At 55.2% G+C, this 47,945-nt stretch carries 45 protein-coding genes, 4 tRNA genes and 1 pseudogene; 39 read left to right on the forward strand and 11 right to left on the reverse strand.

The window, feature by feature from the left end:
- Nucleotides 1-112 precede the first annotated feature (112 nt).
- Nucleotides 113-188: transfer RNA gene (locus tag V6940_RS20960), tRNA-Trp, on the forward strand.
- A 100-nt stretch (nucleotides 189-288) separates the two neighbouring features.
- Here the strand turns inward: V6940_RS20960 and hdfR are convergent.
- Nucleotides 289-1,107: an HTH-type transcriptional regulator HdfR gene (gene hdfR, locus V6940_RS20965; RefSeq protein WP_035896410.1), complete on the reverse strand. Its 819-nt coding sequence runs from the start codon at nucleotides 1,105-1,107 to the stop codon at nucleotides 289-291.
- Nucleotides 1,108-1,225: 118 nt separating this feature from the next.
- Between hdfR and V6940_RS20970 the strand changes: the two genes are divergently transcribed.
- The gene (locus V6940_RS20970) at nucleotides 1,226-1,564 is read left to right on the forward strand and encodes a DUF413 domain-containing protein (protein ID WP_035896409.1); all 339 of its coding nucleotides are present in this window, start codon (nucleotides 1,226-1,228) and stop codon (nucleotides 1,562-1,564) included.
- 24 nt (nucleotides 1,565-1,588) lie between these two features.
- On the opposite strand, the gene V6940_RS20975 is transcribed toward V6940_RS20970, so the two are convergent.
- Complete coding sequence (locus tag V6940_RS20975) at nucleotides 1,589-3,109, reverse strand: YifB family Mg chelatase-like AAA ATPase (RefSeq protein ID WP_333497180.1); 1,521 nt, start codon at nucleotides 3,107-3,109, stop codon at nucleotides 1,589-1,591.
- Between the two features lie 353 nt (nucleotides 3,110-3,462).
- Here V6940_RS20975 and ilvL point away from each other — a divergent pair, with 353 nt between their 5' ends.
- The 14 genes from ilvL to V6940_RS21045 all read left to right on the forward strand — a co-directional run bounded on the left by ilvL (nucleotide 3,463) and on the right by V6940_RS21045 (nucleotide 17,402).
- A complete protein-coding gene (gene ilvL / locus V6940_RS20980; RefSeq protein WP_001311244.1) occupies nucleotides 3,463-3,561 on the forward strand; it encodes an ilv operon leader peptide in 99 nt (32 codons plus the stop codon).
- A 139-nt stretch (nucleotides 3,562-3,700) separates the two neighbouring features.
- Nucleotides 3,701-5,347: an acetolactate synthase 2 catalytic subunit gene (gene ilvG / locus V6940_RS20985; RefSeq protein ID WP_333497181.1), complete on the forward strand. Its 1,647-nt coding sequence runs from the start codon at nucleotides 3,701-3,703 to the stop codon at nucleotides 5,345-5,347.
- Nucleotides 5,344-5,610 carry an acetolactate synthase 2 small subunit gene (gene ilvM, locus V6940_RS20990; RefSeq protein WP_040118523.1) on the forward strand — a complete coding sequence of 89 codons (267 nt, stop codon included), beginning with the start codon at nucleotides 5,344-5,346 and terminating at the stop codon, nucleotides 5,608-5,610. The genes ilvG and ilvM overlap by 4 nt, the downstream gene beginning before the upstream one ends.
- 17 nt (nucleotides 5,611-5,627) lie before the next feature.
- Nucleotides 5,628-6,557: a branched-chain-amino-acid transaminase gene (gene ilvE / locus V6940_RS20995; protein WP_333497182.1), complete on the forward strand. Its 930-nt coding sequence runs from the start codon at nucleotides 5,628-5,630 to the stop codon at nucleotides 6,555-6,557.
- Between the two features lie 66 nt (nucleotides 6,558-6,623).
- On the forward strand, nucleotides 6,624-8,474 hold the full coding sequence (gene ilvD / locus V6940_RS21000; RefSeq protein WP_185669634.1) for a dihydroxy-acid dehydratase: 1,851 nt from the start codon (nucleotides 6,624-6,626) through the stop codon (nucleotides 8,472-8,474).
- Between the two features lie 2 nt (nucleotides 8,475-8,476).
- Complete coding sequence (ilvA, locus tag V6940_RS21005) at nucleotides 8,477-10,021, forward strand: threonine ammonia-lyase, biosynthetic (RefSeq protein ID WP_333497183.1); 1,545 nt, start codon at nucleotides 8,477-8,479, stop codon at nucleotides 10,019-10,021.
- A gap of 248 nt (nucleotides 10,022-10,269) precedes the next feature.
- Complete coding sequence (locus tag V6940_RS21010; protein ID WP_333497184.1) at nucleotides 10,270-10,785, forward strand: PTS sugar transporter subunit IIA; 516 nt, start codon at nucleotides 10,270-10,272, stop codon at nucleotides 10,783-10,785.
- Between the two features lies 1 nt (nucleotide 10,786).
- The gene (locus V6940_RS21015) at nucleotides 10,787-11,065 is read left to right on the forward strand and encodes a PTS sugar transporter subunit IIB (RefSeq protein ID WP_035896401.1); all 279 of its coding nucleotides are present in this window, start codon (nucleotides 10,787-10,789) and stop codon (nucleotides 11,063-11,065) included.
- 45 nt (nucleotides 11,066-11,110) lie between these two features.
- The gene (locus tag V6940_RS21020; RefSeq protein WP_333497185.1) at nucleotides 11,111-12,514 is read left to right on the forward strand and encodes a PTS galactitol transporter subunit IIC; all 1,404 of its coding nucleotides are present in this window, start codon (nucleotides 11,111-11,113) and stop codon (nucleotides 12,512-12,514) included.
- Between the two features lie 68 nt (nucleotides 12,515-12,582).
- Complete coding sequence (locus V6940_RS21025; RefSeq protein ID WP_333497186.1) at nucleotides 12,583-14,646, forward strand: BglG family transcription antiterminator; 2,064 nt, start codon at nucleotides 12,583-12,585, stop codon at nucleotides 14,644-14,646.
- Nucleotides 14,647-14,749: 103 nt separating this feature from the next.
- Nucleotides 14,750-15,412 (forward strand): class II aldolase/adducin family protein, encoded by a 663-nt coding sequence (locus V6940_RS21030; protein ID WP_185669629.1) that lies wholly within the window; start codon nucleotides 14,750-14,752, stop codon nucleotides 15,410-15,412.
- Between the two features lie 45 nt (nucleotides 15,413-15,457).
- Nucleotides 15,458-16,468: a dihydroxyacetone kinase subunit DhaK gene (locus V6940_RS21035; protein ID WP_333497187.1), complete on the forward strand. Its 1,011-nt coding sequence runs from the start codon at nucleotides 15,458-15,460 to the stop codon at nucleotides 16,466-16,468.
- A 9-nt stretch (nucleotides 16,469-16,477) separates the two neighbouring features.
- Nucleotides 16,478-17,119: a DAK2 domain-containing protein gene (locus V6940_RS21040; RefSeq protein WP_333497188.1), complete on the forward strand. Its 642-nt coding sequence runs from the start codon at nucleotides 16,478-16,480 to the stop codon at nucleotides 17,117-17,119.
- 16 nt (nucleotides 17,120-17,135) lie between these two features.
- A complete protein-coding gene (locus V6940_RS21045) occupies nucleotides 17,136-17,402 on the forward strand; it encodes an HPr family phosphocarrier protein (protein ID WP_035896560.1) in 267 nt (88 codons plus the stop codon).
- A gap of 74 nt (nucleotides 17,403-17,476) precedes the next feature.
- Here V6940_RS21045 and fabV read toward each other — a convergent pair whose 3' ends face one another.
- The 4 genes from fabV to ilvY form a co-directional block, all read right to left on the reverse strand.
- Nucleotides 17,477-18,670, reverse strand: coding sequence for an enoyl-ACP reductase FabV (fabV, locus tag V6940_RS21050; RefSeq protein ID WP_333497189.1), 1,194 nt, complete (start codon nucleotides 18,668-18,670; stop codon nucleotides 17,477-17,479).
- A 236-nt stretch (nucleotides 18,671-18,906) separates the two neighbouring features.
- Nucleotides 18,907-19,536, reverse strand: coding sequence for a dihydroxyacetone kinase subunit DhaL (gene dhaL, locus V6940_RS21055; protein ID WP_333497190.1), 630 nt, complete (start codon nucleotides 19,534-19,536; stop codon nucleotides 18,907-18,909).
- Between the two features lies 1 nt (nucleotide 19,537).
- Entirely contained in the window at nucleotides 19,538-20,542 is a 1,005-nt protein-coding gene (locus V6940_RS21060) for a dihydroxyacetone kinase subunit DhaK (protein ID WP_333497191.1), read from the reverse strand.
- A 131-nt stretch (nucleotides 20,543-20,673) separates the two neighbouring features.
- A complete protein-coding gene (ilvY, locus tag V6940_RS21065; protein ID WP_333497192.1) occupies nucleotides 20,674-21,645 on the reverse strand; it encodes an HTH-type transcriptional activator IlvY in 972 nt (323 codons plus the stop codon).
- A 208-nt stretch (nucleotides 21,646-21,853) separates the two neighbouring features.
- Between ilvY and ilvC the strand changes: the two genes are divergently transcribed.
- On the forward strand, nucleotides 21,854-23,329 hold the full coding sequence (gene ilvC, locus V6940_RS21070) for a ketol-acid reductoisomerase (protein WP_035896549.1): 1,476 nt from the start codon (nucleotides 21,854-21,856) through the stop codon (nucleotides 23,327-23,329).
- Nucleotides 23,330-23,382: 53 nt separating this feature from the next.
- Here the strand turns inward: ilvC and V6940_RS21075 are convergent, their stop codons facing one another.
- On the reverse strand, nucleotides 23,383-23,997 hold the full coding sequence (locus V6940_RS21075) for a class I SAM-dependent methyltransferase (RefSeq protein ID WP_333497193.1): 615 nt from the start codon (nucleotides 23,995-23,997) through the stop codon (nucleotides 23,383-23,385).
- A gap of 183 nt (nucleotides 23,998-24,180) precedes the next feature.
- On the opposite strand from V6940_RS21075, the gene V6940_RS21080 reads away from it, so the two are divergent.
- A complete protein-coding gene (locus V6940_RS21080) occupies nucleotides 24,181-24,624 on the forward strand; it encodes an Rrf2 family transcriptional regulator (RefSeq protein ID WP_333497194.1) in 444 nt (147 codons plus the stop codon).
- Nucleotides 24,617-24,982, forward strand: a complete 366-nt coding sequence (locus V6940_RS21085; protein WP_333497195.1) for a DUF1360 domain-containing protein — start codon at nucleotides 24,617-24,619, stop codon at nucleotides 24,980-24,982. Before V6940_RS21080 ends, V6940_RS21085 begins: the two co-directional genes overlap by 8 nt.
- A 113-nt stretch (nucleotides 24,983-25,095) precedes the next feature.
- On the opposite strand, the gene ppiC (V6940_RS21090) is transcribed toward V6940_RS21085, so the two are convergent.
- Both ppiC (V6940_RS21090) and ppiC (V6940_RS21095) read right to left on the reverse strand, forming a co-directional pair.
- Nucleotides 25,096-25,377: a peptidylprolyl isomerase PpiC gene (gene ppiC / locus V6940_RS21090; RefSeq protein WP_023309650.1), complete on the reverse strand. Its 282-nt coding sequence runs from the start codon at nucleotides 25,375-25,377 to the stop codon at nucleotides 25,096-25,098.
- A 51-nt stretch (nucleotides 25,378-25,428) separates the two neighbouring features.
- Complete coding sequence (gene ppiC / locus V6940_RS21095; protein ID WP_185669614.1) at nucleotides 25,429-25,710, reverse strand: peptidylprolyl isomerase PpiC; 282 nt, start codon at nucleotides 25,708-25,710, stop codon at nucleotides 25,429-25,431.
- A gap of 116 nt (nucleotides 25,711-25,826) precedes the next feature.
- On the opposite strand from ppiC (V6940_RS21095), the gene rep reads away from it, so the two are divergent.
- Complete coding sequence (rep, locus tag V6940_RS21100) at nucleotides 25,827-27,848, forward strand: DNA helicase Rep (protein WP_185669613.1); 2,022 nt, start codon at nucleotides 25,827-25,829, stop codon at nucleotides 27,846-27,848.
- A gap of 111 nt (nucleotides 27,849-27,959) precedes the next feature.
- Here rep and gppA read toward each other — a convergent pair whose 3' ends face one another.
- A complete protein-coding gene (gene gppA, locus V6940_RS21105) occupies nucleotides 27,960-29,468 on the reverse strand; it encodes a guanosine-5'-triphosphate,3'-diphosphate diphosphatase (RefSeq protein ID WP_333497196.1) in 1,509 nt (502 codons plus the stop codon).
- 7 nt (nucleotides 29,469-29,475) lie between these two features.
- Nucleotides 29,476-30,741: an ATP-dependent RNA helicase RhlB gene (gene rhlB / locus V6940_RS21110; protein ID WP_185669611.1), complete on the reverse strand. Its 1,266-nt coding sequence runs from the start codon at nucleotides 30,739-30,741 to the stop codon at nucleotides 29,476-29,478.
- A gap of 143 nt (nucleotides 30,742-30,884) precedes the next feature.
- Here rhlB and trxA point away from each other — a divergent pair, with 143 nt between their 5' ends.
- The 19 genes and pseudogenes from trxA (at nucleotide 30,885) to V6940_RS21205 (ending at nucleotide 47,873) form a co-directional block, all read left to right on the forward strand.
- The gene (gene trxA / locus V6940_RS21115; protein WP_002883224.1) at nucleotides 30,885-31,214 is read left to right on the forward strand and encodes a thioredoxin TrxA; all 330 of its coding nucleotides are present in this window, start codon (nucleotides 30,885-30,887) and stop codon (nucleotides 31,212-31,214) included.
- A 190-nt stretch (nucleotides 31,215-31,404) separates the two neighbouring features.
- Nucleotides 31,405-31,467 (forward strand): annotated as a pseudogene (locus V6940_RS21120) (rho operon leader peptide); the annotation flags it as partial.
- Between the two features lie 86 nt (nucleotides 31,468-31,553).
- Nucleotides 31,554-32,813: a transcription termination factor Rho gene (rho, locus tag V6940_RS21125; protein ID WP_035895778.1), complete on the forward strand. Its 1,260-nt coding sequence runs from the start codon at nucleotides 31,554-31,556 to the stop codon at nucleotides 32,811-32,813.
- Between the two features lie 240 nt (nucleotides 32,814-33,053).
- Complete coding sequence (gene wecA / locus V6940_RS21130; RefSeq protein WP_333497197.1) at nucleotides 33,054-34,157, forward strand: UDP-N-acetylglucosamine--undecaprenyl-phosphate N-acetylglucosaminephosphotransferase; 1,104 nt, start codon at nucleotides 33,054-33,056, stop codon at nucleotides 34,155-34,157.
- A 13-nt stretch (nucleotides 34,158-34,170) separates the two neighbouring features.
- Nucleotides 34,171-35,217, forward strand: a complete 1,047-nt coding sequence (gene wzzE, locus V6940_RS21135; RefSeq protein WP_333497198.1) for an ECA polysaccharide chain length modulation protein — start codon at nucleotides 34,171-34,173, stop codon at nucleotides 35,215-35,217.
- Between the two features lie 57 nt (nucleotides 35,218-35,274).
- A complete protein-coding gene (gene wecB, locus V6940_RS21140) occupies nucleotides 35,275-36,405 on the forward strand; it encodes a non-hydrolyzing UDP-N-acetylglucosamine 2-epimerase (protein ID WP_333497199.1) in 1,131 nt (376 codons plus the stop codon).
- Nucleotides 36,402-37,664: a UDP-N-acetyl-D-mannosamine dehydrogenase gene (gene wecC / locus V6940_RS21145; protein ID WP_333497200.1), complete on the forward strand. Its 1,263-nt coding sequence runs from the start codon at nucleotides 36,402-36,404 to the stop codon at nucleotides 37,662-37,664. The genes wecB and wecC overlap by 4 nt, the downstream gene beginning before the upstream one ends.
- Nucleotides 37,661-38,728, forward strand: coding sequence for a dTDP-glucose 4,6-dehydratase (rffG, locus tag V6940_RS21150; RefSeq protein ID WP_333497201.1), 1,068 nt, complete (start codon nucleotides 37,661-37,663; stop codon nucleotides 38,726-38,728). The genes wecC and rffG overlap by 4 nt, the downstream gene beginning before the upstream one ends.
- Before the next feature lie 21 nt (nucleotides 38,729-38,749).
- Nucleotides 38,750-39,631, forward strand: a complete 882-nt coding sequence (gene rfbA, locus V6940_RS21155; protein WP_333497202.1) for a glucose-1-phosphate thymidylyltransferase RfbA — start codon at nucleotides 38,750-38,752, stop codon at nucleotides 39,629-39,631.
- Nucleotides 39,609-40,283, forward strand: a complete 675-nt coding sequence (gene rffC / locus V6940_RS21160; protein ID WP_333497203.1) for a dTDP-4-amino-4,6-dideoxy-D-galactose acyltransferase — start codon at nucleotides 39,609-39,611, stop codon at nucleotides 40,281-40,283. The genes rfbA and rffC overlap by 23 nt, the downstream gene beginning before the upstream one ends.
- 4 nt (nucleotides 40,284-40,287) lie before the next feature.
- Nucleotides 40,288-41,418 (forward strand): dTDP-4-amino-4,6-dideoxygalactose transaminase, encoded by a 1,131-nt coding sequence (gene rffA / locus V6940_RS21165; RefSeq protein ID WP_333497204.1) that lies wholly within the window; start codon nucleotides 40,288-40,290, stop codon nucleotides 41,416-41,418.
- Nucleotide 41,419: 1 nt separating this feature from the next.
- A complete protein-coding gene (wzxE, locus tag V6940_RS21170; RefSeq protein ID WP_333497205.1) occupies nucleotides 41,420-42,670 on the forward strand; it encodes a lipid III flippase WzxE in 1,251 nt (416 codons plus the stop codon).
- Nucleotides 42,667-43,746, forward strand: a complete 1,080-nt coding sequence (locus tag V6940_RS21175) for a TDP-N-acetylfucosamine:lipid II N-acetylfucosaminyltransferase (RefSeq protein WP_333497206.1) — start codon at nucleotides 42,667-42,669, stop codon at nucleotides 43,744-43,746. The genes wzxE and V6940_RS21175 overlap by 4 nt, the downstream gene beginning before the upstream one ends.
- Nucleotides 43,743-45,101 (forward strand): ECA oligosaccharide polymerase, encoded by a 1,359-nt coding sequence (gene wzyE / locus V6940_RS21180; protein ID WP_333497207.1) that lies wholly within the window; start codon nucleotides 43,743-43,745, stop codon nucleotides 45,099-45,101. The genes V6940_RS21175 and wzyE overlap by 4 nt, the downstream gene beginning before the upstream one ends.
- On the forward strand, nucleotides 45,094-45,834 hold the full coding sequence (gene wecG / locus V6940_RS21185) for a lipopolysaccharide N-acetylmannosaminouronosyltransferase (protein ID WP_333497208.1): 741 nt from the start codon (nucleotides 45,094-45,096) through the stop codon (nucleotides 45,832-45,834). The genes wzyE and wecG overlap by 8 nt, the downstream gene beginning before the upstream one ends.
- A 232-nt stretch (nucleotides 45,835-46,066) precedes the next feature.
- The gene (gene thrP / locus V6940_RS21190; RefSeq protein ID WP_333497209.1) at nucleotides 46,067-47,452 is read left to right on the forward strand and encodes a bifunctional threonine/serine APC transporter ThrP; all 1,386 of its coding nucleotides are present in this window, start codon (nucleotides 46,067-46,069) and stop codon (nucleotides 47,450-47,452) included.
- Nucleotides 47,453-47,554: 102 nt separating this feature from the next.
- Nucleotides 47,555-47,631, forward strand: a tRNA-Arg gene (locus V6940_RS21195).
- Nucleotides 47,632-47,688: 57 nt separating this feature from the next.
- Nucleotides 47,689-47,764 (forward strand) — tRNA-His (locus V6940_RS21200).
- 23 nt (nucleotides 47,765-47,787) lie between these two features.
- Nucleotides 47,788-47,873: transfer RNA gene (locus V6940_RS21205), tRNA-Leu, on the forward strand.
- Nucleotides 47,874-47,945 lie beyond the last annotated feature (72 nt).

The following is a 47,945-nucleotide window of genomic DNA, read 5'->3' on the forward strand; positions in this document are numbered from 1 at the left end:
CTGCCTGTCACGCAGGGGGTCGCGGGTTCGAGTCCCGTCCGTTCCGCCACTTATTTAAAATTAAGCCTGCTATATTAGCAGGCTTAATGATAAGAAAAATTAAGAAGTCTTTAGGGGCGTAGCTCAGTTGGTAGAGCACCGGTCTCCAAAACCGGGTGTCGCGAGTTCGAGTCTCTCCGCCCCTGCCATATATAATCCTTTGCTTAGGCAAAGGATTTTTTTTGCCTAAAATTTGCCTTTCTAAAGGCCCGTCGCTGTTCACTCCGGGCCCCTCATTTTCCGTTGTTATTAAAAAACGTTGTTTTTTAAAATGTCGCGAATTTGTGCCTGTTTGTCGCTATTTTGTAGCCAGATCGCGTATAAAGGCCGTGAAATTGATGAGCCATCCGCAACTGGATAGAGGCCGTTTTGCTCCTGAGCCCATGATGTTGGCAACCAGGTACAGCCTTTTAACGGCAACAGCTGTCGATAGGCCAGGCTAGCCGAACTGGTGGTTAATAACGGAATGTCGTCGCTGGCGATAAGCCCGGTTTCATGCTGCTGAAAATCTGCCCCCCACTCAAGGCGAAGGTAATTCAGATCGGCTTTGATGGTGGCCGGTGACGCACAGAACAGCTCAAGGGTGAAATGTCCCAGCAGTTGGCTGCTAAACTCATCCATCTTCGGCGTTTCGGTGGTGATCAGCAGATCGAGCTGGCGCTCATGCAGCTGCTTCACCAGCGACTGCCGTTGTGCAATTCGCGCTTCAAACTGCAGGGCATCATCTGCCTGGTAGAGTCTTCCTAGCCACTCATTGAGCATGCACTCCCACAGCGAAGCGCTGGCGCCAATCGAAAACTCGTTATGTCGTGAGGTACTGGCGACCTCCTTACGCGCGGCCTGCCATGTGCTCATCAGCGTCTCTGCGTAAGGGAGCAGCTTTTCTCCCGCCGCCGTCAGCCGTATGTTATTGCGGTGACGAGTAAATAAATTTACGCCAAGCTGATTCTCTAACTGACGAATACGAAAGCTCACCGCAGATTGTGTCAGATAGAGCGCTTCTGCGGCTCGCCCGAAGTGGCGAGTTCTGCTCACTTCGAGGAAAGTTTTCAGCAATTCGGTATCCACAGCTTTCTCCGCAAAATTTTTTGTCGTAATGATTTAAATCTTTTGTTTTACACTCTGTCAAGCGTATCTAATACTCCGCGCCATAAATAGCTCGGCCAAAGAATTAGGAGCGTGTAGGATGGCGGAAAGCTTTACGACGACTAATCGTTTTTTCGATAATAAAAATTATCCGCGCGGGTTCTCTCGTCATGGTGACTTCACCATCAAAGAGGCGCAGCTGCTGGAGCGTTATGGCTTTGCCTTTAACGAACTCGATCTTGGCAAGCGTGAGCCTGCAACCGATGAGGAACACCAGTTCGTCGCGGTATGCCGCGGTGAGCGTGAACCGGCTTCAGAAGCTGAACGCGTATGGCACAAGTATGTGACTCGCATTAAGCGTCCTAAGCGTTTCCATACGCTGTCTGGTGGTAAACCACAGATGGAAGGCGCTGACGACTACACTGAAAGCGACGACTAAGAAAAAGGGGCTCCGGCCCCTTTTTTATTGCAGTAAGGTTTGCAGGTGGCTGAGCATGCGGTCAATTCCTCGGTAGCTTAATGCTTCCTGCAAATGTCGACGCTCAATGGCATCAACTCCCTCCATGTCGGCCAACGTACGCGCAACCTTAAGCAGCCTCTGCCACGCGCGAATGGAAAGCCCCAGCTGCGCGAGCGTCTGCTCCAGCCAGCGTGAATCCTCATCGCAGAGAACACAATGTACTCTTGCCTCACCGCTACCGAGATGGGCATTAAGCTTCCCCTGGCGGGTAAACTGCCGCTGATGGGCGGCAATCACGCGAAGCTGTACCTCCCGGCTACTCTCTTCATGGCGAACGGGCTGGCTCAGCAACCCAGGCGGAGGCATGGGGATCTCAAGCGATAAATCGAAACGGTCGAGGAAAGGCCCCGACAGCCGATTGAGGTAGCGCAGCGTCTGTTCTGGCGTGCAGCGATTGTGTTTTCCTTCATAGTGTCCGGTCGGGCTGGGATTCATCGCAGCAATAAGCTGGAAGCGAGCAGGGTAGGTAATTTTGGCGCGCGTGCGTGAAATATGGATCTTGCCCGACTCGATAGGCTCCCGTAATGCATCCAGCACCCTGCGTTCAAATTCCGGCAATTCATCCAGAAACAGAATCCCGTTATGGGCCAGCGAGACCTCGCCAGGGGCAGGTATTGATCCTCCGCCCACCATCGCGGTTAACGAAGCGCTATGGTGCGGCGCGCGAAAAGGTCGGCAGCGCCACTCTGCCTGAACACGGCGGCTATTTTCCAGACTGATGATAGCAGCGCTTTCCAGCGCCTCGCGATCGTTGAGCGGCGGCAGCAGCCCTCTGAGCCTGGAGGCAAGCATGGTTTTCCCAGTGCCCGGCGGGCCAATCAGCAATAAATTATGCCCGCCCGCAGCGGTCACCTCTAACGCGCGTTTCCCCTGCTGCTGGCCGATGACCTCGCTCAGGTCGTCAACGGCCTCGGCAATGACGGGCGTCTCCATGGGCGGAAGCCGCAGTTCCTGCTTCCCTTCCAGAAACGCACAAACCTCCAGAAGATGGCTGGCGATAAGGCAATCATTGCCGCCGAGCAGCCCAACCAGCGGAGCATCGTCTTCAGCGAGTACTATCTGACGCCCGGCACTGATGGCTTCCATTGCCGCAGAGATGGCCCCAGGAATGCCACGTAATGCGCCTGTAAGGGCCAATTCCCCCACGAACTCATATTGACCCAGTTTCTGGGTGCTAAGCTGCTCAGAAGCCGCCAGGAGCGCAATAGCGATAGGTAAATCATATCGACCGCCTTCTTTTGGCAGGTCGGCGGGCGCCAGGTTGATAGTGATTTTTTTCGCCGGAAAGGTATAACCGCTGTTGATGATTGCGCTGCGGACCCGATCCCGGGACTCTTTGACGGTGGTTTCCGGCAGACCCACCATTACCAGCCCCGGCAGCCCCTGACTGATATGGACTTCAATGGTAATCAGTGGCGCATTCACACCGAGAGCTGCGCGCGTATAGACGACGGATAGTGACATAACTCCTCCCTGATGAAAGACATTATGCATCGGTGTACTGTTGTATTAATCCGTTACTTCGCGTATTTACGCGTCTTATTCTGCTATTTTTACTGCTTTTCATGCATTTTCATTTTTCATGGAAGCGCACCCGCATTTTTTCACGCTATCGCTCTGCACCACCCGCTTTTGCCGATGGTGAACGTCAGATGGTGAAATATTTTCATTTCATATTTTTTCTATATAAAACAAATCTTTTTCTAATAATCCTTAGCATGGTAATCAATGGCGTCATAAAAAAAACTTGTGCTTTTTGTGATGTCTGTGGTAACTCTGTAGGTATTCCTTCGAACAAGATGCAAGAATAGACAAAAATGACAGCCCTTCTACGAGTGATTAGCCTGGTCGTGATTAGCGTGGTGGTGATTATTATCCCACCGTGCGGGGCTGCACTTGGACGAGGAAAGGCTTAGAAATCAAGCCTTAACGAACTAAGACCCCCGCACCGAAAGGTCCGGGGGTTTTTTTATGACTAAAAAACAATAACGAGGAGCAGAGAATGACGAGTAGCACAAAATTCTGTTTCTTACGATCTAAGGCGGGGAACTAACTATGAATGGCGCACAGTGGGTGGTACATGCGTTGCGAGCGCAGGGAGTCGAAACGGTATTTGGGTATCCCGGTGGTGCCATTATGCCCGTTTACGACGCTCTGTATGACGGCGGCGTAGAACATCTGCTGTGTCGACACGAGCAGGGAGCGGCGATGGCGGCCATCGGCTATGCCCGCTCTACCGGTAAAACCGGCGTCTGTATCGCCACTTCAGGCCCAGGAGCAACCAACCTGATCACCGGTCTGGCGGACGCGCTGCTCGATTCCGTTCCCGTTGTTGCCATCACCGGTCAGGTTGCCGCACCGTTTATCGGTACGGACGCCTTCCAGGAAGTGGACGTCCTCGGTTTGTCGCTGGCCTGCACCAAACACAGTTTCCTGGTGCAATCCCTGGAAGAGCTGCCGCGCGTAATGGCTGAAGCTTTCCTGGTGGCAAACTCAGGCCGTCCTGGCCCGGTTCTGGTTGATATCCCTAAAGATATTCAGATTGCGCAGGGCGATCTGGATCCATTCTTCTCCACCGTAGAAAGCGACGATAGTTTCCCACACAGCGAAATGGCGCAGGCGCAGCAGATGCTGGCTGAATCGCAGAAGCCAATGCTGTACGTCGGCGGCGGCGTAGGGATGGCGCAGGCGGTTCCCGCGCTGCGTGAGTTTATGGCGGTGACGCAAATACCAGCGACCTGCACGCTGAAAGGTCTGGGCGCCGTGCCTGCAGATTATCCGTACTATCTCGGTATGCTGGGTATGCACGGTACCAAAGCGGCCAACCTGGCAGTGCAGGAGTGTGACCTGCTGATCGCCGTTGGCGCACGCTTTGATGACCGCGTAACCGGCAAACTGAACACCTTCGCACCACACGCCAAAGTTATCCATATGGATATCGACCCGGCTGAAATGAACAAACTGCGCCAGGCGCACGTTGCCCTGCAGGGCGACCTGAATACGCTGTTGTCCGCGCTGCAGCAGCCGCTGGCGATCGACGCCTGGTGTGAACATAATGCGGCGATGCGCGCTGAGCATGACTGGCGTTACGACCATCCGGGCGAGGCTATCTATGCGCCGTTGCTGCTGAAGCAGCTCTCCGATCGTAAACCGGCGGAAAGCGTGGTGACCACCGATGTTGGCCAGCACCAGATGTGGTCCGCTCAACACATGACCTACACCCGCCCGGAGAACTTCATCACCTCAAGCGGCTTAGGCACGATGGGCTTCGGGCTGCCGGCGGCCGTTGGCGCACAGGTAGCGCGCCCGAACGACAAGGTAATCTGTATCTCCGGTGACGGCTCTTTCATGATGAACGTACAAGAGTTGGGCACCGTAAAACGCAAGCAGTTGCCGCTGAAGATCGTACTGCTCGACAACCAACGGTTAGGGATGGTTCGACAATGGCAGCAGCTGTTCTTCCAGGAACGTTATAGCGAAACCACCCTGACCGATAACCCCGATTTCCTCACGCTGGCCAGCGCCTTCGGCATCCCTGGCCAACACATCACCCGTAAAGACCAGGTAGAAGCGGCACTCGACACCATGCTCGCAAGCGAAGGCCCGTACCTGCTTCATGTCTCAATCGACGAACTTGAGAATGTCTGGCCACTGGTGCCGCCTGGCGCCAGTAACTCACAAATGCTGGAGAAATTATCATGATGCAACATCAGGTCAACGTGCAGGCCCGCTTCAACCCGGAAACCTTAGAACGCGTCTTACGTGTGGTTCGCCATCGCGGCTTTCAGATTTGCTCGATGAATATGGAAACGGCTAGCGATGCACAGAATATAAATATTGAACTGACCGTTGCCAGCCCACGGTCAGTCGACTTACTGTTTAGTCAATTAAATAAACTGGTGGACGTGGCCTCGGTTGCCGTTCAGCAGTGTACAAGCACATCACAACAACAGATTCGCGCCTGAGCGCAATAGGAAGAGAAATGACGACGAAAAAAGCGGATTACATTTGGTTCAACGGTGAGATGGTGCGTTGGGAAGATGCGAAAGTACACGTCATGTCCCACGCGCTGCACTACGGTACCTCCGTATTTGAAGGCATCCGCTGCTACGACTCCCATAAAGGCCCGGTTGTTTTCCGCCACCGCGAGCACATGCAGCGCCTGCGTGACTCCGCCAAAATCTACCGCTTCCCGGTTTCTCAGAGCGTTGACGAGCTGATGGAAGCCTGCCGCGAAGTGCTGCGCAAAAATAACCTGACCAGCGCCTATATTCGTCCGCTGGTCTTCGTCGGCGACGTGGGCATGGGCGTTAACCCGCCGGAAGGCTACACCACTGACGTGATCATCGCGGCGTTCCCGTGGGGAGCATACCTGGGCGCAGAAGCGCTGGATCAGGGGATCGATGCCATGGTCTCTTCCTGGAACCGCGCCGCGCCGAACACCATCCCCACGGCGGCAAAAGCGGGCGGTAACTACCTCTCCTCGCTGTTAGTGGGCAGCGAAGCACGCCGCCACGGCTATCAGGAAGGTATCGCGCTGGATGTGAACGGCTATCTGTCTGAAGGGGCGGGCGAAAACCTGTTTGAAGTGAAAGATGGTGTGATCTTTACCCCTCCGTTCACCTCGTCCGCGCTGCCGGGTATCACCCGTGACGCCATCATCAAGCTGGCGAAAGAGCTCGGCATTGAAGTGCGCGAGCAGGTGCTGTCTCGTGAATCCCTGTACCTTGCAGATGAAGTATTCATGTCCGGTACCGCTGCTGAAATCACGCCAGTACGTAGCGTTGACGGTATCCAGGTAGGTGAAGGTCGCTGTGGCCCGGTCACCAAACGCGTTCAGCAAGCATTCTTTGGCCTCTTTACCGGTGAAACCGAAGATAAATGGGGTTGGTTGGATCAGGTTAATCCATAAGCATAAAAAAGATGGGGTGTCACGCAGCACCCCATTTAACAAGATAAAGACTGGGAGTACTAAAGCATGCCTAAATACCGTTCCGCCACCACCACTCACGGCCGCAATATGGCGGGCGCTCGCGCACTGTGGCGCGCCACCGGGATGACCGATGATGACTTCGGTAAACCGATTATTGCCGTCGTAAACTCGTTTACCCAGTTCGTGCCGGGCCACGTGCACCTGCGCGACCTCGGTAAACTGGTTGCCGAGCAGATCGAAGCCTCCGGCGGTGTCGCTAAAGAGTTCAATACCATTGCGGTGGATGATGGTATCGCCATGGGCCATGGCGGCATGCTTTACTCCCTGCCGTCGCGCGAACTGATTGCCGACTCCGTCGAGTATATGGTGAACGCCCACTGTGCCGATGCGATGGTCTGTATTTCCAACTGCGACAAAATCACCCCGGGGATGTTGATGGCTTCTTTGCGCCTGAACATTCCGGTTATCTTCGTTTCCGGCGGCCCGATGGAAGCCGGGAAAACCAAGCTCTCTGACAAAATTATTAAACTCGACCTGGTCGATGCGATGATTCAGGGCGCGGACCCGAAAGTCTCTGACTCGCAGAGCGAGCAGGTTGAACGTTCCGCCTGCCCAACCTGCGGCTCCTGTTCCGGCATGTTCACCGCCAACTCGATGAACTGCCTGACCGAAGCGCTGGGTCTGTCTCAGCCGGGTAACGGCTCACTGCTGGCCACCCATGCTGACCGTAAAGCACTGTTCCTCACTGCGGGCCAGCGCATCGTTGAGCTGACCAAACGCTACTACGAGCAGGATGATGTATCCGCGCTGCCGCGCAACATCGCGTGCAAAGAAGCGTTTGAGAATGCCATGACGCTGGATATCGCCATGGGCGGCTCCACCAACACCGTTCTGCACCTGCTGGCGGCGGCACAGGAAGCCGAAATCGACTTCACCATGAGTGACATCGACAAGCTGTCCCGCAAGGTGCCGCAGCTGTGTAAAGTGGCGCCAAGCACCCAGAAATACCATATGGAAGATGTGCACCGCGCCGGTGGCGTGCTGGGGATCCTCGGCGAGCTGGACCGTGCAGGCCTGCTGAACCGCGACGTGAAAAACGTCCTCGGCCTCTCCCTGCCGCAGACGCTGGAGCAGTACGACATCACCCTCACCCAGGACGAGGCGGTCAAGAAAATGTTCCGCGCAGGCCCGGCCGGTATCCGTACCACGCAGGCGTTCTCGCAGGATTGCCGCTGGGATACGCTGGACGATGACCGCGCCGAAGGCTGTATCCGTTCTCTGGAACACGCCTACAGCAAAGACGGCGGACTGGCCGTGCTCTACGGTAACTTTGCGGAAAACGGCTGTATCGTAAAAACCGCTGGCGTGGATGACAGCATCCTTAAATTCACCGGTCCAGCAAAAGTGTACGAAAGCCAGGATGACGCGGTAGAAGCTATCCTCGGCGGCAAAGTTGTCGCAGGCGACGTGGTGGTCATTCGCTACGAAGGGCCGAAAGGCGGGCCGGGCATGCAGGAAATGCTCTACCCAACCACCTTCCTGAAATCGATGGGTCTCGGCAAAGCCTGCGCCTTGATCACCGATGGTCGTTTCTCCGGCGGTACCTCTGGCCTCTCTATTGGCCACGTTTCTCCGGAAGCGGCAAGCGGTGGCAATATCGCGATTATCGAAGATGGCGACATGATTGCTATCGATATCCCGAACCGTGGTATTCAGCTGCAGCTGAGCGACGCGGAAATTGCCGCACGTCGTGAAGCGCAGGAAGCCCGTGGCGACCAGGCGTGGACGCCGAAAAATCGTGAGCGTCAGGTCTCCTTCGCCCTTCGCGCTTACGCTAGCCTGGCAACCAGCGCCGACAAAGGCGCCGTACGTGATAAATCGAAACTGGGTGGCTAATCATGGCAGATTCACAACCCCTATCCGGCTCCCCTGAGGGGGCCGAGTATCTCAGAGCGGTGCTACGCGCACCGGTCTATGAAGCGGTGCAGGTGACGCCGCTACAGAAAATGGAAAAGATCTCTTCGCGCCTTGATAACGTGATTCTGGTGAAGCGCGAAGACCGCCAGCCGGTGCACAGCTTCAAGCTGCGCGGGGCCTACGCGATGATGGCGGGCCTGACGGCCGAGCAGAAATCGCATGGCGTGATCACCGCATCCGCGGGCAACCATGCGCAGGGCGTGGCGTTCTCATCCGCCCGGCTTGGCCTGAAATCGCTTATCGTCATGCCGGTTGCGACCGCCGACATCAAAGTCGATGCCGTACGCGGTTTTGGCGGCGAAGTGCTGCTGCACGGTGCGAACTTTGACGAAGCGAAAGCCAAAGCCATTGAGCTAGCGCAGCAGCAGGGTTTCACCTGGGTTCCGCCTTTCGATCACCCGATGGTGATTGCCGGGCAGGGCACGCTGGCGCTGGAATTGTTGCAACAAGATGCTCACCTCGACCGCGTGTTTGTGCCGGTTGGCGGCGGCGGTCTGGCGGCAGGTGTGGCGGTGTTGATTAAACAGCTGATGCCGCAAATCAAAGTCATTGCCGTAGAAGCCGAAGATTCTGCCTGCCTGAAAGCGGCGCTGGATGCCGGTCATCCGGTTGACCTGCCGCGTGTGGGTCTCTTCGCTGAAGGCGTAGCGGTGAAGCGCATCGGTGATGAAACCTTCCGCCTGTGCCAGGAGTATCTCGACGATATCGTCACCGTCGATAGCGATGCTATCTGCGCGGCGATGAAAGACCTGTTCGAAGATGTGCGTGCGGTGGCGGAGCCTTCCGGGGCGCTGGCGCTGGCGGGCATGAAAAAATACATCGCCCAGCACAACATTCGCGGCGAACGCCTGGCGCACGTGCTGTCCGGTGCGAACGTTAACTTCCACGGCCTGCGCTATGTCTCTGAGCGTTGCGAGCTGGGGGAACAGCGTGAAGCGCTGCTGGCGGTGACGATTCCAGAAGAGAAGGGCAGCTTCCTGAAGTTTTGTCAGCTGCTGGGTGGGCGTTCGGTTACTGAGTTCAACTACCGTTTCGCCGATGCGAAAAATGCCTGCATTTTTGTTGGCGTCCGTCTGAGCCGGGGTCTGGAAGAGCGTAAAGAGATCCTGCAGTTGCTCAACGAGGGCGGCTACAGCGTGGTGGATCTCTCTGACGACGAAATGGCGAAGCTGCACGTACGCTACATGGTCGGCGGTCGCCCGTCTAAGCCGTTACAGGAACGTCTGTACAGCTTCGAGTTTCCGGAATCCCCGGGGGCGCTGCTGAAGTTCCTGCACACCTTAGGCACGCACTGGAATATCTCTTTGTTCCACTACCGCAGTCACGGTACCGACTATGGTCGTGTGCTGGCGGCATTTGAGCTGGGCGAACATGAGCCTGATTTTGAAACGCGGCTCAATGAGCTGGGCTACGATTGTCACGACGAAACCAATAACCCCGCGTTCCGCTTTTTCCTCGCGGGCTAAGCGCCGCTTTATGGGGGATAACCTGCCTGGGTTATCTCCCGCTTTCCTTTTTATTTGTTCGTAACCCGCCAAATTATTTCTCTGCCAACGAATCTCAACGATAAAAATGTGACGTAATTCATAATAAAACGCTCACCGCGTTGCGCCAGTCTGCGCACATCTTTTGGGGGCAATATTTGTCGCCCGCTTGCTGCTCGTGAATTAACATTGTCTCTAGTTAATTCTTAGCGGTTAGAGAGGATATTCGGATGAGAACGGATATAGTTGATGCCCCGAATGAAAGTGCGCAAGGATGTGAATATTTTACGCCTCAGCTCACATTTCTGGATAAACATTATAATAATTCCACGGACTTTTTTTCTTCGATATTTTTGCTGCTGAAAGAGCAAGGCTATGTCCGGAACTCTTTTCTTGACGCCATCATCGCCCGTGAAAAGGCGTACCCTACCGCGCTGCCAACGCTGCCGGTGGCTATCGCGCTTCCTCATACCGACCCTCAGCACGTTATTCGCCCCTTTATCTCCGTAACGCGGCTGTCTACGCCCATTGCCTGGCAGGAAATGGGCAATGATGACAACACGCTTTATGTTCATTTCATTGTTTTACTTGGTTTTGTTGACCACAGCAGCCACCTGACAGCGCTGCAAAAGCTCATGGACTGCCTTGCGGATGAAGAGGTTGTCCAGATCCTACGCGAAATAGACGATGTAGAAACCTTTCTCTGTACCCTCACATCAAGACTGCAATTAGATAAGGATTTATAAGATGAAAAAAGTCATTGTTGCATGTGGAAGCGGCGTTGCTACCTCACAAACGGTTGCCAGTAAAGTGACCCGCTTATTGAATGAACGTCAGCAGTCGCATATCAAAGTCGAAGTCATCGACCTGAAATCGCTTGATAGTCATATAAAAGACAGTGCGGCTTATATCGCCATCACCAAAGTTGATAAGCAATATCCTATCCCGGTAATTAATGGGATTGCCTTCCTGACCGGCATGGGGATGGAGCAAGAATTACAAAAGGTCATTGATGCCTGTAAATAAGGTGTAGCTCTTTAATCCGTATAATTATTTTAGTGGAGAAGTGCTATGGACTTTCTTGGTGTAGTCATAAATTATATTCTGAATTTAGGCGCGCCGGTTTTTGTGCCTTTTATTATGTTATTAGCCGGGCTGGTGGTACGGATGAAATTCCGCGATGCGGCCTCGGCGGCCATCACGCTGGGCGTCGCCTTCGTCGGGATGAGCATGCTGATTGGCTTTATGGTTGATGCCATCGGTGTTGCCGCGCAGACCATGATGAACCGTACCGGCCTTGAGTTAAGTATCGTCGATGGCGGCTGGACGACGATGGCGAATATCTCCTGGGCCTGGCCTTATGCGTTCGCCATGTTCCCGCTTCAGGTTGGCGTAAACATTGTGATGTTGATGCTGAACAAGACCAATACCTTCAACGCCGACCTTTGGAACGTGTGGGGGAAAATCTTTACCGCGTTTATCGTGGTGAGCGTCACCACCCCATTGTTTGGCCCGGTCTGGAGCCTGGTACTGGCATTCCTTGTTGCCGCCTTCCAGATCATTATGGAACTGAACGCGGGGGATATTCACCAGCATCGTATTGAGAAGCTCACGGGGATCCCGGGGGTAACCTGTACGCACCGTATGGTCTTCTTTGGTGCCATCTATTACCCGTTCGATCTGCTGCTGCGCAAAATTCCGGTCTGTAATAAGCCGATGGATGCCAGCGCGCTGCGCGCCAAGGTCGGGGTCTTTGCCGAAAACCACATCATCGGTTTTATTCTGGGGATCCTGTTTGGGGTGATTGCGGGCTACAGCGTCGCGAAAACGCTGATGCTGGGGGTGCAGGCCTCAACGGCGCTGGTGCTGTTCCCGATGATTTCCAAGCTCTTTATGCAGGCGCTGTCGCCGATCTCAGAGGCCATCAGCGACTATATGAACAAGAAATTCTCCGGGCGTAAGCTGTTCGTGGGTATCGACTGGCCGTTTATGGGCGGCGCGAGCGAGATCTGGTTTGCCATTATCGTTGCCATCCCGTTCACCCTGCTGTGGGCACTGATTCTGCCGGGCAATAAGATCCTGCCATTTGCTGGCATCATCAATATTGCGCTGATTGTTCCGGCCTACCTGGTGACGCGCGGTAACACGCTGCGCATGGTTATCCTGAGCATTATTGGTGTGCCGTTCTTCCTGTTTGTGGGGACGCAGTTCGCGCCAATGATTACCGACCTCGGTCTGGCCACTAAAGCGATTACCATCCCGGCAGGGCAGTTGATTTCGAACAGTTCGATTGATGCACCGGTCTTCACCTATGCCTTCTCCTTCCTGTTCAAATTCCTGGAAGGCAACGTTATCCCGCTGGTCTTCGCGGTGTGGTGGGGCTGTGGCTACTTCTTCTACTCCCGCGAACTGCGTCGTGAAAGCAATCTGGCACAGCAGGAAGCCGAGCAGCAGGAGAAGGCGCAGCAGGCGTAATTCTGGGTTTCATGTTCATGTCTGGCGGCAGGCGTCGCCGCCAGGCTTTTCATTGCAGGAGAGTCGGCATGGCTATGGATAAACGCGTGGTTGCAGTGCTGGATGCCATTGTGAACGATCCCGGCATCACGGGGACGAAGCTTGAAGAGCAGTTTTGCCTGACGCGCAAACAGCTGAGCTATACGCTGAAAAAGGTGAATGACTACCTGGAGTCGAACCACTTCGACCGGATCAACCGCCTGAAAACCGGGAAGCTGCATATCCCGCGCCATGTGATTGAGCATTTTCGTCAGAATCAGACCTCTGAAACCGAGCACCGCTATCTCTACTCGGAAGAAGAACGCGGACAGATGATTATCTTTATGCTGCTGACCCGCAACGAACGGCTGTCATTGCTGCATCTCTCCTCTTCGCTGGGCGTGAGTCAGAATACGATTATTAACGACCTGAAAAAGGTGCGTACAGAGGTTATCGATCACGGGCTGGAGATAAGCTACGACCGGGGCAACGGCTACCATATTCTGGGTGAGGAGCTGGAAAAACGTTATCTGCTGCTGAACTGTTTACGTCGGGTGCTGGAAATTCCGGTCGCCAAAAATATCCTCGCCCACTATAACAACGTCATGAGTGACTATCTGGAAAAGGTCGGCAACGTTTTTAGCGAAATTGAAAAACGTTTTAAAATTCAGTTCACCGACCGCCAGCTTCAGGAGCTTATTTATTTTATCTGCTTTGTCTTGCACCGTATTGATTCAGGAAAAGGTCTGGTCAATATTCCTGGCAGCTACGCCGATATTATTGGCAGCAGAGAATTTACCCTGATGCAGAGCGTTATCAGTAAAATCAATATCAATAGCGAAAATGAACTGGTTTTCCTGACGGCACTGATCCAAAGCTCAAATATTCAAAGTATTGCCGATAAATATTTCCACCTGGATACGCTGCTGCTTGAAAGCGTGGTGGCGGTAGTCGACAATTTTGAAAAAATAAGCTGCGTCACCATCAAAGAGAAAAATGAGCTGATTGAAAAAATCTATCAGCACTGGAAACCAGCCTATTACCGTATTCGCTATCATCTGACCAATACCAGCAGCGTTTACGATCTGGTGGTGAAAGAGTTCAGCCATCTGCACGAGATGGTCCGCCGCGCGGCGGCGCCGTTCGAGACGGTACTGCACTGCGAAATTCCCGATGAAGAGATGGCGTTTTTGACGGTGCTCTTTGGCGGCTGGCTGACCCGTGAAGGGGTTATCCATCAGATTAAGCTACAGAAAACGGCGGTGGTGGTGTGTGAAAACAGCGCCACGATTTCTACCTATCTGTTCCTGACGCTGCAGGTGCTGTTCCCGGAGCTGCATTTTACCGAAGTGATGTCACGGCGCGAGTTTGAGCGCTATACCGGGCACTACGACGTGGTCTTCTCCACCACGCATCTGAACACCAGCAAGATGGTGTTTGTGGTGAATCCGTCCATCAGCAGCATTCACAAAAGTGCGTTCCGCAATCATGTGATCGGTGCGCTACAGGGCGTGGACCCGAATATCATTCAGATAGAGCAACTGCTGCTTATCTTCGAGCGCTTCGGCAATATCATCGATCACAAAGGGCTACAGCGTGCACTTGCCAGCTATATCTATGATGAAAATAGCGCCGCGAGCGCAGTGGGCAACATTGAACCGCCGGCGCCGTCGCTGATGGACTTGTTGCAACGCGAACACGTTCAGTTTGCCACTTCGCTGCCCGGTGACTGGCAGCAGGCGATTACCGAAGCCTCTACATCGCTACTGGAAAACGGGGTGATTGAACCGCGCTACCTGCAAATTATGCTGAATAAAATTGCTGATGAGCAGCCCTATATCATGCTGGCTGACGGGGTGATCATCGCCCATGCGGGGGTCGATGATGGCGCACTGGAAACGGGGATGACGCTATTACGCCTGCCTTCAAAGATTGATTTCGCCGGTTATATGCAGGCCGATATTATTATCGTCCTGGCGACGAATAATCCGCAAAAGCATCTTAAGGCGCTCGCGCAATTAAATGAATTTCTCGAATTCTATGACGGCGGAAATGTTATTCGCCGCGCACAGGATGAATATGCACTGATAAATGAATTTGCCCGTCATTCGTAATGATTAATTAAACGCCGTTGCAGCTTGAAAACTGCAACGTTATTTCCCGGCAATCATTGTCGCGACATCGCTCGCCCCTATAACCGTATACAGGATAAATATTATGTTAGACATTCAGAAAAAACACGTCGTTGAAATGGCCAGAACCGCTCAGCAATGGGGACTCTGTAAACATAAGGCAGGTAATTCCAGCGTACGGGATAAAGAGACGGGGCTTATTCTGGTGACCCCAACCACTATCGACAAAATGCATTTAACGCCGCGCGATATCGTGGTGATGGACGTTGAAGCCAACGTGATTGAAAGCGAAGCGGGATTGCGCCCAACCAGCGAATGCCTGATGCATATCGAGATTTATAAAGCGCGCCCGGACGTGTTCGCCATCTCCCACACGCACTCCCTCTACGCGACCTCTTTTGCCGTGCTGAATAAGCCCATCCCGGCGGTGGTGTACGAGTGCGCCATTCTCAACCTGAAAGACGGAGTAATTCCGGTTGCGCCATACGGTCGCCCCGGTACGCCGGCGCTTTCCGAGAGCGTGATCGAACCTATCAAGCGTGCCGATGCCATCCTGATGGAAAAACATGGCGCAATCGGCGTGGATAAAGACCCGTATGAAGCAGTGCTGAAATCTGCGTACCTGGAGGAGATGGCGCAGATTTACTACCACGCGCTGGTGATTAACGGCGGCAAGGAGCCTGAATCCTTCGCTCCGGAAGAGCTGCAGCGCTGGGCTTACCCATCACAGATCAAATTTGCCCGTTAATTGACGCGCCCGCCCGTTCGGGCGGGATATTCATGGAGAGAACGCATGAAAAAATTTCTGAATCAGGCGGAGGATTTTATCCCGGAGATGCTGGAAGGCATCTATCTGGCGCACCCCGATAAATTCCGCTTTGTGAATGAGGATCTGCACTGCCTTGCCACGGCGCGTCCGGTACCCGGCAAAGTAGGGATTGTCACCGGCGGTGGCTCTGGGCACCTGCCGTTGTTCCTCGGCTACGTGGGGCAGGGCATGCTGGACGGCTGCGCGATTGGCGATGTGTTCCAGTCACCGTCGCCGGAGCAAATTCTGTCCGTCACGCAGGCGGTAGATAGCGGTGCGGGCGTGCTCTACCTGTACGGCAATTACAACGGCGATATCTTCAATTTTGATATGGCGGCGGAAATGGCCGACATGGAGAGCAACATCCGGACCTGCACGGTTGTTGCCGCCGATGATTCCGCTGGCGCCTTGCCGAGCGGTGGTGCCACTACGCGACGTGGCGTGGCAGGGATTTTCTTCGTCTACAAATGTACTGGCGCGTCGGCCGCCAGAATGGATGACCTCGACACCGTTCAGCGTATCGCGCAGAAGGCCGGGGATCGCGTGCGGACGCTGGGGGTGGCGCTGTCGCCGTGCATCGTGCCGCGTATCGGTAAGCCGGGCTTCCATATTGGCGACAACGAGATGGAAATCGGCATGGGTATCCATGGGGAAAGTGGCATCCGTCGCGGGCCGCAGCTGAGTGCTGAAAATATTGCTGAAGAGATGATGTCCTGGCTGATTGCCGACTCTCCCTGCCAGCAGGGCGATGAAGTGGCGGTGCTGATGAACGGCCTCGGTGCGACGCCGCTGGAAGAGCTGTACCTGATGTATCGCCACGTGCACCAGATTCTGGCGCAGAGCAACATCCGCATCTTCCGCGTGTGGGTGGGGGAATTTGCCACGGCGATGGAGATGACCGGCATGTCCATCAGCCTGATGCCAGTAGACGATGAGCTTAAGGCGCTGTTGAACGCGCAGGCCGACACGCCGATGTTCCGGCAGTTTCCCGCCTAAGGAGGTGCTATGACGTTAAACAGCGAGAGCTTACGCCCGCTCTTTGCCGAGTGGGCGAGGGTGATGCAGGGTAACAAGACGGTGCTAACCGAACTGGACAGTGTGGTGGGCGATGGCGATTTGGGCCTCACCATGAGCGATGGTTTTGCCGCGGCGTCGGACTATGCACAGCACAACGAGGAACCAGACCTGGGACGATTTTTCTATCTGGCGGGTAAAGCAATGGCCTCGGCGGTACCTTCAACGATGGGGACGCTGATGGCTTCCGGCCTGATGCAGGCGGGAAAAGTCTTTAAGGGGCGAGAGACGATGACGCTGGAGGATGCGGGCGACTTTTTCCAGGCCTGGTTTGATGGTGTGCAGCAACGGGGCAAAGCACAGCCGGGTGAAAAAACCTTTCTTGATGGGATGGCGCCGGCGCTGGTGGCGCTGCGTGGTCAGGGCGAACCGCTGAACGTGGCGCGGAAAGCGTTGTTAGCGGCACAGCAGGGCGTGCAGCAGACCACCACGATGGTGGCGAAGCACGGGCGTGCGGCTATCCACGGCGAACGATCCCGTGCGTTTGTCGACCCGGGCGCGATGGTCGCCCAGCTTCTGATTCAAGGCTATTTTAACGTCGTTCAGGCGATGTACCCGGCTAACGGACAGTGAGTAAGGAATCGCAATTATGTTGAAAGAAGTGGTGAAAATCAGCAACCTGCACGGCATTCATGCCCGCCCGGCGGGCGTACTGGCAAAGGCGTGCGCGCAGTATCAGTCGCGGATCGAGATGATCTACGATGGCAAGACCATCAAGGGAAAAAGCATCATGAGTATTCTGGGGGCCGGGATCAAAGGCCGAGGATCGCTTGAGATCATCTGCAGCGGCAGCGACGAGCAGGAGGCGATGGCGAAGCTGAAGGTGCTGTTCGCGGAAGGCTTTGGTTTCGATTAGGCTCGTATCGCTTAGGCGGAATAAAAAAGGGTTCATGCTTACGCATGAACCCTTTTTACGACAACTGCAACAAATTACAGCGTGATCACGTCGAATTCGACTTCGGTGTTCACGTCAGCGTCGTAGTCCACGCCATCGAGGCCAAAACCGAACAGGTTCAGGAATTCCTGCTTGTAGCCTGCATAGTCGGTTTCTTGCGCCAGGTTTTCAGTGGTGATCAGCGGCCACAGGTCGCGACAGGCCTGCTGAATATCTTCACGCAGTTCCCAGTCATCCATACGGATACGCTGGTTGTCATCAAGCGCCACTTTGTCGCCGTACAGGCTGGTGGTCATCAGACGGTTGATCTGCTCGATACAACCTTCGTGAATCCCCTGCGCTTTCATCAGTTTGAAGACCATAGAGATGTACAGTGGCATCACTGGAATGGCGGAAGATGCCTGAGTGATAACGGACTTCAGTACCGCAACGTTGGCAGAACCGTTCAGCGGAGCCAGTTGGTTGCGTAGTTCACCCGCCGCACGGTCGAGGTCTTCTTTCGCTTTGCCCAGCGCGCCGTGCCAGTAGATTGGCCAGGTCAGGTCGGTACCGATGTAGGAGTAAGCCACGGTTTTCACGCCGTCAGCCAGCACGCCTGCGTCGTTCAGCGCGCCCATCCACAGTTCCCAGTCTTCGCCGCCCATCACGGTAACGGTGTTCTGCACTTCTTCTTCGGTTGCCGGCTCAATGCTGGCGGTCATGATCTGATCTTTGTTGGTATCAATCGCTTTAGAAGTGTAAACCTCGCCGATTGGCTTCAGCGCAGAACGGACGACTTCACCGGTTTTTGGCATTTTACGCACTGGGGAAGCCAGTGAGTAAACCACCAGATCAATCTGACCCAGGTCTTCTTTGATGAGTTTGATCACTTCATCGCGGCATTCGTCAGAGAACGCGTCGCCGTTGATGCTTTTGGAATAGAGACCTTCGCGCTTGGCCGCTTCGTCGAAGGCGGCAGAGTTATACCAGCCCGCGGAACCTGGTTTGGACTCCGTGCCTGGTTTTTCGAAAAATACGCCGATAGTGGCGGCACCGCTGCCAAAGGCGGCGGAAATTCTGGACGCAAGGCCGTAGCCGGTGGAAGCACCGATTACCAGCACGCGGGAAGGGCCATTCTCGATTTTCCCGTTTTGCTTAACGTACTCGATCTGTTTTTCCACATTGACTTTACAGCCAGTCGGATGGGTCGTTGTACAGATGAATCCACGAATTTTTGGTTTGATTATCATAATGATGGCTAATTAAGTTTGTATTTTCGCTGTCAAGTGCGCAATGACACCGTCTGTTCTGGCTTGCTTAACGACATGGTTAACAAGCCCCCCACTACAATGGATCGCAACATTATACAGAAAAGGAGCGCCAATACTGAATCTACCACTGATTTTAGCCGTCAAACGCCGGGCAGCGGGACAAAAAAGGGCCATGCATAAACATGGCCCCTGTGGAGGTTGTGCGCTATTGCAGGTTAGTTCTGATGGGCAAATTCCGCCATAAACTGCAGGATCAGCGCCGTCGACACCGCGCCAGGATCGCAGTGGCCAATGGCCCGCTCACCCAGATTTTTCGCACGCCCGAAGCGCGCCACCATCGTGCTGGTGCCCTCAGCGCCTGCCATTGCCGCCTGTGCGCAGTGGGTCAGTGCTTCCGGCAGCGCTAGCGAGACATCTGCTTTGGCGCGCTCGGCGGCGGCGGCCAGCGCATCGACCATGGTTTTATCCCCCGGCTCGGCACCGCCGCGTTGGTGGATGGCCTGCATGCCGATCGCCAACCACTCGGCGAGGGTGGAGGCATCCAGCTCAGCGCGGCCTGCCAGACCTTTACCCCCGGCGCGGAAAAGGGTACCGAAAATGGCCCCGGAGGCGCCGCCCATGCTGGTCATCAGACGAGTGCCGCTTTGCAGCAGCGTGTCGCCAATATCCGTGGCCGTAAATTCGGGTGCGGCGAGCAGAGTGTTGAGTGCGGTAAAGCCGCGTTTAATGCCGATACCGTGGTCGCCGTCGCCGATCACCTGATCGAGCGCGGTCAGCCGTGGTTCACTGGCGATCATCCCCTCAGAGACGTACCGCAGGCAGGCGATAAATTGTGTGGTGTTCATCTTAGTTTCTCCAGCCTAGGGTGCGGATTGGGTGGTCGTACAGGCGCTGCATCTCGTCGTCCAGCCGCAGCATACTCAGGGAAAAACCGGACATCTCCAGCGAGGTACAGAAATGACCAACCTGCACGTCGTAGGTTCTGATGCCGCGCGCCGTCAGCGCCATGCCGACTTTGCGGGTGACCACCATCAGCTCGGTATTACTCAGCGCACCGAGGTTGTTGACGCTCACGCACACGCTGTCGCCCTTCGCGAAAGGCAGATCGTTGCACAGGCGTTCAATCATCATCTCAACCAGCTCATCGCTCTGCGGCATCGGAATACGGCACAGTCCCGGTTCGCCGTGGATGCCAATGCCCAACTCGATTTCGTTATCGGCCAGGGTGAAGTTAAAGGCATCGGCCTGTGGCAGCGCGCAACCGCTGAGTGCGACGCCAATGGTGCGGGTGTTATGGTTGGCTTTGTTCGCCAACGCTTCCAGCTCAGGCAGGGCATAGTGCTCAAACTGGGCAGCGGCACCGGTCAGCTTGTACAAAAACGCGAGCCCGCCCACGCCGCGGCGGTCGGACATTCTTTCCGGCGGCGCCGAGGCAATATCATCCGTGGCGCGCACGGTGCGGCACTCAATCCCTTCTTCCGCAAGGATTTCCGCCGCGATATCAAAGTTCATGCCGTCGCCGGAGTAGTTGCCGTAGAGGAACAGCACGCCGTTGCCCTGATGAACGGCCCGGCTGGCTTCAATGATTTGGTCGGGAGAGGGGGAGGTAAAGACTTCGCCCAGCGCGCAGGCATCGATGCCGCCTTCGCCGACGAACCCGGCAAACGTCGGCTCATGGCCGCTGCCGCCGCCGCTGACGATAACGGTCTGGCCGTTTTGCGTCATCGTGCGATAAACCGCGCAATACGCCGGCAGGGCGTGGATCTTACCGCGCCCCGCGTACACCAGCCCTTCCATGATTTCGCTACGAATATTATCGGTGTTGTTGAAGATCTTTTTGGGTTTCTGCATCGTCACTCCCTCTCGTAAGGTCCTGTTTCTTTAGTGACGATTTTACCTGCAGCACCCGTTTACACCTGGCACCTTTGATACCAATTAATCTCCCGAACCTGGGGCATGACTGGGGGCTGAAAACATCAACGCTATTCGGCGATTTTGCGTTCCAGCACAATCTTCCAGAAGGCATCCACCAATGGTTCATGCAGCCGTTTTTTCTGCACGCAGACGCCTAGCTCGAACGGGGTCTTCTCATCGCTGCGTTCTAAAATCATCACGCGATTGCGCACCGGCTCCGGGCTGTTTTCCAGCACGATTTCGGGAATTAGCGCCACGCCGCAGCCCAGCGCCACCATCGACACCATCGCTTCATGTCCGCCGACGGTCGCATAAATCGATGGGTTACTGATTTTATGGCGGCGGAACCACAGTTCGATACGGCGGCGCACGGGCCCCTGGTCGGCCATGATAAACGGCACCGTTGACCAGTCTGGCTCCTCCACCGAGACCTGGTTGCGTACCGGGCAGGGCAGCGCCGGGGCAATCAGCACTACCGCCAGATTCTCCAGCATTGAGAAGGCGACGGCACCGGGCAGCGTTTCAGGTTTACCGGCGATGGCCAGATCGGCCTCGTTGGTGGCGACCTTCTCCATCGCATCGGCGGCATCGCCGGTCGTGAGCTTGATTTCAACCGAGGGATGTTCGGCGCGGAAGCGGTCGAGAATCGGTGGCAGGTGGCTATAAGCGGCGGTGACGGAGCAGAAGATATGCAGCTCGCCGGAAAGAGACGGCCCCTGCTGGTCAAGGGTGTGGCGCAGTTGCTGATACTGCAATAGCGTCTGCTGAGCAAACACGCGCAGCTCCTCACCGGCTTCGGTCAGCGTCACCGTGCGGTTATCGCGAACAAATAGCGGCTGGCCGAGATCCTCTTCGAGGCGCTGAATCTGCCGGGAAAGCGTGGACGGGCTGACGTGCATCGCCCGCGCGCTGCGGCCAAAATGGCGGCTTTCCGCCAGATGCAGGAAGGTTTTCAGATCGCGTAAATCCACAGGCGAGTCTCCGGTTTTTGATGTTGCATAAATTGCAATGTAACGTTGTGAATATATCAATTTCCGCAATAAATTTCCTGTTGTAATGTGGGTTCATTCTCGCTGAAACGCGAACCGAACAATATACTCGTCGTCTTTCAAGTTGCAGGCGCGTTGGCTGCGTCAGCTCACCCCAGTCACTTACTTGAGTAAGCTCCTGGGGAATCGCTGACTTGCCGCCTTCCTGCAACTCGAAATCCATAGAGTAACGACACACAACATCACGGAGTACACCATCATGGCTAACTACTTTAATACACTGAATCTGCGCCAGCAGCTGGCTCAGCTGGGCAAATGTCGCTTCATGGGCCGCGAAGAATTCGCCGACGGCGCAAGCTACCTTCAGGGTAAAAAAGTGGTCATCGTCGGCTGTGGCGCTCAGGGTCTGAACCAGGGCCTGAACATGCGTGACTCCGGTCTGGATATCTCCTACGCCCTGCGTAAAGAAGCGATCGCAGAGAAGCGTGCTTCCTGGCGCAAAGCGACCGAAAACGGCTTTAAAGTCGGTACCTACGAAGAGCTGATCCCGCAGGCTGACCTGGTGGTTAACCTGACGCCAGACAAACAGCACTCTGACGTTGTGCGTTCCGTACAGCCGCTGATGAAAGACGGCGCAGCGCTGGGTTACTCCCACGGCTTCAACATCGTTGAAGTGGGCGAGCAGATCCGTAAAGACATCACCGTCGTGATGGTGGCACCGAAGTGCCCGGGTACCGAAGTCCGTGAAGAGTACAAACGTGGTTTCGGTGTACCAACGCTGATTGCGGTTCACCCGGAAAACGATCCGAAAGGCGAAGGCATGGCCATCGCTAAAGCCTGGGCAGCGGCGACCGGCGGTCACCGTGCGGGCGTACTGGAGTCTTCCTTCGTTGCAGAAGTGAAATCTGACCTGATGGGCGAGCAGACTATCCTGTGCGGTATGCTGCAGGCCGGCTCTCTGCTGTGCTTCGACAAGCTGGTGGCTGAAGGCACCGACGCCGCTTACGCCGAAAAACTGATTCAGTTCGGCTGGGAAACCATCACTGAAGCGCTGAAGCAGGGCGGCATTACCCTGATGATGGACCGTCTGTCTAACCCAGCGAAACTGCGCGCTTATGCGCTGTCAGAACAGCTGAAAGAGATCATGGCACCGCTGTTCCAGAAGCACATGGACGACATCATCTCTGGCGAATTCTCTTCCGGTATGATGGCTGACTGGGCTAACGACGATAAGAAACTGCTGACCTGGCGTGAAGAGACCGGTAAAACCGCGTTCGAAACCGCACCGCAGTTTGAAGGCAAAATCGGCGAGCAGGAGTACTTCGATAAAGGCGTTCTGATGATTGCGATGGTGAAAGCGGGCGTTGAGCTGGCGTTCGAAACCATGGTTGATTCCGGCATCATCGAAGAGTCTGCTTACTACGAATCACTGCACGAGCTGCCGCTGATTGCGAACACCATCGCCCGTAAGCGTCTGTACGAAATGAACGTGGTTATCTCCGATACCGCAGAATACGGTAACTATCTGTTCTCTTACGCTTGCGTACCGCTGCTGAAAGAGTTTATGACCACCCTGCAGACCGGCGACCTGGGCAAAGCGATTGCTGAAGGCGCGGTAGACAACGCTCAGCTGCGCGATGTGAACGAAGCGGTTCGCGGCCACGCTATCGAGCAGGTTGGTAAGAAACTGCGCGGCTACATGACCGACATGAAGCGCATCGCCGTCGCTGGCTAATAAAACCTCGTTATCATCCGGCCCGGTCAGCGCCTCGCTACCGGGCCGTTTTTTTATCCGCGTTTTAATACGACCACGGAATCTGATACCTCATCCTGCTGTCCTTCAGGCCCGACCATGGTGCGTGATACCTCTTCACAAAACGGTACTTCCCAACCCGGTGGCAATGCGCCCAGAGAGGCCAGTACTTCATGTGCAGGCAGGAACGGGCGGACGTGCTTTGACCAGCTCGGGACTTTGCCGTGTGAGGTGATAAGCAACATGCCGCCTGGCGCGACGTGATCGAGCGCGGCGCGGAAAATCGTGGCCCGATCGAACGCCAGCGGTGATTCCAGGAATGAGGCGACAATCAGGGCAAATTCGCCTTGAGGGAATGCCTGAGTGAGATCGCACTGCTGGAAGGTGATATCGACGCCAGCACGTTCGGCGTTGGCCGCCGCGTATTCAATTGCCCGGTGCGAAAGATCAACTGCCGTGACCTGCCAGCCCTGTTTTGCCAGCCAGACCGCATCATCCCCACGCCCGCAGCCCAGCTCCAGCGCTTTACCCGGTGCCAAACCTTCGGTGAAGCGCACCAGAATTTTACCCGGAATGCCGTTGGAATGCGGAGACATCGCATCGTAATGCGACTCCCAAAAGGCTTCCGGCTGTTGCTCAATGTCGTGCATAACCACCTCGATTGTTGACGATGAATTTCATGTAATATTCAAAGTAACATAAGATGATTTTTGATCAATAGTTTTGCTGTAAAATATAAATAACCATATTTATCAATATAATATGTACATATATGCACAAATTTTAGTATTCGGGATTGCTCATTATTGCCTTAATGTAATATCGTAAGTTACATGAAAACAAACAACTCATTCTCAGCTACGCTGCACATTCTGCTTCACCTGGAGCAGATGGATAAACCTCTGACATCCGAACAGATGGCCGCCTTTATCGACGGTAATCCGGCATTCATCCGCAAACTGCTTGCCGGGCTCAGGGAAAACAACATTGTCTGTGCCACGAAGGGGCACCACGGCGGCTGGCGGCTGTGCCGACCGGTCGGCGATATCACGCTTTACGATATCTACATGGCGCTCGGTGAACCGGCGCTGTTTGCGCTGGGCAACCGCAGTGAAAACCCACAGTGCCTGGTGGAACAGGGGGTAAACCGGGTGATGTCAGAGACGCTCGCCGATGCGCAGACGCTGATCCTCGATCGCTTTAAACGCCTGACGCTGCAGGACATCGGCAGCGAATTTATCAGCTACTTCAACGACAAAGGTCACAACCATGATTGAAACCTTAACCACCTGCCTGATGATTGCGATGGCAGCGAGCAGTATTTCGATGACGGTGACGCAGACGGAGCTATTTGCCGCGTTTCGCGAATGGACGACGAAAAAGAATGCGCTGATGGGCCACTTATTCCACTGCTTCTATTGCTTAAGCCACTGGGTGGTCTTTGGCGGGATGGCGGTCTATCGCCCGGCGCTGTTGAACAGCGGCTTTGCGCTGATTGATTGGGTGATGACGGCGTTTATCGTGATTACCATTACGACGCTGATTAACGGCCTGATGTTTAAGGTGTTCCAGGCGGCGATTAGCACCCATGTGATGAAGCATAACGCCCAGCAGACGCTACAATCGCAGAAATAAAAAACCCGGCGTCGTTGCTAATTACGGAGCACGCTGGTGCCCTCACCCCGGCCCTCTCCCATGGGGAGAGGGTGCAAACACGAAACGCCTTCTCCATGAGAAGGCGTTGCTGTTTATTTCCGGTACAGCACCTTAATGATGTGGTAACCGAACTGAGTATGCAGCGGGCCGGTTGGCTCCAGCACCGGGCAGGAGAAGACCACTTTATCAAACGCCGGAACCATCTGGCCCTGACGGAATTCACCTAAGTCACCGCCGCGTTTGCCCGATGGGCAGATGGAGTGCTTCTTCGCCAGCTTACCGAAGTCGGCGCCGTTTTTAATCTGTTCCAGAAGGTCCAGTGCCAGTTTCTCTTCTTTCACCAGGATATGCACTGCTGCTGCTGTTTTTGCCATGATCGAGCCTTTCTATAAGCGAGTCTGTAAGGCTGGTGATTTTAGCATGGCTTATCGCCGATACAGCACCTTGATGATGTGATAGCCAAATTTGGTTTTGACCGGCCCGAAAGGTTTGAGCAGCGGGCAGCTAAAAACGGCGGCGTCGAATGGCCCCACCATTGCTCCCTGTTTAAATTCTCCCAGATCGCCGCCGTTGCGCCCGGAAGGGCAGCGGGAATAGCGTTTTGCCAGATGATCGAAGCTGATTCCTCGCTCCAGTTTGCTGAGGATCTCCAGCGCCAGTTTTTCTTCTTTTACCAGGATGTGCAGGGCTGCCGCGCTCTTTGCCATAAGGTCACTCTTATCGTTGGGTTGCTGCCCAACACTTTACCATTCGGCGGGTAAATCTCAGCCTGAGTTTCTGCTACAATCCACACCCCCGTGTTTACAGATTGAGCAATGCCCCTATGCGTTTAAACCCCGGACAACAACAAGCCGTCGAATTTGTCACTGGCCCATGCCTGGTGCTGGCGGGTGCTGGCTCCGGCAAAACCCGCGTGATCACCAATAAAATTGCGCACCTGATCCGCGTTTGCGGCTATCAGGCTCGTCATATCGCCGCCGTCACCTTTACCAACAAGGCCGCGCGCGAGATGAAAGAGCGCGTGGCGCAGACACTGGGGCGCAAAGAGGCGCGCGGGCTGATGATCTCCACTTTCCACACCCTGGGATTGGATATCATCAAGCGTGAATACGCGGCGCTGGGCATGAAGTCGAACTTCTCGCTGTTTGACGATACCGATCAAACCGCGCTGCTTAAAGATCTGACCGAAGGGCTGATCGAAGACGATAAAGTGGTGTTCCAGCAGCTGATCTCGACGATCTCCAACTGGAAAAACGACCTGATGACCCCACCGCAGGCGGCGGCCAGCGCGAAGGGCGAGCGCGATCGTATTTTCGCCCACTGCTACAGCCTGTACGATGCCCACATGAAGGCCTGCAATGTGCTGGACTTCGATGATTTGATCCTGCTGCCGACGCTGCTGTTACAGCGTAATGAAGAGGTGCGTGAGCGCTGGCAGAACAAGATTCGCTACCTGCTGGTGGATGAATATCAGGACACCAACACCAGTCAGTACGAGCTGGTGAAACTGCTGGTAGGGCAGCGTGCGCGGTTTACCGTGGTCGGCGACGATGACCAGTCGATTTACTCCTGGCGCGGCGCGCGTCCGCAGAACCTGGTGCTGCTGAGTAAAGACTTCCCGGCGCTGCAGGTCATTAAGCTGGAGCAGAACTACCGTTCTTCCGGGCGCATACTGAAGGCGGCGAACATCCTGATCGCCAATAACCCGCACGTGTTTGAGAAGCGCCTGTTCTCCGAGCTGGGCTATGGCCCGGAACTGAAAGTGCTGAGCGCCAACCACGAAGAGCATGAAGCAGAGCGCGTCACCGGCGAGCTTATCGCCCATCACTTCGTCAACAAGACGCAGTATAAGGATTACGCCATTCTCTATCGCGGCAACCACCAGTCGCGAGTGTTTGAAAAATTCCTGATGCAGAACCGCATCCCGTACAAAATTTCCGGCGGTACCTCGTTCTTCTCCCGACCGGAGATTAAAGACCTGCTGGCCTATCTGCGCGTGCTGAGCAACCCGGACGACGACAGCGCGTTTCTGCGCATCGTCAACACGCCGAAGCGTGAGATTGGCTCGGCGACGCTGCAAAAGCTTGGTGAATGGGCGATGACCCGTAACAAAAGCCTGTTCACCGCCAGCTTTGATATGGGGCTGAGTCAGACGCTGACCGGACGCGGCTATGAATCCCTCACCCGCTTTACCCAGTGGCTGGGAGAAATCCAGCGCCTGGCGGAGCGTGAGCCAATTGCCGCCGTACGCGATCTGATCCATGGCATCGACTACGAGTCCTGGCTGTTTGAAACCTCACCAAGCCCGAAAGCCGCCGAAATGCGCATGAAAAACGTCAACACGCTGTTTAGCTGGATGACGGAGATGCTGGAAGGCAGCGAGCTGGAAGAACCCATGACCCTGACTCAGGTGGTCACTCGCTTTACCCTGCGCGATATGATGGAGCGCGGCGAAAGTGAAGAAGAGCTGGATCAGGTTCAGCTCATGACGCTGCACGCCTCGAAAGGGCTGGAGTTCCCGTACGTCTTCCTCGTGGGGATGGAAGAGGGGCTGCTGCCGCACCAGAGCAGCATCGACGAAGACAACGTTGATGAAGAGCGTCGCCTGGCCTACGTGGGCATCACCCGCGCGCAGAAAGAGCTGATTTTCACCCTCTGCAAAGAGCGCCGCCAGTACGGTGAACTGGTACGCCCGGAGCCGAGCCGATTCCTGCTGGAGTTGCCGCAGGATGATGTGGTGTGGGAGCAAGAGCGGAAGGTCATTACGCCTGAAGAGCGGATGCACAAGGGGCAGGCGAACGTTGCCAATATTCGTGAAATGCTGGCAAAAGCGAAAAAATCATAATGAATGCCCGATGGCGCTGCGCTTATCGGGCCTACAGAGTGTGCAATAAATGGTAGCCCGGCCGAGCAGAGCGACGCCGGGAATATGCACGGTGCCTTCCCGAAGTCGACGTTACAAACTATCCGGTAGCCCGACGCCAGCAACCTGCAGCGGCCAGTGGATATAGCTTTGCCACTGGCATTCTTGATCGATCATCTCACGCCCGAGCGGATGCTGTTCCAGCCAGCTCTCCGGCAGCGTGAGGGTCAGATTTTCCCCGTCGGCTGTCAGCGTAATAGCGGGCAGAAGATCATCGCGACGACGGCTGGCAAATAGAATCGCCAGGCGCAGCAGACGGCAGAGGTGCTCCGCCACGCGTGGTGGTACGGCGTTCTGCTGGTGGAGCGTGGGCAGATTCACGGTGTTGGTCTGATTCAGCAGCAGGGTGGCGAGCAGCTTTTTCTGCGCAGGGGTGAAGCCCGGCAGGTCGAGATTGCGTACCAGATAGGCTGCGTGCTGCGGGGCCTGTTTAAAATCGACGCTGAGGCCAATTTCATGCAGCGCACAGGCACTTAACAGCAGTTCGCTGCTTAACGGCTCTAGATCCCAGCTATCTTTCACCTGTTCGACAAAATTTGCCGCCAGTTGAGACACGCGATTTGCCTGCTCGATATCGACCATAAAGCGGCGCTGAATATTACGCAACGTGCGGCTACGAATGTCTTCATCGACCGCCAGATGCAGCATGCCGTAGACCAGCCCTTCGCGCAGCGCGCCGCCGGCCAGGGTCATGCACTGAATATTCAGCTCGGTGAAAATGGCGATCAGAATCGCCAGCCCGCTTGGGAATACCAGCGCGCGCTCCAGCGTCAGCCCTTCAATTTCCAGCTCTTCAAGACGGCCGCACTGAATGGCGCGCTGTTTAAGCTGCTGAAGCTTGGCAAGGGTAATGCGTTCATCCATTCCCTGCGCCATCATGATTTCCTGCAACGCCTGTACCGTACCGGACGCGCCGACGCAGACTTTCCAGCCGTGCTGACGCAGCTCATCGGCAACCGGCTTTAACACTTCACGGGCGGCGCGTTCCGCTTCGTCGAAATGTTCCTGAGCCAGATTGCGGTCGGTAAAGTAACGTTCAAGCCAGGTCACGCAGCCCATTGAGAGGCTAAACAGCGAGGTGGTTTGCGCACCGGTGCCGGTAACCAGTTCGGTACTGGCACCACCGATATCGACCACTAAACGACGATCGTCGCCGCCGGTGGTGTGCGCGACGCCCTGATAAATCAGGCGCGCTTCTTCTTCACCGCGGATAACCTGTACCGGGCAGCCGAGGATGTCCTGGGCTTTGGCGATAAAGACGTCGGCGTTAACGGCAAGACGCAGCGTCGCGGTAGCCACGATACGAATTTGCGTTGGGGGAATATCCTGAAGACGTTCAGCAAACAGACGCAGGCATTGCCAGCCTCGCTCCATCGCTTCCGTCGAGAGGGTGTTGTCGCGGTTAAGCCCGGCGGCCAGACGCACTTTGCGCTTAATACGCGTCAGCGTCTGGATGCTGCCCGCCACCTCGCGAACTATCAGCATATGAAAACTATTGGAACCGAGATCGATAGCTGCATAGAGCGAGGTGGTAGTGAGCATAACTTAGTTAACCTGAACGACGACGATTACGCGGTGCGCCCGAACGACGCGGACCATTACCCTGGCGAACGCGCGTCAAACGCAGCGGTTTCGGCAGTTCGGTTAACAGCGCATCCGGGTTGTACTTGCTCACCGGAATAGAGTGACCGGTGTAGGTCTCAATAGCCGGCAGGTTGAGCGCATACTCTTCACAAGCGAGGCTGATTGAGTGGCCGCTTGCGCCTGCGCGACCGGTACGACCGATACGGTGTACGTAGTCTTCACAGTCGTCTGGCAGGTCATAGTTAAAGACGTGCGTGACGGCAGGAATGTGCAGACCGCGTGCCGCAACGTCAGTCGCGACCAGGATATCGATATCACCACGGGTGAAATCTTCCAGAATACGCAGACGTTTTTTCTGCGCCACGTCACCGGTCAGCAGGCCGACGCGATGACCATCGGCAGCCAGATGGCCCCAGATGTCTTCACAGCGATGCTTGGTGTTGGCGAAGATAATCGCGCGGTCTGGCCACTCTTCTTCCAGCAGCGTTTGCAGTAAACGCATCTTCTCTTCGTTGGAAGGGTAGAACAGCTCTTCTTTAATACGGTGGCCGGTTTTCTGCTCTGGCTCGACTTCCACGTATTCGGCGTTGTTCATTTGCTCGAACGCCAGTTCACGTACGCGGTAAGACAGAGTCGCGGAGAACAGCATGTTCAGACGCTGGTTGGCCGCAGGCATGCGGCGGAACAGCCAACGAATATCTTTAATAAAGCCCAGATCGTACATACGATCGGCTTCGTCCAGCACCACGACCTGGATCGCGCCCAGGTTGATATGGTTCTGTTTTGCATAGTCAATGAGACGGCCGGTGGTGCCGATCAGAATATCGACGCCGCTTTCCAGCACTTTCAGCTGTTTATCATAGCCGTCACCGCCGTAGGCCAGGCCCAGTTTCAGGCCGGTCGCCTGAGCCAGCGGCTCTGCGTCAGCGTGAATCTGTACTGCCAGCTCACGGGTTGGCGCCATAATTAAGGCGCGCGGTTGGTTCACCTGGCGGTCAGCAACTGCCGGGTGAGAAAGAAGATAATGAAACGTTGACGTCAGGAACGCCATCGTTTTCCCGGTACCGGTTTGCGCCTGTCCAGCCACATCGCGTCCAGCAAGCGTCAGCGGCAAAGCCAGCGCCTGAATGGGCGTGCAATTATAAAACCCTTTAGTTTCAAGGGCTTCAACCACTTTTGGGTGCAGGGCGAAGTCGGAAAACTTCTGTTCTGTTAAATGTGTTTTGCTCATAGTGTGGTAGAATATCAGCTTACTATTGCATTAAGAAAGCGTATCCGGTGAAATAACGTCAACCTTTGTTGGCGAAGTCAACATCAACACCTCGTTGGTTAATGCTACACCAACACACCAGGCTTATTCCTGTGGAGTTAAATATGAGCGATAAAATTATTCACCTGACTGACGACAGTTTTGACACGGACGTACTCAAGGCTGACGGGCTGACACTCGTCGATTTCTGGGCAGAGTGGTGCGGTCCGTGCAAAATGATCGCCCCGATTCTGGATGAAATCGCCGAGGAGTATCAGGGCAAACTGACCGTGGCTAAACTGAACATCGATCAGAACCCAGGTACTGCACCGAAGTATGGTATCCGCGGTATCCCTACGCTGCTGCTGTTCAAAAACGGCGAAGTCGCGGCGACGAAAGTTGGCGCACTGTCTAAAGGCCAGCTGAAAGAGTTCCTCGACGCTAATCTGGCGTAAGAGATTCAACGTAAGCGTTCAGGGTTCCTGTGTTCTTAATTTGAGCGGAACTCTGGACGCTTGCCATCAGTCGTGCTAAGTTAACTTTGACTTCGTTTTAAACATACCTTGTTTGAATCTGTTTGACCCAAACCTCCCGTTGTCGTTAACAGCGTCAGAGGTTGAAAAATTCCAGGCTTGTCACTCTTTTCCGTCTTGTCGTTTCAGTTCTGCGTACTCTCCTGTGACCAGGCAGCGAACAGACATGAGTTGATGGCCGTAAACAGGCACGGATGACCCTGCCATACCATTCACAAATTAAGTTCGAGATTTACCCCGAGTTTAAGAACCCACACCATTATGAATCTTACCGAATTAAAGAACACGCCGGTTTCTGAGCTGATCACTCTCGGCGAAAATATGGGTCTGGAAAACCAGGCACGTATGCGCAAGCAGGACATCATTTTCGCCATCCTGAAGCAGCACGCGAAGAGTGGCGAGGATATCTTTGGCGACGGTGTGCTGGAGATACTGCAGGATGGATTTGGTTTCCTCCGCTCCGCAGACAGCTCCTACCTCGCCGGCCCTGATGATATCTACGTTTCCCCTAGCCAAATCCGTCGTTTCAACCTCCGCACTGGTGACACCATTTCAGGTAAGATTCGTCCTCCAAAAGAGGGTGAGCGTTACTTTGCGCTGTTGAAAGTTAACGAGGTTAACTACGATAAGCCGGAAAACTCGCGCAACAAGATCCTGTTCGAGAACTTAACCCCGCTGCACGCAAACTCACGTCTGCGTATGGAACGTGGTAACGGTTCTACCGAAGACTTAACCGCTCGTGTCCTGGATCTGGCATCGCCAATCGGTCGCGGCCAGCGTGGTCTGATTGTCGCGCCGCCGAAAGCCGGTAAAACCATGCTGCTGCAGAACATCGCGCAGAGCATCGCGTACAACCACCCAGACTGCGTACTGATGGTTCTGCTGATCGACGAACGTCCGGAAGAAGTGACCGAGATGCAGCGTCTGGTTAAAGGTGAAGTGGTTGCTTCTACCTTTGACGAACCAGCATCTCGCCACGTTCAGGTTGCGGAAATGGTTATCGAGAAAGCGAAACGTCTGGTTGAACATAAGAAAGACGTTATCATCCTGCTCGACTCCATCACCCGTCTGGCACGTGCGTACAACACCGTGGTTCCCGCGTCTGGTAAAGTCCTGACCGGTGGTGTGGACGCCAACGCCCTGCACCGTCCGAAGCGTTTCTTCGGTGCTGCGCGTAACGTGGAAGAGGGTGGTAGCCTGACTATCATCGCGACCGCGCTTATCGATACCGGCTCTAAAATGGATGAAGTTATCTATGAAGAGTTTAAAGGTACCGGCAACATGGAACTGCATCTCTCTCGTAAGATTGCTGAAAAACGCGTCTTCCCGGCTATCGACTACAACCGTTCCGGTACCCGTAAAGAAGAGCTGCTCACCACGCCTGAAGAGCTGCAGAAAATGTGGATCCTGCGCAAAATCATCCATCCAATGGGTGAAATCGACGCGATGGAGTTCCTCATTAATAAGCTGGCCATGACCAAAACCAACGACGATTTCTTCGATATGATGAAACGCTCGTAAAATAAGGTTTTTGCCGATGAACGCCACACAATCGTGTGGCGTTTTTGTTTTTAGGAGTTTAGCCAATGGGGGTTAACATTTTTTTCACGGATAATTATGGTTTACAGCTACAATGATAGTTAGTTTGTAAAATCGGTTATAAATCAGGCAAGTTTCCCCAATATTCATCAGGGTTCCTCTTCTGATGCGTTGCTATCGTGGGTATACTTTCGCTATTAATATTCGCAGCGAGTATAAATTGTGAGTTTACTGGCCGTCGGTACTGACTTGATCGGTATTTTTTTGTTCACTACCGTTTTTCTTGTTTTCGCCAGGCGAGTGGCTAAAAAGATCGGTTTAGTGGACAGACCCAACTATCGTAAACGCCACCAGGGAACCGTTCCGCTGGTCGGTGGTATTTCTGTATTCGCAGGGATCTGTGTCACATTTACTTTCGCTGATTATTACATTCCTCATGCCACTCTTTATCTTAGCTGCGCCGGTCTGCTGGTGCTGGTCGGTGCGCTGGACGATCGCTTTGACATTAGCGTAAAAATTCGTGCTCTGGTTCAGGCTGTTGTTGCCGTAGTGATGATGGCCTTGGGCCATTTATACTTGCGTAGTTTGGGTTATATTTTGGGTCCGTGGGAAATGGTGCTTGGACCGTTTGGCTACGTTCTTACATTGCTTGCTGTATGGGCAATGATTAATGCTTTTAACATGGTTGATGGGATTGATGGCCTTCTTGGGGGTCTATCCAGCGTCAGCTTTGCTGCTATCGGCTTGATCCTATGGTTTGATGGGCAAACTAGCCTCGCAATGTGGTGCTTCGCGATGATTGCCACGATTTTGCCTTATATCATGCTGAATCTTGGGGTGCTTGGCCGTCGCTATAAAGTGTTCATGGGCGATGCAGGTAGCACCATGATCGGTTTTACGGTGATCTGGATATTGCTGCAAACAACGCAGGGTACTCATCATCCGATAAGTCCTGTGACGGCGCTGTGGATTGTCGCCATTCCTCTGATGGATATGGTTGCTATTATGTACCGTCGACTGCGCAAGGGTATGAGCCCATTCTCTGCCGATCGTCAGCACATCCACCATCTCATTATGCGAGCGGGATTTACTTCTCGTCAGGCTTTGGTCCTCATTACTGCAGCCGCCGCACTGCTTGCCGGAATCGGTGTTGCCGCTGAATATACAGGTGTTGTCCCTGAATGGGTCATGCTGATACTGTTCCTGCTGGCCTTTGGCCTCTATGGCTACTGCATCAAGCGGGCCTGGAAAGTGGCGCGTTTCATTAAACGCATGAAGCGCAGAATGCGCCGAAACAGTGAAAACAATCCAAAATTAACCAAGTAAAACTGGGGTAGTAATGACACAACCATTACCGGAAGCACCGTTGGCAAGTGCTGAGAATGAACTGGATATTCGTGGCCTGTTTCGCGCGTTGTGGTCGGGAAAACACTGGATTATTGGCTTTGCGGTGCTGTTTGCCGCCGTGGTGCTGGTTTATACCTTTTTTGCCCGGCAGGAATGGAGCACCACAGCGATCACCGACCGGCCGACCGTTAACATGCTGGGTGGCTATTATTCGCAGCAGCAGTTCCTGCGCAATCTGGATGTGAAGGTCAACCCGACTAGCGCCACGCCGCCTTCGGTGATGGATGAAGTCTACAAAGAGTTCGTCATGCAACTGGCATCCTGGGATACCCGCCGTGATTTCTGGCTGCAGACGGATTACTACAAGCAACGGATGGTGGGTAACTCGCGCGCCGATGCTGCGTTGCTCGATGATCTGATTGACGATATTCAGTTTATCCCCGGCGATGCGCAGAAAAGCGTTAGCGATAGCGTGAAGCTGACGGCGGAAACGTCACCGGACGCGAATAATCTGCTACGTCAGTACGTGGCCTTTGCCAGCCAGCGCGCCGCAGGGCACCTGAATGACGAACTGAAAGGCGCCTGGGCCGCCCGCACCATTCAGGTGAAGGCGCAGGTAAAACGCCAGGAAGAGGTCGCGCAGGCGATTTTCAACCGCCGTCTGCACAGCATTGAAGCCGCGCTGAAAATTGCGCAGCAGCACAATATCAATCGCAGCGAGACCGACGTGCCGTCCGATGAGTTGCCGGACTCTGAGCTCTCCCTGCTTGGCCGCCCGATGCTGCAGGCGCGTCTGGAGAATCTTCAGGCCGTAGGTCCGACGTTTGACCTTGATTACGATCAGGGGAGGGCTATGCTAACGACCCTCAACGTAGGCCCGACGCTGGCGCCAAGTTTCCAGACATATCGGTATTTGCGCACGCCGGAGGAACCGGTTAAACGCACTAGCCCACGTCGTGTATTCCTGATGGTCATGTGGGGCATTGTCGGCGCATTGGTTGGTGCTGGGGTAGCGCTGGCGCGTCGTCGCACGCAGTAAATACCCATCAATTGATGAAGGGCGATGGGCCTGTTTCATCTATAGAAGAGAATCGATGTGAAAGTACTGACTGTATTTGGCACACGCCCGGAGGCGATCAAAATGGCGCCTCTGGTCCACGCGCTAGCAAAGGACCCTCATTTTGAGGCGAAGGTCTGCGTCACCGCGCAGCATAGGGAAATGCTTGATCAGGTGCTAAGCCTCTTCTCCATCGTTCCGGATTATGATCTCAACATCATGAGTCCAGGACAGGGTTTAACTGAAATTACCTGCCGAATTCTGCAGGGGTTGAAGCCCGTTCTGGAGTCGTTTAAACCCGACGTTGTGCTAGTGCATGGCGACACTACTACTACTGCTGCCGCGAGCCTGGCGGCTTTCTATCAACGTATTCCCGTGGGGCACGTTGAGGCAGGTCTGCGCACGGGTGACCTTTACTCGCCGTGGCCGGAAGAGGCCAACCGGACGCTGACCGGGCATCTGGCAATGTATCACTTCGCGCCGACTGAAAATTCGCGGCAGAACCTGTTGCGAGAAAATCTGTCAGGTAAGCGGATTTTTGTTACTGGCAATACGGTGATTGATGCGCTGTTCTGGGTACGCGATCGGGTGATGAACGATAAGGCGCTGAATGCAGATCTCTCCCAACGTTACCCTTTCCTGAGCCAGGGAAAGAAGATGATTCTGGTCACCGGGCATCGTCGGGAGAGCTTTGGTCAGGGCTTTGAGCAAATTTGCCATGCGTTGGCGGAAATCGCCGCGAACAACCCGGACGTACAGATCGTCTACCCGGTGCATCTGAATCCGAACGTCAGCGAACCGGTTAACCGTATTCTGGGGCATATCAATAACGTCATGCTGATTGAGCCGCAGGAGTACCTGCCGTTCGTCTGGCTGATGAACCACGCCTGGCTTATCCTGACCGACTCTGGCGGTATTCAGGAAGAAGCGCCGTCGCTGGGCAAACCGGTGCTGGTGATGCGTGAAACCACTGAACGACCGGAAGCCATTGATGCCGGGACGGTACGCCTGGTGGGCACCGATAGCCAACGCATCGTGGATGAAGTTACGCGACTACTGCGTGACGAAGATGAATATCAAAGGATGAGCCGGGCCCATAACCCATATGGGGATGGTCGGGCATGCGAACGTATATTGTCAGCATTAAAAAATAATCAGGTAACGCTATGAGTTTCTCAACCCTCTCGGTGATCGGTCTGGGCTATATCGGCCTTCCAACTGCGGCGGCGTTTGCTTCGCGGCAAAAACAGGTGGTGGGCGTAGACATTAATCAGCACGCGGTTGATACCATCAACCGCGGCGAGATTCATATTGTTGAGCCCGATCTCGACAGGGTGGTGAAAACGGCGGTGTCCGCCGGTTATTTACGCGCCACCACCACGCCGGAAGCGGCAGATGCCTATTTGATTGCCGTGCCAACGCCGTTCAAGGGTGATCATGAGCCGGATATGGTTTATGTCGAAGCGGCAGCGCGCTCTATTGCGCCGGTGCTGAAGAAAGGCGCGCTGGTGATCCTCGAATCCACTTCCCCGGTGGGTGCAACCGAGCTGATGGCCGGTTGGCTGGCCGAGATGCGCCCTGACCTGACCTTCCCGCAGCAGGCGGGTGAGCAGGCGGACATCAATATCGCCTATTGCCCGGAGCGCGTGCTGCCAGGGCAGGTGATGGTGGAACTGATTAAAAACGACCGCGTGATTGGCGGGATGACGCCGGTGTGCTCCGCGCGCGCCAGCGAACTCTATAACATCTTCCTTGAAGGTGAATGCGTGGTGACTAACGCTCGCACCGCCGAGATGTGCAAACTGACGGAAAACAGCTTCCGCGATGTGAACATCGCCTTTGCCAACGAACTGTCACTTATCTGCGCCGATCAGGGGATTAACGTCTGGGAGTTGATTCGTCTGGCGAACCGCCATCCGCGCGTCAATATTCTCCAGCCGGGTCCAGGCGTCGGTGGGCACTGTATTGCCGTTGACCCGTGGTTTATCGTGGCGCAAAACCCGGATCAGGCGCGTCTGATTCGTACCGCACGTGAGGTGAACGACCATAAACCGTTCTGGGTTATCGACAAGGTGAAGGCTAACGTCGCCGACTGTCTGGCGGCCAGCGATAAGCGCGCCAGCGAACTGAAAATTGCCTGCTTCGGCCTGGCGTTTAAGCCCAACATCGACGACCTGCGCGAAAGCCCGGCGATGGAAATTGCACAGCTGATTGCCCAATGGCACAGCGGCGAAACGCTGGTAGTGGAACCCAATATTCATCAGTTGCCGAAAAAACTCGACGGCCTGTGCTCGCTGGTGTCGCTTGAAACCGCGCTTGCCAGCGCTGACGTGATTGTGATGCTGGTCGATCACAGCCAATTTAAAGCCATCAGCGGCGATACAATTAAACAGCAGTATGTGGTTGATACCAAAGGAGTCTGGCGTTGAAACGAATTCTGGTAACCGGTGGCGCAGGCTTTATTGGCTCGGCGGTCGTCCGCCATATTATCAACCACACCTCTGACAGCGTCGTTGTTGTGGACAAACTGACCTACGCCGGTAACCTGGCTTCGCTGGCACCGGTGGCACAAGACCCGCGCTTTGCTTTCGAGCAGGTGGATATCTGCGATCGCGCAGAGGTGGACCGCGTGTTTGCACAGTATCGCCCGGATGTGGTGATGCACCTGGCGGCCGAGAGCCACGTTGACCGTTCTATCGACGGCCCGGCGGCGTTTATCGAAACCAATATCGTCGGCACCTACACGCTGCTGGAGGCCGCTCGCGCCTGGTGGTCTACGCTGGATGACAGCGGTAAAGCGGCGTTTCGCTTCCACCATATTTCAACCGATGAAGTGTACGGCGACCTGCATTCGGTGGACGATTTCTTCACAGAAACCACTCCGTATGCGCCAAGCAGCCCTTACTCGGCCTCGAAAGCTAGCAGCGACCATCTGGTTCGCGCCTGGCTGCGCACCTACGGCCTGCCAACGCTCATTACCAACTGTTCAAACAACTATGGTCCGTACCATTTCCCGGAAAAGCTGATTCCGCTGACTATCCTCAATGCGCTAGCCGGAAAACCGCTGCCGGTGTACGGCAACGGCCAACAGATTCGCGACTGGCTCTACGTTGACGATCATGCTCGCGCGCTCTACCTCGTCGCTACCGAAGGCGCTATCGGCGAGACCTACAATATCGGCGGCCATAACGAGCGTAAAAATCTCGATGTCGTTGAGACTATCTGCGCCCTGCTTGAAGAACTGGTGCCGGAGAAGCCGCAGGGTATCGCGCATTATCATGATCTGATTACGTTTGTTGCCGATCGTCCTGGCCACGATTTACGTTACGCTATCGACGCGGCGAAAATCGCCCGCGAACTGGGCTGGACCCCGGAAGAGACCTTTGAAAGTGGGATGCGTAAAACGGTCCAGTGGTACCTCGCCAACGAAAGCTGGTGGAAGCAGGTACAGGATGGTAGCTATCAGGGTGAACGTCTGGGTCTGAAGGGGTAATCACCTCAGAGGAGGAAAGCCATGAAAGGTATTATTCTTGCTGGCGGATCGGGCACGCGCCTGCATCCGATCACCCGCGGCGTGTCAAAACAGCTGCTGCCGATTTACGACAAACCGATGATCTATTACCCGCTGTCGGTGCTGATGCTGGCGGGGATCCGTGAAATCCTGATCATCACCACGCCGGAAGACAAAAGTTACTTCCAGCGCTTGCTGGGTGACGGTAGTGAATTTGGTATTTCGCTGCAGTATGCCGAGCAGCCAAGCCCGGACGGCCTGGCGCAGGCGTTTATCATTGGTGAAACCTTCCTCAACGGCGAGCCGTCATGCCTGGTGCTTGGCGACAATATCTTCTTCGGCCAGGGCTTTAGCCCGAAACTGCGCCACGTGGCGGCACGTACCGAAGGGGCGACGGTGTTTGGCTATCAGGTGATGGACCCGGAACGCTTTGGCGTGGTGGAATTTGACGATAACTTCCACGCGCTCTCGCTGGAAGAAAAACCCAAGCAGCCAAAATCTAACTGGGCAGTCACCGGCCTCTATTTCTACGACAGCAAGGTGGTGGAGTACGCTAAGCGCGTGAAGCCTTCCGAGCGCGGCGAGCTGGAAATCACCTCAATTAACCAGATGTATCTGGACGACGGCAAGCTAACCGTTGAACTGCTGGGCCGCGGTTTCGCGTGGCTCGATACCGGCACGCACGACAGCCTGATTGAAGCAAGCATGTTTGTGCAGACGGTAGAAAAACGTCAGGGCTTCAAGATTGCCTGCCTGGAAGAGATAGCCTGGCGCAACGGCTGGCTCGACGACGACGGCGTTAAGCGCGCCGCCGCGCAGCTGTCGAAAACCGGCTACGGCCAGTATCTGCTGGAGCTGCTTCGTGCTCGTCCGCGCCAGTATTGATCCCCTGACGTGGGAAAACCAATTCTTCGGTGTGAACTGCGCGATTGTTCGTATCGCCGATGATGCGCCGTTGCTGACCGTTGAACGATTAACGGGATGGTCGCGGGTGCAGGCGAAAATCGCCGCGCATCAGGTGGAGCATCTTGATGCGCTCCAGCAGCTGGGCTTCCGGTTGGTCGAGGGTGAAGTTGACCTGGCGCTGCCGGTGACTGCGGGTGGAACCACTCTGGCACAGGTTGCTACTGACGACGATATTCCCGCGCTGCGAAACCTTGCGGCCCACGCTTTTGCGCAAAGCCGTTTTCGCGCGCCGTGGTATGCCCCGGAGGCGAGCGGTCGTTTTTACGCACAGTGGATTGAAAATGCGGTAAAAGGCACCTTTGATAACCAGTGCCTGGTGTTTCGCGATGAACGCGGGGCGATCCGCGCCTTTGTCTCCTTAAGAGAATTAAATGCCTGTGACGCGAGAATCGGCCTGCTGGCTGGGCGCGGTGCGGGTGCAGAACTGATGCAGGCGGCGGTGTGCTGGGCGCATACCCGCGGTCTTTCGACGCTACGGGTGGCGACGCAAGCCGGCAATACCGCAGCACTTCAACGCTATATTCATAGCGGCGCTAACGTGGTTAGCACCGCGTACTGGCTATACAGGTGACACCATGATTCCATTTAATGCCCCACCGGTAGTGGGTACTGAACTCGATTACATGCAATCCGCGATGGGCAGCGGCAAACTGTGCGGTGACGGCGGCTTTACCCGTCGCTGCCAGCAGTGGATGGAGCAGCGCTTCGGCAGCGCCAAGGTGCTGCTGACCCCGTCCTGTACCGCGTCGCTGGAAATGGCCGCCATCCTGCTGGATATCCAGCCGGGTGATGAAGTGATTATGCCGAGCTACACCTTTGTCTCCACCGCCAACGCCTTTGTGCTGCGCGGCGCGAAAATTGTGTTTGTCGACGTGCATAAAAAGACGATGAACATTGATGAGACGCAGATTGAAGCGGCCATCACCGACAAAACCCGTGCCATCGTGCCGGTGCACTACGCGGGCGTGGCCTGCGAGATGGACACCATCATGGCGCTGGCGAAAAAATACAATCTGTTCGTGGTGGAAGATGCCGCGCAGGGCGTGATGTCGACCTATAAAGGCCGCGCGCTGGGCTCCATCGGTCATATCGGCTGCTTTAGCTTCCACGAGACCAAGAACTACACCGCTGGCGGTGAAGGTGGTGCGACGCTGATTAACGATCGCGCGCTGGTGGAGCGGGCGGAGATTATCCGCGAGAAAGGCACCAACCGTAGCCAGTTCTTCCGTGGCCTGGTGGATAAATACACCTGGCGCGATATTGGTTCCAGCTACCTGATGTCTGACCTGCAGGCCGCCTATCTCTGGGCGCAGCTGGAAGCCGCTGAACGCATCAATAAACAGCGTTTGTCCCTGTGGCAAACCTACTATGACGCGCTGCTGCCGCTGGCAAACGCCGGGCGCATCGACCTGCCGGTGATCCCGGAAAACTGCGGTCATAACGCGCATATGTTCTATATCAAACTGCGCGACGTAGAAGACCGCAGCGCGCTGATTAGCTGGCTGAAAGAGGCGGAAATCCTCGCGGTGTTCCACTACATTCCGCTGCACTCCTGCCCAGCGGGCGAGAAGTTTGGCGAGTTCCACGGCGAAGACCGTTTCACTACGCAAGAAAGTGAGCGTTTACTTCGCTTACCGCTGTTCTATAACCTGTCGCCGGTTGACCAGCGTACGGTCATTAATACCCTGCTGAGCTACTTCGCCTGATATGTCACTGGCAAAAGCTTCGGTGTGGACCGCCGCGTCCACGCTGGTAAAGATTGGCGTTGGGCTGCTGGTGGTCAAGCTGCTGGCGGTATCATTTGGTCCTTCAGGGGTGGGTCAGGCGGGTAACTTCCGCCAGTTGGTGACCGTACTTGGCGTGCTGGCCGGGGCGGGAATCTTTAACGGGGTGACGAAGCTTGTCGCCCAGCATCACGATGACCCGGCGCGACTGCGCCAGGTGGTGGGCACGTCATCGGCAATGGTGCTCGGCTTCTCCACGCTGCTGGCGGTGATTTTTTTGCTCGCGGCGGCACCGATAAGCCAGGGGCTGTTTGGCCATACCCATTATCAGGGGCTGGTGCGCCTCGTCGCGCTGGTGCAGTTAGGTATCGCCTGGGCGAACCTGCTGTTGGCGCTAATGAAAGGCTTCCGCGATGCGGCGGGCAACGCACTGTCGTTGATTGCCGGTAGCTTGATTGGCGTGGTGGCTTACTACGCTTGCTACCACTTTGGCGGCTATCAGGGCGCACTGTTGGGGCTGGCGCTGGTACCGGCGCTGATCGTGATTCCTGCAGCGGTGATGCTCAGTAAGCGTGGCGTCATTCCCTGGGGCTATCTCAAACCGCAGTGGGACCGTTTGCTGGCGGGTCAATTGGGCAAATTTACCCTGATGGCGGTGATTACCTCCGTCACTATGCCCGTGGCCTACGTGATGATGCGAAACCTGATGGCGGAGCACTACAGCTGGGATGAAGTGGGGATCTGGCAAGGCGTGAGCAGTATCTCCGATGCTTACCTACAATTTATTACCGCCTCGTTTAGCGTCTATCTGTTACCAACGCTTTCGCGGTTAACCGCCAAGCAGGATATTGGCCGCGAAATTGGCCGCTCGCTGAAGTTTGTGGTGCCGGCGGTGGCGGCGGCAAGTCTGACCGTCTGGCTGCTGCGCGATTTTGCTATCTGGCTGCTGTTTTCATCGAAATTTGTCGCGATGCGCGATCTTTTCGCCTGGCAGTTGGTGGGGGATGTACTGAAAGTAGGCGCTTACGTTTATGGCTATTTAGTGATCGCCAAAGCCTCGCTGCGTTTCTATATTCTGGCCGAACTGAGCCAGTTTACGCTGCTGACGGCGTTCTCCCACTGGCTCATCCCGGCGCACGGCGCGCTAGGGGCCGCGCAGGCCTATATGGCGACCTATATTGTCTATTTCACGCTGTGTAGCGGCGTATTTTTAATTTGGCGTAAACGGCAATGACCGAACTGATACATATCCTGGGATCGGATATCCCTCACCACAACCAGACGGTGCTACGGTTTTTTGCCGATGAGCTGGCCGCAGAGCCCGCGCACGCCCGTCAGTTTATGGTGGTGAGCGGCGATGAGAGCCTGGCGAAGGCGTTTCCTTCGCTGGTTATCGACCGCTATAACGATAAATCTGCGCTGGCAAAGGCGGTGGTGGCAAAAGCGAAGGCCAACCGGCAGCAGCGCTTTTTCTTCCACGGTCAGTTTAATACCGGCATCTGGCTGGCGCTGCTCAGCGGCGGCCTGAAGCCATCGCAGGTGAGCTGGCATATCTGGGGGGCAGATCTGTATGAAGTCTCCCGCGGCCTGAAGTTCCGCCTGTTCTATCCGCTGCGTCGCACGGCGCAGGGGCGAGTGGGCCGCGTGTTTGCCACCCGTGGCGATCTCAGCTATTTTGCCGCCCGTCACCCGCAGGTGCCCGGCGAGCTGCTTTATTTCCCAACGCGGATGGACCCTTCACTGAACGGGCTGGCAGACGCCGCGCCGCGTGACGGCAAGCTGACGGTACTGGTGGGTAACTCCGGCGATCGTAGCAATGAGCATGTTGCGGCATTGAAGGCAGTGCATCAGCAGTTTGGCGATACGGTAAACGTCATTGTGCCGATGGGCTACCCGGCGAACAACGCGGCCTATATTGCGGAAGTCAATGAAGCCGCGCTGGCGCTATTTAGCAGTGAAAATGTGCAGATTTTGCGTGAAAAGCTGGAGTTTGACGCCTATCTTGCACTGTTGCGTCGCTGCGATTTAGGCTATTTTATTTTTGCGCGCCAGCAAGGTATCGGCACGCTCTGTTTGCTGATTCAGGCGGGGATCCCCTGTGTGCTTAACCGGCAGAACCCGTTCTGGCAGGATATGGCCGAGCAGCATATTCCGGTGTTATTCACCGACGATGCGCTGACCGTCCCGGTGGTGCGTGAAGCGCAGCGTCAGCTGGCGCTGGTGGATAAAAACGGCATCGCCTTTTTCAAACCTAACTATCTGGCGCCGTGGCATCGGGCGCTGCAACTGGCGGCGGGGGAAGCGGTATGAGCGAAATGCAGTTTACCGGGCTGCTTGCCGTCTGGCTGTTGTCGACGTTGTTTATCGGCACCCTGACCTGGTTTGAGTTTCGCCGTGTTCGCTTTAACTTCAACGTTTTCTTCTCGTTGCTGTTCCTGCTGACCTTCTTCTTCGGCTTCCCGCTGACCTGTACGCTGGTGTTCCGCTTTGGCGTCGGCGTGTCACCGCCGGACGTGTTGCTGCAAACGCTGCTGATTTCAGTCTGCTTCTATGCGGTCTACTACGTAACCTACAAAACGCGTCTGCGGCCTGCGCAGACCACCGTTGCGCGGCGGCCGTTGTTTACCATGAATCGGGTTGAAACGAATATCACCTGGATTTTGCTGATGGTGATTGCGCTGTTTACGGTCGGCACTTTCTTCATGCATAACGGCTTCCTGCTGTTTAAGCTGCACTCCTACAGCCAGATTTTCTCCAGTGAAGTCTCGGGCGTGGCGCTTAAACGCTTCTTCTATTTCTTTATTCCGGCGATGCTGGTGGTCTATTTCCTCAATCCGAGCTGGAAGCGGTGGATTGGCTTTTTGATCGCGACGACGGCCTTTGGCCTGCTGACCTACGCGATTGTCGGCGGTACTCGCGCCAACATTATTATCGCCTTCGCTATCTTCCTGTTTATCGGCATTATTCGTGGCTGGATTTCGCTGTGGATGCTGGTGGCCGCCGGGGTTATGGGGATTGTTGGCATGTTCTGGCTGGCGCTGAAGCGCTACGGCATGAACGTTAGCGGCGATGAAGCGTTTTATACCTTCCTCTATCTGACGCGCGATACCTTCTCGCCGTGGGAAAACCTGGCGCTGTTGCTGCAGAACTACGACAAGATTGATTTCCAGGGGCTGGCGCCGATGGTGCGCGACTTCTACGTCTTTATCCCAAGCTGGATGTGGCCATCGCGGCCGAGCATCGTGCTGAACACCGCCAACTACTTTACCTGGGAAGTGCTGAACAACCATTCCGGGCTGGCTATCTCCCCGACGCTTATCGGTTCACTGGTGGTGATGGGCGGTATGTGGTTTGTCCCGTTGGGCGCGGTGGCGGTGGGACTGATTATCAAGTGGTTCGACTGGCTGTATATGCTGGGCAATCGGGAAACTAACCGCTATAAATCGGCGATTCTGCACAGTTTCTGCTTTGGCGCGATCTTCAATATGATCGTGCTGGCACGTGAAGGGCTGGACTCCTTCGGCTCTCGCGTTGTCTTTTTCATGGTTATCTTTGGGGTGTGCTTGCTGGTGGCAAAACTGCTGTACTGGTTGTTTGAAAGCGCGGGGCTGATTCATCAGCGGCTAAAACGTCCCTCGCACGTTGGAGAAGGACAAAATGGCTGACTCATTAACCGCGCCGACCTATACCCTGCGCGGGCTGAAGCTTATCGGCTGGCGCAACATGCAGCATGCGCTGGACTATCTGTACGCGGACGGCAATCTGAAGCAGGGCACGCTGGTGGCGATTAACGCTGAAAAGATGCTGACGCTGGAAGATAACGCCGAGGTGCGGGAGCTGATTAACGCGGCGGAGTTTAAGTACGCCGACGGTATTTCCGTGGTGCGTTCAGTTCGCAAGAAATATCCCGACGCTAACGTCTCACGCGTGGCGGGAGCGGATCTTTGGGAAGCGCTGATGGCGCGCGCTGGCGCAGAAGGCACGCCGGTGTTCCTCGTGGGTGGCAAGCCTGAGGTGATGGCGGAAACGGTGGAAAAGCTGCGCCAGCAGTGGAACGTGAATCTGGTCGGCATCCAGGATGGCTATTTTACGCCGGAAGAACGCCCGGCATTGTTCGAGCGTATTCGTGAGAGCGGGGCCAAAATCGTTACCGTGGCGATGGGCTCACCCAAGCAGGAAATCCTGATGCGCGATTGCCGGCAGGTTTACCCCGATGCGCTCTATATGGGCGTGGGTGGCACCTATGATGTCTTTACCGGCCACGTGAAGCGTGCGCCGAAAGTGTGGCAGAACCTGGGGCTGGAGTGGCTTTACCGCCTGCTATCCCAACCAAGCCGAATTAAACGCCAGCTTCGTCTGCTGCGCTATTTACGCTGGCACTACACCAATAATCTCTGAATTTCCTGCGCGTTACCCGTGATACATCACGCAGAATATGCGTGATGTATTCACAACTTCGATACTTTATTCCTCATTTCTATTTGCCATTTCAGCCAAATTGTTAAACCATTCGCCTGCCCTGACGATATCTACGTATTTTCTACGGCGGTATCCGTATCCGACAGACATCTATTTTTCTATAAAAAATAAAACCGGCATCGACCGGACAAATGCAAACACAAGAGGATCTATGGCAGAGAATAAACCGGAGCTCCAGCGCGGTCTGGAAGCCCGTCATATCGAATTAATTGCCCTTGGGGGCACCATCGGCGTGGGCCTATTTATGGGCGCGGCAAGCACCCTGAAGTGGGCCGGACCGTCGGTGCTGCTGGCCTATATTCTGGCCGGGGTATTTGTCTTCTTCATCATGCGCTCAATGGGCGAAATGCTGTTTCTCGAGCCGGTAACCGGTTCGTTCGCTGTCTATGCGCACCGTTATATGAGCCCGTTTTTCGGCTACCTTACGGCCTGGTCATACTGGTTTATGTGGATGGCGGTGGGGATCTCGGAGATTACCGCGATAGGGGTTTACGTTCAGTTCTGGTTCCCGGATATGGCGCAGTGGATACCGGCACTGATCGCCGTGGGGCTGGTTGCGCTGGCAAACCTGGCGGCGGTGCGCTTGTACGGTGAAATCGAGTTCTGGTTCGCGATGATTAAAGTCACGACCATTATCGTTATGATTGTCATCGGCCTCGGCGTCATTTTCTTTGGCTTCGGCAACGGCGGTACCTCCATTGGCTTTAGTAATCTGACCGAACACGGCGGTTTCTTTGCCGGCGGCTGGAAAGGCTTCCTGACGGCGCTCTGCATCGTCGTGGCATCCTATCAGGGCGTTGAGCTTATCGGTATGACCGCCGGTGAAGCGAAAAACCCGCAGGTGACCCTGCGCAGCGCGGTAGGCAAAGTGCTGTGGCGCATCCTGATTTTCTATGTGGGCGCGATTTTCGTTATCGTCACCATCTTCCCGTGGAATGAAATTGGTACCAACGGCAGCCCGTTTGTGCTGACCTTCGCTAAAATTGGTATCACCGCGGCGGCAGGTATTATCAACTTCGTGGTGCTGACGGCGGCGCTCTCTGGCTGTAACAGCGGCATGTACAGCTGTGGCCGTATGCTCTACGCACTGGCGAAAAACCGTCAACTGCCGTCGGCGATGGCGAAAGTGACCAAAAGCGGCGTTCCGGCGGCTGGCGTTAGCGTATCGATTGTTATCCTGTTGATTGGCTCCTGCTTGAACTACATTATTCCTAACCCACAGCGCGTGTTCGTCTATGTCTATAGTGCAAGCGTACTGCCGGGCATGGTGCCGTGGTTTGTGATTCTGATTAGCCAGCTGCGCTTCCGTCGCGCACATAAAGAAGCTATAGCTAGCCACCCGTTCCGTTCGATTATGTTCCCGTGGGCCAACTATCTGACCATGGCGTTCCTGATTTGCGTGCTGATCGGTATGGGATTCAACGATGACACCCGGATGTCGCTGTTTGTTGGCATGATCTTCCTGGCCCTTGTGACGCTGGTTTATAAGGTTTTTGGCATGAGCCAGGGCGCGGAAGTGCAAGATTTGCAGAAATAAGCGACAAAACGCGCAAAGCATGAGCAAACGATAATTTTCTTTTAAAAGGCACTAGACAGCGGGGGAGGAAGTCCGTATTATCCGACCCCGCAACGGCGCTAAGCGCCCGTAGCTCAGCTGGATAGAGCGCTGCCCTCCGGAGGCAGAGGTCTCAGGTTCGAATCCTGTCGGGCGCACCATTTACCCGGTGCTGGAGCTGCGGTGGTTCTAAAAGACCGCGTAAGAGATTTGCAGTGGTGGCTATAGCTCAGTTGGTAGAGCCCTGGATTGTGATTCCAGTTGTCGTGGGTTCGAATCCCATTAGCCACCCCATTATTTGATAGAGTTGTGAAATTGCGAAGGTGGCGGAATTGGTAGACGCGCTAGCTTCAGGTGTTAGTGTCCTTAGGATGTGGGGGTTCGAGTCCCCCCCCTCGCACCACGACTTTATAATGAATTGAATTTATAATTCAAAAAGCAGTACATCGGCGAGTAGCGCAGCTTGGTAGCGCAA

The organism is Kluyvera sp. CHPC 1.251 (genome assembly GCF_036759945.1).
Taxonomy (GTDB): domain Bacteria; phylum Pseudomonadota; class Gammaproteobacteria; order Enterobacterales; family Enterobacteriaceae; genus Kluyvera; species Kluyvera sichuanensis.

What these genes read in the sequence shown, in the direction of transcription:
- ilvD (WP_185669634.1), top strand. Translation starts at nt 6,624, where the DNA reads ATGCCTAAATACCGTTCCGCCACCACCACTCACGGCCGCAATATGGCG.
- V6940_RS21010 (WP_333497184.1), top strand. Translation starts at nt 10,270, where the DNA reads ATGAGAACGGATATAGTTGATGCCCCGAATGAAAGTGCGCAAGGATGT.
- V6940_RS21030 (WP_185669629.1), top strand. Translation starts at nt 14,750, where the DNA reads ATGTTAGACATTCAGAAAAAACACGTCGTTGAAATGGCCAGAACCGCT.
- ppiC (WP_185669614.1), bottom strand. Translation starts at nt 25,710, where the DNA reads ATGGCAAAGAGCGCGGCAGCCCTGCACATCCTGGTAAAAGAAGAAAAA.
- rho (WP_035895778.1), top strand. Translation starts at nt 31,554, where the DNA reads ATGAATCTTACCGAATTAAAGAACACGCCGGTTTCTGAGCTGATCACT.
- V6940_RS20970 (WP_035896409.1), top strand. Translation starts at nt 1,226, where the DNA reads ATGGCGGAAAGCTTTACGACGACTAATCGTTTTTTCGATAATAAAAAT.
- V6940_RS21035 (WP_333497187.1), top strand. Translation starts at nt 15,458, where the DNA reads ATGAAAAAATTTCTGAATCAGGCGGAGGATTTTATCCCGGAGATGCTG.
- trxA (WP_002883224.1), top strand. Translation starts at nt 30,885, where the DNA reads ATGAGCGATAAAATTATTCACCTGACTGACGACAGTTTTGACACGGAC.
- V6940_RS21025 (WP_333497186.1), top strand. Translation starts at nt 12,583, where the DNA reads ATGGCTATGGATAAACGCGTGGTTGCAGTGCTGGATGCCATTGTGAAC.
- ppiC (WP_023309650.1), bottom strand. Translation starts at nt 25,377, where the DNA reads ATGGCAAAAACAGCAGCAGCAGTGCATATCCTGGTGAAAGAAGAGAAA.
- dhaL (WP_333497190.1), bottom strand. Translation starts at nt 19,536, where the DNA reads ATGAACACCACACAATTTATCGCCTGCCTGCGGTACGTCTCTGAGGGG.
- V6940_RS21015 (WP_035896401.1), top strand. Translation starts at nt 10,787, where the DNA reads ATGAAAAAAGTCATTGTTGCATGTGGAAGCGGCGTTGCTACCTCACAA.
- V6940_RS20975 (WP_333497180.1), bottom strand. Translation starts at nt 3,109, where the DNA reads ATGTCACTATCCGTCGTCTATACGCGCGCAGCTCTCGGTGTGAATGCG.
- thrP (WP_333497209.1), top strand. Translation starts at nt 46,067, where the DNA reads ATGGCAGAGAATAAACCGGAGCTCCAGCGCGGTCTGGAAGCCCGTCAT.
- rep (WP_185669613.1), top strand. Translation starts at nt 25,827, where the DNA reads ATGCGTTTAAACCCCGGACAACAACAAGCCGTCGAATTTGTCACTGGC.
- rfbA (WP_333497202.1), top strand. Translation starts at nt 38,750, where the DNA reads ATGAAAGGTATTATTCTTGCTGGCGGATCGGGCACGCGCCTGCATCCG.
- ilvM (WP_040118523.1), top strand. Translation starts at nt 5,344, where the DNA reads ATGATGCAACATCAGGTCAACGTGCAGGCCCGCTTCAACCCGGAAACC.
- gppA (WP_333497196.1), bottom strand. Translation starts at nt 29,468, where the DNA reads ATGCTCACTACCACCTCGCTCTATGCAGCTATCGATCTCGGTTCCAAT.
- wecC (WP_333497200.1), top strand. Translation starts at nt 36,402, where the DNA reads ATGAGTTTCTCAACCCTCTCGGTGATCGGTCTGGGCTATATCGGCCTT.
- V6940_RS21080 (WP_333497194.1), top strand. Translation starts at nt 24,181, where the DNA reads ATGAAAACAAACAACTCATTCTCAGCTACGCTGCACATTCTGCTTCAC.
- ilvA (WP_333497183.1), top strand. Translation starts at nt 8,477, where the DNA reads ATGGCAGATTCACAACCCCTATCCGGCTCCCCTGAGGGGGCCGAGTAT.
- rffA (WP_333497204.1), top strand. Translation starts at nt 40,288, where the DNA reads ATGATTCCATTTAATGCCCCACCGGTAGTGGGTACTGAACTCGATTAC.
- V6940_RS21045 (WP_035896560.1), top strand. Translation starts at nt 17,136, where the DNA reads ATGTTGAAAGAAGTGGTGAAAATCAGCAACCTGCACGGCATTCATGCC.
- V6940_RS21085 (WP_333497195.1), top strand. Translation starts at nt 24,617, where the DNA reads ATGATTGAAACCTTAACCACCTGCCTGATGATTGCGATGGCAGCGAGC.
- ilvG (WP_333497181.1), top strand. Translation starts at nt 3,701, where the DNA reads ATGAATGGCGCACAGTGGGTGGTACATGCGTTGCGAGCGCAGGGAGTC.
- rhlB (WP_185669611.1), bottom strand. Translation starts at nt 30,741, where the DNA reads ATGAGCAAAACACATTTAACAGAACAGAAGTTTTCCGACTTCGCCCTG.
- V6940_RS21020 (WP_333497185.1), top strand. Translation starts at nt 11,111, where the DNA reads ATGGACTTTCTTGGTGTAGTCATAAATTATATTCTGAATTTAGGCGCG.
- ilvE (WP_333497182.1), top strand. Translation starts at nt 5,628, where the DNA reads ATGACGACGAAAAAAGCGGATTACATTTGGTTCAACGGTGAGATGGTG.
- ilvC (WP_035896549.1), top strand. Translation starts at nt 21,854, where the DNA reads ATGGCTAACTACTTTAATACACTGAATCTGCGCCAGCAGCTGGCTCAG.
- wzzE (WP_333497198.1), top strand. Translation starts at nt 34,171, where the DNA reads ATGACACAACCATTACCGGAAGCACCGTTGGCAAGTGCTGAGAATGAA.
- wzxE (WP_333497205.1), top strand. Translation starts at nt 41,420, where the DNA reads ATGTCACTGGCAAAAGCTTCGGTGTGGACCGCCGCGTCCACGCTGGTA.
- wecG (WP_333497208.1), top strand. Translation starts at nt 45,094, where the DNA reads ATGGCTGACTCATTAACCGCGCCGACCTATACCCTGCGCGGGCTGAAG.
- ilvL (WP_001311244.1), top strand. Translation starts at nt 3,463, where the DNA reads ATGACAGCCCTTCTACGAGTGATTAGCCTGGTCGTGATTAGCGTGGTG.
- V6940_RS21075 (WP_333497193.1), bottom strand. Translation starts at nt 23,997, where the DNA reads ATGCACGACATTGAGCAACAGCCGGAAGCCTTTTGGGAGTCGCATTAC.
- wzyE (WP_333497207.1), top strand. Translation starts at nt 43,743, where the DNA reads ATGAGCGAAATGCAGTTTACCGGGCTGCTTGCCGTCTGGCTGTTGTCG.
- V6940_RS21040 (WP_333497188.1), top strand. Translation starts at nt 16,478, where the DNA reads ATGACGTTAAACAGCGAGAGCTTACGCCCGCTCTTTGCCGAGTGGGCG.
- V6940_RS21060 (WP_333497191.1), bottom strand. Translation starts at nt 20,542, where the DNA reads ATGCAGAAACCCAAAAAGATCTTCAACAACACCGATAATATTCGTAGC.
- fabV (WP_333497189.1), bottom strand. Translation starts at nt 18,670, where the DNA reads ATGATAATCAAACCAAAAATTCGTGGATTCATCTGTACAACGACCCAT.
- V6940_RS21175 (WP_333497206.1), top strand. Translation starts at nt 42,667, where the DNA reads ATGACCGAACTGATACATATCCTGGGATCGGATATCCCTCACCACAAC.